This window comes from Streptomyces hokutonensis, assembly GCF_042751305.1.
Classification (GTDB): domain Bacteria; phylum Actinomycetota; class Actinomycetes; order Streptomycetales; family Streptomycetaceae; genus Streptomyces; species Streptomyces hokutonensis_A.
In genome coordinates, this window is the sequence record NZ_JBHYWD010000011.1 from 224,845 (window position 1) to 280,918 (window position 56,074).

The following is a 56,074-nucleotide window of genomic DNA, read 5'->3' on the forward strand; positions in this document are numbered from 1 at the left end:
CTTTCTTTTTTACTTTGGGGGGGTGTGTTTTTTTTTAACTCCCACCCCGACACCCCGCGCCCCACACCCCCCCGGGCTCGGGGGGGGGGGGGGGCGCCCCCCCCCCCCCCTCTTCGGTCAGCTCATCCGGCTACCGGCTGTCAGCCGAGGAGCTTGGCCGCCAGGGTCGCCGCGTTGTACGAACCCCAGCCGGTGGTGAAGTCCCAGCCGCTGGCCGCGGAGTAGGCGCCGTTGCTGCCGCTGGTGATGTCGTGGAAGCCGGTGCCCTTCGCCGCGTAGAGCGCGGGGTTGGCGAAGCCGAGGTTGGCCTTGCCGGCCGCCGCGGCCTGCTGGTTGTAGAGCGCGCCGAAGGCCGCCCACTCGGGCGCGGCGGCGCTGGTGCCGCCGACCGTGCCCCAGCTGCCCTGCGAGTAGATCGAGACACCGGGGCTCGGGTTCGCGAGCGCCGACACGTCCGGGACCTGGCGGAAGCCGCCGCCCGCGGTCTTCTGCACCGCGGTCTGCCAGCTCGGGATCTTGAAGACGGAGGACTTGCCGCCGCCACCGCCCGACCAGGCCGTCTCCTTGCTCCACGCGTTGGCGGAGGTCACGGTCAGCGTGGTGCCGCCGACGCCGGTGACGTACGGGTCGGCGGCCGGGTAGTCGACGGTGGTGGTGCCGTCGCCCGCGTCGTCCGAGCCGTCGTCGCCGGAGGCCGCGTAGAAGCCGAGGCCCTCGGCCGCGCCCGCCTTGAAGACGGCGTCCACGGCGTTGATGTTGGAGGTGGTGCGCTGGCTCTCGGAGGCGCCCCAGCTGATCGAGGTGGTCGGGATGCCGCTGTCGACGATGGCCTGGTAGGTGTCGACCTCACCGGCGTCGGAGTTGGGGCCCTCGAAGACGGTGACGTTGGCCTTCGGGGCGATCGCGTGCAGGACCTCGATGTCGAGCTCGACCTCGACCTGGCCGTCACCGAGCGCTCCGGAACCGCCGTCCACCTTCGACACGGTCGGAGTGGGGGAGCCCAGGCTGTAGTTGGTGTCGTACTTGGTGATGTTGGACTGCTGGAAGCCGTCGAACTCCAGCAGCGCGATCTTCTGCCCGCTGCCGGTGTAGGTGCCGGAGACGTTGTAGCCGCCCTTGATCTGGGCCGGGGTGTAGCCGCCGCCGGGACCGTTGTGCGGGTTGACCTTGGCGGACCCCTGGTGGTGCAGCTGGGCGCGGTTGTTGAGGCCGGTCACGTCGCTGACCAGGCCGGCGATGCCGGTCGGCAGGGTCGGCGCGGTCTCGTTGGCGTAGAACGCGCGGCCCGACTTCGCGTCCTTCCACGTCGACAGCTTGGTGCCGAACGCCTTCTCCAGCTGGGCGGCGGTACCGCTGGCGTCGACCAGCAGGTTCCCCGAGTGGACCTTGCCGACGGTGAGCCCCTGGGCGCGCAGGAAGTCCTTGACCTGCTTCACCTCGGCGTCGGTCCGGCCGAACCGGGCCGCGAACTGGGCCTTCGTCAGATAGTGGCCGTACGAACTCGACCGCGGATTGCTGACGTCGGCGACGAACGTGTCCAGCGCCTTGCCGTTTCTCGGCGTCAGGCTGATGGCCACCGATATGCGCTTGCCGGCGGCGACGGCGCCGGTGCGGGACGCGTCGTGGTTCAGGCCCTTGAGGACATCTCCCGCGACGGCGGCGCGAGTTGTGTGCGGCTGGACGGCGGCGTAGGCGCTGGGGACGGCGGCGGCGAGCAGGGCCGGTACGGCGACGAGGCCGACCAGCTTCAGACGTGACGTCACGGAAGTCCTCCGAGGAGTGGGGGGTTGCTGTCCCGGAAGCGGAACGGCTTCACCGTAGGAACAGCGGCCCCACCCGCATAAGCGGGGGAACCCTTGCGTCACGTGTTAACTGCGGGTGTCACATGAACCGCGGATGACAGGTCAGCGGCGGGTGTCGAGGGTGCGGGACGTCCGCAGCCGGCCCGGCTGACTGATCGTCACCGCCTGTGTGGTGGCCTGCTGTTGGTCGTCGTCGCCGACGCTCACGGTCGCCGCACCGGACGCGATGACGGCGACCGCCATGGCATGGGCGAGCGCGGTGCGCGAGCGGACACCGACCTTGCGGTAGACGCGGGAGAGGGTGCCCTCGACCGTCTTGACGCTGATGAACAACTCGGCGGCGACCTCCCGGTTGGTGGCCCCGCCGCCGACCAGTTCCGCCACCCGCGCTTCCGTGGGCGTGAGTTCGGGCCGTCCCTCGCCGTCCCGGTCGCCCGCCTCCAGCCGGGCCAGTTCGTCGCGCGCCCGCGCCGCCAGCGGAGCGGCACCGATGCGGGTCGCGGTCTCCAGCGCCTCACCGAGCGCGGTGCGGGCCGCGTTGCGGTGACGCGCCCTGCGTTCGACAGCGCCGAGCGAGATCAGCGTGCGTACCAGCTCCACGGGCAACGGGAGTTGGCGCAGCCGTTCCACGGCGGTGCGCAGCCGTACCGCTCCCTCCTTCGCCCGGCCGAGCCCCGCCTCGCGCAGCCCCTCCGCCCGCTCCAGGGACGCCAGTACGCTGCCGGGCGCGTCGCCGGACACCCGTGCGCGAGCCTCGTCGAGCACGGCACCGGCCTCGTCCGTCTCGCCCAGTACCACCAGGGCCTCGGCCAGGTCGCTGTACCAGTGCAGCAGGGGCGGGTCGGCGGCCGACATCGCCTCGCCGAGTTCCTTCACGCGCTGCAGCGCCTCGACCGCCGCGGCGGCCCCGCGCGGATCGCCGGTCAGCAACTCGGCCTGCCCCAGCACCGCGAGAGCCCGCAGCAGGAACAGCCGGTCGCCGTCCGCCTCCGAGGCCCGCACCGCCTGCCCGGCCAACTCCCGCGCCTCGTCGGCACTGCCGCCCGCGGTCGCCGCGAGCGCCGCCACGTACAGCGCCGGAGCGGCCTGTACGCCGGTCTCGGCCACGGCTCGGGTGCAGCGGGCGGCGGTGCGCAGCGCCTCCCGGCAGTGCCCGGCGCGCACTTGGATACGGGTCAGCGCGACCAGGGTCGCCATGACCTCCTCGACCCCGGCGAACTCCCCTATCTCCGTGAGGAGTTGAGCGACTCGCTCCTGGGCCTCGGTGACCTTGTCCGAGTCCAGGGCGAGGATCGCCCGCATCCGGATCAGCCCCCAGCTCTCCGGTCCGGCGCCCGCGCCGCCGGTCAGCGCGAGGGCCTCCGCCAACGCGGCGTCTGCGGCGACCGGTTCGCCGCCCAGCGAGCGCACCCGGGCGAGGGTCGCGAGCGCCCCGATCCGGGTGTCGGTGTCACCGGCCACGGCGGCCTGCCGGGCGGCGCGCCGGGCATGCCGGGCCGCCTGCGCCAACTCCCCGCACAGCAGGCCCCGTACCGCCGCCCAGTGGTGCAGCCACGCCTCCGCCTCGGGATCACCGGCCGCGTCCCGGAGTCCTTCCTCGATCAGCGCGTGGGTACCGTGCAGGGCCTGACCGGCGTTGCGCAGCAGGACCAGCCGCGCCCGCACTCGCTGCCGGGCCGAGCCGGAACCGGCGAGGACGGTCTCGGCCGCCTGCCCCGCCTCCTCCAACTGCCCGGCGTCACAGGCGTATTCGGCCGCCGCCAGCAGCCGGTCGGCGTGCTCGGCCGGCCGGTCGGCAGGAGTGCGCAGGGCCGCCAGCCCGGCCAGTTCGAAGGCCGCGTCGGGCGAGCCGTCGCGGCGGGCGTGTTCTGCGGCGGCCAGCAGGGTGCGGGCGGTGGTCTCGTCCTCGTAGGGGCGGGCGAGCGCGAGATGCCGGGCCCGCTCCACGGGATCGGTGACCGCGTCGGCCAGCAGGGCGTGCGCCTGCCGGCGGCCGTACTCGGGAGCGTCGGCGTAGACGGCGGCCCGGAGCAGCGGATGCCGGAAACCTACGGTCCCGTGGGCGTCGGCCGTCGCGACACCGAGCCGTTCGGTCTCCGCCAGGTCCGCGGCCGGATCGTCGAACCCGGCGGCGCGCAGCAGCGTGAGAGTGGGGCGGGCCGCGGCGCTCATGACGAGGAGCGTGTGCCGTGTGCTCTCCGGCAGGGTGTGCACCCGCTCCAGCAGCAGGTTGCGCAGCCGGTGCGGCACGGGCAGGGTCCGGCCGAGGCCGACGGCCGCCGCCTCGCGCGGCGCCGCCCGCCCCAACTCCAGGGCGTACCAAGGGTTTCCGGCGGCCGTGTCCTGGACGGCCCGCAGCACCGCCGGTGGCAGCTCGGCGGGCAGCAGCCGCGCCACCTCGTCGTCCGTCAGTGGCGGCACGGGCAGTTCGACAGTGCCGGGCGGGACGCAGCGCGGCCGTCCGGGCTGCTCGCCGTCCGCCACCCGCTCGGCGGCCACCACCCTTACGTCGAGGCCCTCGACACGGCGTACGACGAAGGCGAGCACCTCGACGGTCCGTTCGTCGAGCCACTGGAGACCGTCGAGGACCAGCAGCACGGGGCCGGTGGCGGCGAGGGTGCGCAGCACGTCGAGAACGGCGACACGCACGGCGAGCCGGCCACGGTCGCCGACCGGTACCTCGCCGCGCAACAGGGCGGCCCGCAACACCGCTTGGGGTTCGGGCGCCAGGGCATCGAGGCAGCTCTCCGGCACCCGTGCGAACAGGTCGACCAGACCGGCGAACGGCAGCCGGGCGTCCTCCTCGGCGGGCGAGCAGTGCAACACCGTTCCGGACGGCCGGACATGGGCGTCCGAGGACGCCACCAGGGCGGCCACGAGCACGGACTTGCCGATCCCCGCAGGACCGTGGAGCAGGACTCCCTGACGGTCCGTCAACTCGGTGCGGGCGGTGCCGATCAGCTCGCGGTGCCCGCTCAACGACCGCACTTCCGCGCCACGGCGGGGCGGGCGGGTCGGCGCGTACGGCGGGTCTCCGGGCAGTTCAGCATGTGTTCATGACAACCGTTGCGGAATCGCCTTGTCAATGATGATCCGAAATGGCGGGTCATCCATGTCGAGGATTTGGCGCACGATCTCCATTGAGAGCCGCAAAGTGGCGTGCTTACTGCACCAGTGCCCGCCCAAAGTGCATCACTCGGCCGATCGCTCGTACAAAAGCCTGGTCAGCGGATGCACCGAGGAAGTGGGAGAGAACGATGACTGATCACGGAGCCGATCTGGTGATCCGGGCCGAGGCGATCCACCCGCTGGTACCCGGTCGGGCCCCGCAGCGGGCGGTGGCCGTGCGCGGCGACCGCATCGCGGCGCTCTCGCCCGACCCCGCCGGACTCGACCACCTGCTGCGCCCGCACACCACGGTGCACGACCTGCCCGGCGCCACCGTGCTGCCCGCCTTCGACGACACCCACACCCACCTGATCTACGCGGCGCTCGGCGCGCACGACGTCCCGGTCCACCAGGCCCGCGACATCCCCGAGTTCCTGGACCTCATCCGGGAGCGGGCGAAGGCGACCCCCGAGGGCGAGTGGATCCGCACCACCACCAACTGGCAGGAACTCAACCTCGCCGAGCGCCGGATGCCCACCGCCGCCGAACTCGACCAGGCCACCGACCGCCACCCTGTCCTGGTCAAGCGCGGCGGCCACAACGACGTCGTCAACAGCTACGCGCTGCGCCTGGCCGGCATCACCGAGGACACCCCCGTACCGCCGGGCGGCGTCATCGGCCGCGACGCCGACAGCCGGCTCGACGGGCGGCTGATCGACAACGCCATGGGCCTGGTGGAGCGCCTGGTCCCGGCCCCGGACCGGGCCCGGCGGATCGACGGGCTGCGGCTGGCCACCGCCCAGTACGCCGCCACCGGCATCGGCACCGTGCGGGACTGCGCGGTCGGCCTGGAGGACTACGCGGTGCTGCTGGCCGCACGCGAGGCGGGGGCGCTCGGCATCCGGGTGCGCGCCCTGATCTCGGCGCTCGGCATGACCGGCGCGGCCGAGGTGGAGGACCTGCTCGACGCCATGGAGAAGTGGCGCGACGACTCCGACCCGTGGCTGCGGGTGTGGGGCGTGAAGTTCGGGCTCGACGGCGGCCTGGAGGCCGGGGCGACCGAGGAACCGTACGCCTGTGACCACGCCTTCTCCGGGACGCTGACCTGGGAGCCGAACGCGCTGGTGGAGGTCGTCGAGGCCGTGGTCCGGCGCGGCCGGCGGGTCGGCACCCACGCCTACGGCGACCGTGCGGTCCGCACCCTCCTGGACGTCTACGAGCGGGTCCTCGCCCGCAACCCCGGACTGCCCGCAGGCACCCTGGTCATGGAGCACGGCGGCCTGGCCGGACCCGAACAGCGCGCCCGCGCCGTCGAGTTGGGCATCCCCGTCACCATCCAGCAGCCGCTGCTGCACGACACCGCCGAGGTCGAGGAGGGCTTCTGGGGCCCGGAGCGCGTCGCCCGGCTCTTCCCCGCCCGCGGCTGGATCGACCTGGGCGCCCAGGTCAGCGCCGGATCGGACTTCCCCGTCGGCCAGTTCGGCGCCATGCGCTCGGTCTACGGCATGATCACCCGCCAGACCGTCATCGGCCCCAAGGGCCCCGAACACGCCATCACCTACGACGAGGCCCTCACCCTGCACACGGCCAACGCGGCGCTGCTCTGCGGCGACCAGAACCTGCGCGGCACGCTCAGCCCGGGCCGCCTGGCGGACCTCACCGTCTGGGAGCAGGACCCCGCCCGCTGCCCGAGCGACGCCCTGCGTGACCTGAACCCCCTGCACACGTTCGTGGACGGCGGTCTCGTCACCCGGCCGGCATCGTCCTGATCGCCGCGATGTCGAACTGGAGCCGAACCTTCTCGCTGACCATCGCTCCGCCCTCGGCCAGCCGGGAATTGTAGGTCAGGCCCCAGTCGGAGCGGTCGATGGTGGTGGTGCCGTCGAAGCCGACCCGTTCGACCCCGAACGGGTCGGTGACATGTCCGATGTAGGTGAGTTCCAGGACGACGGGACGGGTGGTGTCCTTGATGGTGAGCTCGCCGAGCATGCGATAGACATCGTTGCCAGACATTTGCACCGCCGTACTGGCGAAACGCATACGCGGGTAGGTCGCGGAGTCCAGGAAGTCCCGGCCCACCAAGTGGGCGTCGCGCTGTTCCACACCGGTGTCGACACTGGCGGTGGACACCACGATCTCCGCCTGCGAACGGGCCGGGTTGCGGCCGTCGAAGTAGAGCCGGCTTTTGTATTCGGCGAAGGACCCGCGCACGGTCGTCACCATCGCGTGCCGGACCGAGAAGCCGATCCGGCTGTGCGCGGGGTCGATCATCCACTCTCCGGTGAGCGCCGCCAGGGCGGGGTCGGGCAGGCCGGAGGAGGTGAACGCCGGTGGGGCGGCGGGGCGTTGCGGAGCTGTGGGGGATGCCGGGCGGCGGAGGGGCGCAGCACGGTTGAACAGGTTCATACTTCACGTAGTTACTGCACGAGTGAAATCGCCGCAAGACTTGATGGCGAATCGACAGCTGCGCGAATCGGCACTGACACGCTTAAATACCGCCACCTCGGCGGCCGTTCCACATTTCCCACACATATTCGCCACCCGAAAAACGACGGCCGTCAATTCGGCGCATCGTTCAACACGCGCTCAACGCACTGTTCAACGCATCGGGAAACCGAACGAATACCCCTGCTGCTTCAGCCACGGCAGGATCTCGCGCAGCGCGGCCACGGTCTCGGAGCGGTCGCCGCCAGCGTCGTGGAACAGGATGGTCGGCCCGTTGGGCAGTTCGCTCTTGACGGTGGTGACGATGGTGTTGGTGCCGGGGAGTTCGAAGTCCTTGGAGTCGACGTTCCACCCCAGCGGGCGCATGCCCTGCGCGGCGGCGAGATGCCGGCTGTACGGCGTGAACGCGCCGCCCGGCGCCCGGTAGTACAGCGGCCGTACGCCCCCCGAGGCCTTGGTGATCATGGCGGCGGCGTTGAGGATCTCCTGCTTCTGGTAGGACTCGGACTTCTTGTCCATGGTGGTGTCGTGCGACACCGAGTGGTCGCACAGTCGGTGGCCCGCCGCCACCACCGCCTTGACCAGGTCCGGGTGGGCCTCGGCCATCGGGCCGACCATGCAGAAGGTGGCCTTCACCCCGTACTCCTTGAGCACTTGGAGCACCTGCGGGGTCCAGGTCGGGTCCGGCCCGTCGTCGATGGTGATGTTGACGCCCCGCGCGCCCTTGTCGGAGGCGTGCACGATCTCCGCCGACACGGCCGCCACCCGGGCCGGGGCCGAACTGGAGGCGCCGGGACGCCCGTTGGTTCCGCCCCGCTGCGCGTCGACCACACCGGCCTGCGCGGTCCACATGGAAGTGGCCGCCGCCACCGCCGTCACACCGACCGCCGCCGCGAGTACCCGGCCGTACCAACCCCGCCCGCCATGACGTGCCATGTCCGCCCTGTTCCCTGTCCTGTTGTCCGCTTCCGTGCATTCGTCAGGACGGTATAAACGAGCGAAGGGATCCCGCTGTTACGGATTACGGACAATTTTCCGGGAGTTCGAGGTCGGCGGAGGGCGATGCCGGTCGGCGCAGGGCGAGTCGGCCCCGGAAGTTCTCCGGGACCGGGGCGAAGCGCAGCGCCATCGAGAGGTCCTCGGGGCGGTCGACGCTCAGGTGGTACCGGGTGCACAACAGGTGGCACAGGCCCATGAGTTGGACGGTACCGATGTTCGCGCCGACACACTTCTTGGGCGCCCAGCCGAACGGCACGTAGCAGGTGCGGTCCGCCGGCCCGTGCGGCGCGCCCGGCAGGAAGCGGTCCGGATCGAAGACGTCCGGCTGCTTCCACACCCGCTCGTCCCGGTGGATCAGATGCGGGCTCAGCAGATACCAGTCGCCGGGCTCCAGCCGGGTCCTGCCGAAGTCGAAGGGGAACTGGTTCCGCCGGACCAGCAGCAGCGGCGGGCTCCACAGGCGCAGCACCTCCTTCACGAACCGGTGCGTCACCGGGGCCGCGTGTGTCGGTGCCGTGCGGAACTCCACCGGGTCCACGGCGCACAGTTCCTCGGTGAGCCGCCGCTGCCACTCGGGGTTGCGGACGAACTCGTACAGCAGACTCGCCGCCGCGGTGCCCGGCGGCCCGCCGATGGCGGTGAGGACGGCGGTCACCACGTCCAGCGCGCGGTCCATGCCCATACGGGGCAGCAGGTCGACGAAGGGATCGGCCAGGTCCGGCTCGCGCCTCCGCTTCCCGTGCGCGCGCTGTCGCAGCACCCGGCGCACGACAAGACCGGACCGCAGCTGTACGACGACGAACTTCAGATGGTGCCAAGTGCCGCCCGGATCCGGCGAGATGAGCCGCAGCAGCTTCATCTCCAGGTCCCGGCGGACCAGATCGGCCTCGCCGGAGGTCAGGCCCGTCAGCGCCACCGGCAGCATGGACCGCAGCGCCACGTCCTGGGTCAGCATCACCAGGTCGACGTCGTCGCCGAGCCGTTCGTCGAGGATCCGCTCCATGCGGTCGATCAGATCGCCGTGGTGCTCGGCCGTGGCCAGTGTGTGCAACTGGGTGAGCCATGCCGAACGGACCTCGCTCCACCGTATTTCGGGGCTGCGCCGCCGCCGCACCATGTCGATGAGCCGGTCGTGCATGACGAACCGGCGCCAGTTCGTGGCGCTGACCCGGCGCGCCGCCTCCGGCTCGAACACACCGAGCCGGATGTCGTCGACCCAGAAGATCCCGTCCTCGTTCGCGCTGCGCATTCGCATGAAACGCAGGAAGTCCTCGGGGTGTTGCGGGGTGGTCATCGGATACGTCCCCCTCGTGGGGCGCGGGGCGCCGGTCTGCGGCGGCGTCCCGCGCCGGGCCGGTCAGATGTGGTGGTACAGGTACCAGAAGTACTCGTACTGGCCTCGGATGTTGAGGACAGACTTCGCCTTGAGATACAGGGCGCGCATGCGCGTTCACCTCCTTCCCGGACAGCCGGTGCGGTCGCTCAGCACCGCGGTGAAACGCGGCGGAGCGAGCGCCGGGCCCACCTGGGGACCGGCGCCGTCGTGGGTGACCGACAGCCACCGGTCACGGGTGATGATGCCGACGAGGTCCTCGAGGAGCCGCATGGTGACGGTCGCCCCGGCGCAGGTGTGCGGCCCGTGGCCGAACGGGAGATACGCCCCGTCCGGCACGGGCGCCGCCCAGCGCTCCGGTACGAACTCGTCCGGCCGCTCCCAGTGCCCGGGATGCCGGTGCACCAGATAGGTGCAGACCGCGAGGCGGTCGCGCGGGCCGACCTCCGTCCCGCCGAGCCGCTGCACATGGCCCGGCGTCCGTGCGAACAGCCACGCCACCGGCCACAGCCGCAGCGCCTCCCGGACCGTCCAACTCGGCTCCACGGCAAGGCGGTCGGGGTGCGTGCCGAGCAGATACACCGACCAGCCGAGAGCGAAGCCGACCGAGCCGACCGCGGCGAAAAGGAAGGAGAGATAGACCTCGGCGAGGTCCTTGGGATCCGACCCGGGATCGCTCTCGTGCACCACTACGTCGACCAGGTCAAGTGGCTCGCCGTCGAACTCCCTTTGCCGGGCGCGTATTTCGGCATGCAGCACGCTCAACGCGCGACGCCGGAAGAGCAGCCGCGACGGCGGCGAGTGCCGGCGCCGCGCGCCCGCGAGGACCGCACGGTGGACGATCTGCTGCACGGTGGCGTGGAGTTGGGGCGATGAGCCGCGGTGCAGCAGGACGTCCCGCAGATGCCGGAACACGAGCAGGTTCCCCGCGTCCGGCCAGAGGCTGCAGGGGACAAGGTGTTCGGCGACGAGGGCGGGCAACTCCGGCCGTCGCGCGTCCAGATGACGGCGGATCAGGGCGCGGGCCGCCCGGCCGATCCGGATCTGGGCCGCACGCGGGCCGAAGTCGCCGTGCCGGGTGCGGTAGAAGTCGGCCGCCTCGGCGACGGCCCCGCCCCGGTTGCCGAGCACCGCCCGGGCCGGCTCCGGACCCGCCACGCAGACAGTGCCCGCGACCGAGCGCCACACGTCGTGGACGCCGTCGAACTCCGCCGTCAGCAGGGCGAGGGGGTCGCGGACGCGGGGGCCGGTGCCGCGGGGAGTGCGGGCGGGCTCACCGTGCCCCGGACGCGTCACGGACGACTCCATGGTGCCCTCCTTCGAGAACGCGGAAGCGCGGCGCACCAGGTGAGGTACGTGCGACGCCCGACCGACAGCACCAGCCTGCTGGCCGGCCACCGCCCTGTCGCGTGCTGTGCCGTTGAGCGGAACGGAGGGGCGTCCCCCGCTCCACCGCCCTCTCCTCTTGACGCCCGTCACCACCGCACCTAGCCTCGACTGAACACGTCTAGACAGGTAGGTCGACGATGGCGGACTCCCAGACTTCCCAGTCCCGGCAGCTTCAGGTCGAGACCCACGGCCTCGATGTGATCGGCGACGCCGAACGCAAAGGCACCCCTCGCACACTGTTCTGGCCCTGGTTCGGGGCCAACGTCTCGATCCTGGGCCTGAGTTACGGCGCCTTCGCGCTCGGCTTCGGGATCTCCTTCTGGCAGGCGCTGATCGCCGGTGTGATCGGCATCGTGTTCTCCTTCCTGCTCTGCGGCTTCATCGCGGTCGCGGGCAAGCGCGGCTCCGCGCCCACGATGGTGCTCAGCCGTGCCGCCTACGGAGTGCGCGGCAACCGGCTGCCGTCGGTGATCTCCTGGATCCTCACCGTCGGCTGGGAGACCGTCCTCACCGCGCTCGCGACCATGGCCACCGCGACCGTCTTCGACAGGCTCAGCTGGGGCGGCGGCACCGATACCAAGGTGGTCGCGCTGATCATCGTCGGCGCGCTCATCGTCGTCGGCGGAGTCATGGGCTTCGACCTGATCATGCGGCTCCAGACGGTGATCACCGTCGTCACCGCCGTGCTCACCGTCGTCTACATCGCCCTCGTCGCCGACCACATCCACTGGAGCACGGTCAGCGCCGTACCGGCGGGATCCGCACAGGAGTTCATCGGCGCGCTGGTGTTCATGATGACCGGCTTCGGCCTCGGCTGGGTCAACGCCGCCGCCGACTACTCCCGCTATCTGCCCCGGAGTTCGTCCAGCAGAGGCGTGATCGGCTGGACCACGTTCGGCGCCTCCGTCGCCCCGCTGCTCCTGCTGGTCTTCGGCCTGCTGCTCGCCGGTTCCTCCAGCACGCTCAACAAGGCGATCGCCGCCGACCCGATCGGCGCGCTCACGACGATCCTGCCCACCTGGTTCCTGGTCCCGTTCGCCGTGGTCGCCGTCCTCGGCCTGGTCGGCGGCGCGGTCCTCGACATCTACTCCTCAGGCCTGGCCCTCCTCTCGGCGGGCCTGCCGGTGCCGCGCTACCTCGCCGCGCTCGTCGACGGCGTCCTGATGATCGCGGGCTCCATCTACATCGTGTTCTTCGCCGACAACTTCCTCGGCCAGTTCATGGGCTTCCTCACCACCCTCGGCGTCCCCATCGCCGCCTGGTGCGGCATCATGCTCGCCGACCTCGCCCTGCGCCGCCGCGACTACGACGAGGGTGACCTCTACCGCCCGACCGGCCGCTACGGCGACGTACCGCTCATCCCCCTCCTCCTCACCCTCGCCGCCACCGCGATCGGCTGGGGCCTGGTCACCAACACGGCCGCCAGCTGGCTCACTTGGCAGGGCTACCTCCTCGACCCGCTCGGCCTCGGCGGCAAGTCCGGCGCCTGGGCCTACGCCAACCTCGGCGTCCTGGCCGCCCTCGCCCTCGGCTTCCTCGGCACCCTCGCCCTGGGCCGGGCCCGCGTCCAGCGCCAGGAAGAGCAGGCCCCGAGCCCGGAGGCGGTGCCCGCCGTATGACCACCGCACCCGGCCACCTCGCCGTCATCGACATGCAGCGCGTCTTCGCCGAACCCGACAGCCTCTGGGCCACCCCCCGCTTCGACGAAGCGGCAGCAGGTGTACGACGACTGCTGCCGGCCTTCGGGGACGACGTCACCTTCACCCGCTTCCTGGCCCCCGAGAAACCCGAGGGCAGCTGGCGCGCCTACTACGAGCAGTGGCCCTTCGCCGTCCAGCCGCCGGACGCTCCGCTCTGGCGGCTGACCGACGAATTCGCCGCGCAGGCACGGTACTTGGTGGACGCGCCCACCTTCGGCAAGTGGACCCCGGCACTCGCCGAACGTGTCGCCCCCACCGGCCGGCTCGTCCTCGCGGGCGTCAGCACCGACTGCTGCGTCCTGTCCACGGCACTCGCCGCCGCCGACGCCGGAGCCGAGGTCCTGGTCGTCGCCGACGCCTGCGCCGGTGTGGACGACGACTCCCACGCCAAGGCACTGCACGTCATGGACCTCTACCGCCCCCTGATCCGGGTGGTCACGGTCACCGAGGCGGTCGGGGAGGCGTCATGACCGGCGTCCGGCTCAAACACCAGCGCATCACCGAGGTCCTCGCCAAGGAGATCCGCAGCGGCCACCGCGCCGCCGGCGAGCAACTGCCCGGCGAACACGCCCTGGCCCAACGCTTCGGCGTCAGCCGTACGACCGTCCGCGCGGCCCTCGCCGAACTCAGCGAGGCCGGCCTGATCGCCACCCGCACCGGCAAGGGCTCCTACGTCCTCTTCGACGGCCGCCCACTGGACGACAGCCTCGGCTGGGCGCACGCGCTCGCCACCCAGGGCATCGACACCCGGGTCAGGACGCTCGCCGTGGACGCCAGACGGGACGAAGGGCTGGCCCGTCAACTCACCCTGAAGACAACCGAGTTCGTGTGCGTCGAGCGGATACGGGAACTGGTCGCGGACGCGGTCGTGGTGTCGTACGAACGCAGCTTTCTGCCGCCCGTGCCCGGAGTGCGGGAGCTGCCGGCGCGCGGCCTCGGCCAGGAGTCGCTGACCGATGTGATGCTGCGGGCCGGGCTGCGCCCCGACCACGGTGAGCAGCGGGTGAGCGGGCGGCGGATCGACGGCCGGGAGGCGGAGCTGCTGCGCCGCGAACCGGGTGACTGGTTCCTCGACACGCGCCGCACCAGCCGGGCCGCCGACGGCTCCTTCGTCGAACATGTCGTGAGCCTCCTGGACCCCGACCACTTCCAACTCACCCTCGCTTTCGGCTGAACCGCCGAACCCGCTGAACCCTCTCCGGAAAGTACCCATGACCCTCCAGAGCCGCGCCACCGGAGCCCTGTACGGGCTCGCCCTGGGCGACGCCCTCGGCATGCCCACCCAAATGCTGTCCCGCCCACAGATCACGGCACGCTACGGTTCCTTCCTCACCGGTTTCCACCCGGCCGACCCCGACCATCCCCTCGCCGCCGGAATGCCGGCCGGATCGGTCACCGACGACACCGAACAGGCCCTGCTGCTGGCCGAGTTGCTGCTGGAAGGCAAGGGCCGCATCGACCCGGCGGAGCTGGCCCGGCGCCTGGTCGCCTGGGAGGACGACATGCGGGCCCGGGGCTCCCTCGACCTGCTCGGCCCGTCCACCAAGCGGGCGGTCGAGCAGGTTCTCGCGGGTACTCCCGCCGACGAGGTGGGCCGCTACGGCACCACCAACGGCGCGGCGATGCGGATCGCCCCCGTGGGCATCGCGATGCCGGTCACGGACCCGGTCGCACTGGTGGACCGGGTGGTGGAGGCGAGCAGCCTCACCCACAACACGGGGGTCGCCCTCGCCGGTGCCGCGGCCGTGGCTGCCGCCGTGAGCGCGGGAATTGACGGAGCGTCGGTTCCCGAGGCGGTCGAAGTGGCCGTGTCGGCGGCCCGGTTGGCGGCGGGACGGGGACACTGGGTGGCCGCCGCCGATGTCGCCGAACGGATCGTGTGGGCGACCGGCCTGGTGCGGGGCCTCGGCCAGGCCCAAGTCTGCGAGCGGGTCTACACGTTGGTCGGGACGAGCCTCGCCACACAGGAGTCGGTCCCGGCCGCCTTCGCCGTCCTGGCCGCCTGCCCCGACGACCCCTGGCAGGCCGCACTGCTCGCCGCGTCCGTCGGCGGCGACTGCGACACGATCGCCGCGATCGCGGGGGCGGTGGGCGGTGCCTGCCACGGCGTGGACGCCTTCCCGGCCGACGCGCGGGAGACACTGGTCCGCGTCAACCCGGCGCTGGACGTGGACGCCACGGCGACGGCACTGCTCGTCCTGCGGGAGCGGTCATGAGCGCCCGGCTCTGGCACCTCGGCAACGTCGTAGTCGACCTCGTACTGGAGGTCCCCGCCCTCCCCGAGCGCGGCGGCGACGTCCTCGCCACCCGCACCGAACGCACCCCAGGCGGCGGCTTCAACGTCATGGCCGCCGCCGCACGCCAGGGCCTGCCCGTGACCTATGCCGGAGCGCACGGCACCGGGCCCTTCGGTGACCGGGCCCGCGCCGCGCTGCGTGCCGAGGGCATCGACGCCCTGCTAGCCCCGCGCCCGGAACCGGACACCGGCTTCGTGGTCTGCCTGGTCGACGCGGACGGCGAGCGCACCTTCGTCACCAGCCCCGGCGCCGAGGCAACCCTGGCCGCAGCCGACCTCACCGAACTCCGGCCCGGGGCAGGCGACTTGGTGTACATCACCGGATACAGCCTGCTGTACGACAGCAACCGCGCCGCCTTGCTCGACCTCCTGTCCCGACTGGACCCGGCCGTTACGCTGGTCGCCGACCCGGGGCCGTTGGCGGCCGAAATTCCGGGCGGCGCCATGGAGTTGCTCCTCGCCCGCGCCGACTGGTGGAGCTGCAACGCCCGCGAGGCCACGCTGCTCACCGGCGTCGACAATCCGGCCGAAGCCGCTCGCACTCTCCAATCGCGTCTGGGGTGCGGCTCGGTGCTCGTCCGTACCGGCCCCGACGGTTGCCTCGTGCACCTCGCGGGACGCCTTGTCCCCGTCCCAGGGTTCGCCGTGGACGCCGTCGATCTCAATGGTGCGGGTGACGCACACACCGGTGTATTCATGGCCGCCCTGGCCCGGGGGCTCGACCCGGTGGCCGCCGCCCGCCGGGCCAACGCGGGTGCCGCACTTGCCGTCACCGCACCGGGCCCGGCGACCGCGCCGGACGCGGCACGACTGGAAGCGTTCCTGAACTAGCCGTCCATAAAGGTCAGTTGCCGTCCCGGCGGGAGACCTCGACGTTCTCCAGGATGCCGATCGCGTCCGGCACCAGGACCGCCGCCGAGAAGTAGGTGCTCACCAGGTAGGAGATGACCGCCTGCTCGTTGATGCCCATGAACCGTACGTTGAGGCCCGGTTCGAGCTCGTCCGGGATGCCCGTCTGGTAGAGGCCGATCACGCCCTGGTCGTCCTCGCCGGTGCGCATCGCGATGATGGAGGACGTGCGGGACGCGCTGACCGGGATCTTGCCGCACGGCAGCAGCGGTACTCCGCGCCAGGCCGGCAGATGGTGGCCGCCGACGTCGATGCCGCTGAAGTAGACGCCCCGCTTGTTGCACTCGCGGCCGAACGCGGCGATCGCCCGCGGATGCGCGAACAGGTAGCGGGTGTCGCGGCGCATGCTCAGCAGTTCGTCCAGGTCATCGGGGGTCGGCGGCCCGGAGTGGGTGGAGATCCGCTGGTCGTAGTCGGCGTTGTGCAGCAGCCCGAAGTCCCGGTTGTTGACGAGTTCGTTCTCCTGCCGCTCGCGCAACGCCTCGACTGTCAGCCGGAGTTGCTGCTGGGTCTGGTTCATCGGCTGGTTGTAGAGGTCGGTGACGCGGGAGTGCACCTTCAACACGGTCTGGGCGACGCTGAGTTCGTATTCGCGCGGGGCGAGGTCGTAGTCCACGAACGTGCCCGGCAGGTCCGGCTCGCCCACATGCCCCGCGCTGAGCGCGATCGCCGCCTCGCCGAAGGTGTTGAGCGGACCGGGCTCGTCCCCGGCGCGCGCCTCGACATGCGCGCGCAGCTCCGCGTGCCGGTCCGCGACGGCCTGGTACGCCGCGTGCGGCAGCGTCAGCACCGTGGTGGCCGTCGCCGCGCGGGCCGTGAACTCCCAGGTGCCGTCGGGTTCGGCGAGCACCTGGCCGCCGAAGGTGTCGCCGTCGGCCAGCAGCCCGACGACCGCCTCGTCGCCGTAGGGACCCTCCCCGAGCCGTTCCACCTTGCCGTGCGCGACGAGGTACACCGAGTCTGCGGGCTGGCCGGCCTGGACGATCAACTGCCCCGGCGCGTAGTCCCGTTGCTCGAACCGCTCGGCCAGCGCGCCGAGCGCGTCGCCGTCCGCGAAGCCGCGCAGCAGAGGGAGCTCGGCCAACTCGGCCGGGACGACCCGCACTTGCGCTCCGGTCTGCACGAACGTCACCCGTCCGTCGCCGCGCGTGTACGACAGGCGGCGGTTGACGCGATAGGTGCCGCCGGGCACGTTCACCCAGGGCAGCATGCGGGTCAGCCACCGGGAGCTGATGCCCCGCATCTGGGGTTCGGACTTTGTCGTGGTCGCCAGGGTGCGTGCCGCGGCGGTTCCGAGGCTCTGCTGTTCCCGCTCCTCGGCGCCCGCCTCGGGCGCGGTACCGGTCTCGACCGACATGGTGCCTACTCTCCTGTCGCACGGATGACGGAATGCCTGCGTCCCGTCACGTTCCGTGCGTACAGCTACCCGTCATCGGTCACGACGAGTGATGATCCCGGACGGCGGCCGAGGCACATGCCGATCGCACGTGCCTCCGCACGACCCCCGGTTGACCCGGGATCACCCGTTCGGGGCATCCGATCCCGGGCGGCTCACAGGGTCTTGCCGGGATTGAGGATCCCGCGCGGATCGAAGGCGTCTTTCAGCCGTCGCTGCAACGCGTGGGCGGTGGGCCCGAGTTCGTCCGCCACCCACTGCCGCTTCAGCACCCCGACACCGTGCTCGCCGGTCAGCGTCCCGCCGAGCCGCAGCGCCAGCGCGAAGATCTCGCCGGCCGCCTCCCAGGCCGCGTCCGGGAGCCGGTCCAGGGCGTGATCGACCACGATGATCGGGTGGAGGTTGCCGTCCGCCGCGTGCGCGAGCGTGTAGACCGGCACGTCGTGCCGGGCCGAGATCGCGCGGATCTCACGCACCGCCTCCGCGAGCCGGGAGCGCGGCACCGCGATGTCCTCGATCAGCGGCCGGCCCAGCCGCTCCAACGAGGGCAGGGCAAGCCGGCGGGCCGCGAGGAGGGCCTCCGCCTCCACCGGGTCGGCGGTGGTCTCCACGGTCGTGGCCGTCGCCGCGAGCACCCGCGCGACCTGCTCCGCCTCGGCGCCCGCCCCCGCGCCGTCGCACTGCACCAGCAGCAGCGCCGCCCCGCGCGCGCCCAGCGCTGGGTCGACCGAGTGCAGCACCGGCCCGTCGAGCAACTCCGCGAGCGCCGGCACGACCCCGGCCCGCCCGATCGCGTACGACGCCTCGGCCGCCGCCTCGAACGAGTCGAAGTAGGCGGCGATCGTGGCCGTCGCCACCGGCACCGGACGCAGCCGCAGGGTCGCCGAGGTGATGACGGCGAGGGTGCCCTCGGAGCCGGTCAGCAGCGCGGTGAGGTCGTAACCGGTGACCCCTTTGACGGTACGGCGGCCGGTCGTGACCACCGTCCCGTCGGCGAGAACGGCCTCAAGGCCGAGCACGCTGTCCCGCGTCACCCCGTACTTCGCGCACCGCAGCCCGCCCGCGTTGGTCGCGATGTTCCCGCCGATCGTGGAGATCGCCGCACTCGCCGGATCGGGCGCGTACCGCAGCCCGTGCTCGCCCGCCGCCCGGTCCAACTCGGCGGTGATCACGCCCGGTTCGACCACGGCGAGCTGGTCGTCGGCCGACAGTTCCAGGATGCGGTTCATCCCGGACAGGTCCAGCACGAGCACCCCCTCACCGGCCGACGCCCCACCCGACAGCCCGGTGCCCGCGCCCCGTGGCACCACAGGCACGCGCAGCGCGTGGGCGTGCCGGAGCGTGACGGTCACGTCCTCGGTGCGCCGGGCGTGCACCACGGCCAGCGGGACACCGTCCGGCCGGGTGCCCGAGCGGTCGGTTGCGTGTGCGGCCAACGTGCGCGGATCTGTGGCCAGTTGGTCGGGCGGCAGATCCCGGGCGAGCAGGCCGAGGAGCCGGGCGGCGGCGGTGGTGGTCGGGGGAGCTGTGGTCACGGGTTCCGTACCTTCACTGTGCGTGCGTTCACGGATTCAACGCCTTCGTTCCGATCGCGAGCAGGGAGATGTCCTCCTGGGGCGCGTGGACCGGCGCGCACTGGATGTCCCGGAAGTGCCGCTCCAGCGGGTTGCCCCGGGCGAGTCCGGGATTGCCGAGCAGCCGTACCGTCAGCTCCACCGCCCGCACACCGTGCCGGTCGGCCAACACCCTTGCCCCCATTGCCTGTTCGGGGGTGTAGGAGGTGTCGGCCGCGTCAACGCGCGCGGCTCCGCCGAACACCAGCTCCTCGGCGGCGGTCAGCAGCACCTCGATCTCCCCGGCGGTCCTGCGGAACCGCTCCGTACGGGCCACCGGATGACCGAGGTTGGCGGGCACGCGCTCGTGGGCGAACGTGTGGAAGAAGGACTGCGCGGCCCGCGCGACCCCCAAGTAGAGGGCTGCGAGGGGGAGATGGAGGGCCGCGCCCGCCCGGTTGTCCTGCTCGGCCGCCGCGCCGTACGGGCCGATGCCGATGACGTGCTCGTAGGGGATCTCCACATCCCGGAACGTCACGTCATGGCTGCCGCTGGCCCGCAGGCCCAACTGGTCCCAGCGGCCGGTGACTTCGATACCGGGGGAGCCGCCCGGCACCAGGAAGGTGCCGACGCGTGGCTCCGGTTCGTCGGTGGTGGCCCACACCAGGAACCAGTCCAGGCCCTCCGCACCGGTCACGAAGCGCTTGGTGCCGTTGAGCGACCAGCCGTCGGGAGTGCGCCGGGCGAGGGTCGAGGGGAGGCCGCCGCGTGCGGGCGAGCCCAACTCGGGCTCCACACGTGCGTGGTTGACGAGTACCGGCCGTTCGAAGGACTCCTTGACGAGCCGTGCGTACAACTCCTCGGGCCAGTGCGGCTGTACGGCCTGCCGGGCGTGCGTGTTGAGGGTCATCGCCGCGATCAGGGCGACGGACGGGTCGCCCCGGCCGATCCGGTGCAGGATGCGCGCGCTCTCCTCGACCCGGGCGCCTTGACCGCCGTACTGCTTCCCGATGGTCGCGGTGAGCAGTCCGGCCTCATGGGCGATGCGGAGGGACTCGGCGGGGAAGGCGCCCGACCGGTCGTAGCCGGCGGCCAGTTCGGCGATACGGGCGGTCACAGGGCCTTCCTCAGGTCGGCGTTGAGTTCGGTGGTCCAGAAGGACTTCACGTCCAAGTGCTCCTTCAGCGCGCCGAGTTCGGTGAAGGCGTCGGCCACCTTCTGCTGCGAGGCGATCGTGTCGTCGCCCACCGTCCGGGCCTGCGTGGGACGTTGCTTCTGGGCGGCGACCAGGTCCGACTTGGCCTGTGCCACCGGCTGGTGGGTGGCGTCGGCGGTGACCTTCGCGAAGCCGTCCACGTGGCCGTCGCGGATGTAGGCGTAGGCCTTGGTGATCCGGGCGATCAGATCGGCCGCGGCGGCCTTCTGGGCGCGGCTCTTGAGGACGCTGTCGCGCGCCGACCAGAGGAAGTTGCCCGACAGGATGTCCGCGCCGGAGCCGACCGTGCGGGCGCCCTGCTGGTGGGCCGTGATGATCGACGTGCCGTAGGAGGCGAAGGCGTCGATGGAGCCGCCGTTCAGGGCCGCGAGGCCGTCGTTGGGCAGCAGCGGCTTCGCGTCGATGTCCGACCACTTGAGGCCGGCCTGCTTCAGGAGTTCGTACAGGAAGTAGTGGGCGGTGGTGTTCTGGACGTAGCCGACCTTCCTGCCCTTCAGACCGGCGATGTCGGTCACCTTCGAGCCCTTTGGGACGACGACCTCCTGGTTGAGGGTGGTGCCGCGCTGGACGGCGACGACCTTGAAGTTGGGCTTGCCGTCGGCGGCCGAGAAGATGGGCGGGATCTCGCTGGAGGAGGCGAGGTCCAGTGCTCCGGCGCGGACGGCCTGGAGCTGCTTGTCGCCGCCCGGGAACAGGTTCCACTTCACCTTGTACGGGGTGTCGTCGAGGTGGGCGTACTTGAGGACGGCCTCGTCGACCTTCCAGCCGGTGTCACCGACCCGCAGGGTCACGGAGGAGACGTCGGAGGACGAGGAGTCGGCGGTCGCGCTGCCTCCGCAGGCCGCGGCGAAGGGCAGCAGGAGGGCGAGGGCGGCGGTGGACGCGCGCAGGGTGTGACGCAACAACACGGTGTCTCCATAAGGGGGTTCGCAATCAGAGGGGGAAGAGCGGATCAGGCGGCGTGCGAGGTCGTCGCCCGGTGGGCGAGTTCCTGGCGGACCAGGGGCAGGACGTGCCGGGCGTAGTCGATCGCGTCGTTGAGCGGGTCGTAGCCGCGGATCGACAGCAGGTCGCAGCCGATGTCGACGTAGTCGAGGAGTGCCTGCGCGACCGTCTCGGGCGTGCCCACAAGGGCAGTTGACGCACCGGCCGCGTTGGTGGCGACGGCGGGGGCGGTCCACAGGCAGCGGTCCTGGACCTCGCCGCGCTCGGCGATGTCGAGGAGGCGCTGCGAGCCTACGTTCGCCGGGCGGCCGGTGGTGCGGTAGTGGCGGAGCAACTCGGTGTTCTTCGCCTGGTCCTTGAGGACACCGAGCGTGCGGTGGGCCTTCTCCCAGGCCAGTTCTTCCGTGGGTGCGATGATCGGGCGGAACGACACCCAGATACGGGGGTGTGGGCGCCCGGCCGCGTCGGCGACCGCGTTGACGGCGGCGATCTGCTCGGCCGTCTCCTTCAGCGGCTCGCCCCACAGCCCGAAGATGTCGCCCTGCTGGCCGCCCACCCGGTACGCGTCCTGCGAGGAGCCGCCGACCGAGATCGGGACCAGCCCGTTCACCGGCTTCACATCGGAGTAGTAGCCCTCGAAGCGGAAGTACTTGCCCTCGTGCGAGACGGGTCCCTCGGCCTGCCACACCTTCCGCAGGATCTGGATGTACTCGTCCGAACGCTCGTACCGCTCCTCCTTGTTGAGGTAGTCGCCCTCCCGGCGCTGCTCCTCGTCGCTGCCCCCGGAGATGATGTGGAGCGTCAGCCGGCCGTTGCTGATCTGGTCCAGCGTGGCCAGGGCGCGGGCCGAGTGCGTCGGGAAGATCACGCCGGGTCGATGGGCGAGGATCGGGCGGATCCGCTCGGTGTGGGTGGCGACGAACTGGGCGATCTGGAAGGCGTCCGGCGAGGCCGAGTGGTAGGCGACCAGGGTGTGGTCGAAACCGCCGTCGTCGAGCGCGCGGGCGTACTTGCGCAGGTGGTCGACGTCGAGGCCGGTACGGCTCGATGCGGCGGGACCCGAGGCCCCGGAGTCGGTGTGGACGGCGCTGATGAACTCGACAGGCATGAGCGAACTCCTAAGACGTGAAGGTCACTTGAGCAGGGAGGTGTCGGCGGCCTTGGCCACTTCGACGTTCGGGTCGAGGACCCCGATGCCGTTCATGAGGTCGGCGACCTGCTGGACGGTCGTGTCGACGTCCGAGGTGATCGGCAGCACCTGGCTGTAGGCGGCCGAGGCGAGCGTCTTCGCCACCGAGGCGTCGGCGCCGTTGCGCTGCTCGATGGCCTTCGCGTACGCGTCCTGGTGGGTGCTGGTCCACTTCAGTGCCGTGCTCAGGCGGTTGAGGAAGTCGCTGAGGGCGGTCTTCTTCGCCGAGTTCGCGAGGGCCTTGTCGGAGGCGTTGATGAAGCCGATGCCGCTGACCCGGCCGTCCCCGCCGTCGACGAGCAACTTGCCGCCCTGCTCAAGACCGACGGCCTGGTAGACGCCGAAGGTCGCCCAGATCTTGATCTTCCCGGAGGCGAACGCGGCCTGCGCGTCGGTCGGCAGCAGGTACTGCACCTTGACGTCCTTGTAGCTGAGCCCGTTCTGCTTGAGGACGTTGGCCAGCAGATACTCCGAGACGCTGCCCTTCGCCGAGGACACCACGACCTTCTGGCCCTTGAGGTCCTTCACGCCGGCGATGCCGGAGTCCTTGCGGACGACGATCCCGACGTGTGTGCCGTCGTTCTTGAGGGCGGCGATGTTCTTGATCTTGACGCCGCCGCTGAGCGCCTGGAGCGCGGGGAGGTCGGCGGAGAACCCGGTGTCGGCCGCGTTGGCCTGAACCGCCTGGTAGAGCGGGGCCGCGCCCTGGAACTCGGCCCACTTCACCTTGTACTTGGCGCCCTTGAGCGCGTCGGAGGCGGCGATGATCGTCTGGAGGGTCTTGGCCTGGTCGCCGATGGTGAGGGTGACCTGCCCGCCGGAGGCGGTGTCCGCCGAGGAGTCGGCGCCGCAGGCGCTCAGCGCCAGCAGGGCGGTCAGGCTCAGGGAGGCGGCGGCGATTCTGCGGATCACGAGGGGGTTCCTTCCAGGGTGCGGGTCACGCCGAGCCAGTTCAGGAGGCGGGCGCGCAGGGTCACGAACTCGGGGGCGGTCAGATCACGGGGACGGGGCAGGTCGACGGTCAATTCGTGGGCGATACGCCCCTCGTCCATCACCAGCACGCGGTCGGCGAGCAGCAGCGCCTCTTCCACGTCATGGGTGACCAGGAGGATCGCGCACCCGTGCAGCCGCCACAGCTCGGCGACGAGCGCCTGCACCTTGCCCCGGGTCAGCGCGTCCAGAGCGCCGAACGGCTCGTCCAGCAAAAGGAGTTCGGGCTCACGGACCAGGGCACGGGCCAGCGAGACCCGCTGGGCCTGACCTCCGGACAGCGTCTTCGGCCAGACGGTCGCGCGCTCCGCGATGCCGACCTCGTCGAGCGCCTTCTCCGCGAGCGCCCGGTCCGGGCGGCCGGGCAGCCCGAGCACGACATTGCGCCACACCTTCAACCAGGGGAGCAGGCGCGGCGATTGGAAGGCCGCGCTGCGCCGCGCGGGCACGGTCACCTCGCCGCCGATCTCGTCGTCGAGCCCCGCGAGGATCCGCAGCAGCGTCGACTTGCCGCAGCCGCTGTGCCCGAGCAGGGCCACGAACTCGCCCTCGCGGATGTCCAGATCGAGGTCGTGCAGCACGGTGTTGCCGTCGAAGGCCCGCGAAAGGCCTCGTATCTCAACGGAGTTGGCCATCTCTACGCCTCGCCCTCGAAGTTGGCCCGCCAGGTCAGCAGGCGGCGCGACAGGATCCGTACGGCGAAGTCGCAGGCCAGCCCGAGCAGCGCGTACACGACGAGGCAGAGCACGATGACGTCGGTGCGGAAGTACTGCTGGGCGTTGCTCATCAGATAGCCGAGCCCCGCGTCGGCGTTGATCTGCTCGGCGAAGACCAGGGCCAGCCAGGCGGTGGACAGCGCGTACCGGAGTCCCACGAGTGCCCCGGGCAGTGCGCTCGGCAGGATCACGTACTTGATCAGACCGAGCCGGCCGAGCCCCATCATCCGCGCGGCCTCGACGAGTTGGGCGTCGGTGGAGCGGATGCCGCCGTAGATGTTGAAGTAGAGCGGGTAGGTCACACCGAGTGCGACCAGGGCGATCTTCGGGGTCTCCTCGATGCCGAACCAGACGATGAAGAGCGGGATCAGCCCCACCCAGGGGATCGCCCGGAACATGCCCATCGAGGAGTCGATGACGTCCTCGCCGAGCCGGAACAGCCCGGCCGTCAGCGACAGGACGAGCGCGACGCTCGCGCCGATGAGGAAGCCGATGGCGGCACGGCGGCCCGACGCGGCGATGGCGCGGGGGAGTTCACCGTCCTTCGTCAGGTCCACCGCCTGGCGGATGACGTCGACGGGGGAGGCCAGCACGGACTCGGGCAGCACCCCGGTGGCGGAGGTCAGGAACCAGAGCAGCACGAGGCCGACCGGTCCGGCGGCCCGCCGCACGGAACGGGGGACGGTGAAGCGGCGGGCGGTCTTCGCCGTGCCGCGGATGGTGACGCGGGCCGCCGCTGCCGGGGCCTTGTCCTCGGGGGCCGACTGCGCGGGCAGCACCGGCGCGTTCAGCGGTTTTGTCGTCATGGCCGGCCTCCTGTCGCCGCCGGTCGGGCGGGGTCGGCGGACCAGGCGGACCAGGAGCCGGGAAAGAGCGTCGCGTCGAACCCGGCGATCTCCAGTGCCGCGATCTGATGAGCTGCGGTGACCCCGGACCCGCAGTACACGCCGATGCGTGACGCGGCCCCGGCACCCCGCTCCTCGAACCGCTTGCGCAGCTCCTCGGGCGAGTGGAAGATCCCGTCCGCCGTCAGGTTCTCCCCGGTCGGCGCGGACACCGCCCCCGGTATGTGCCCCGCGCGCGGGTCCACCGGCTCGACCTCGCCCCGGTACCGCTCTCCGGCGCGGGCGTCCAACAGCAGCCCGGAGGCGGCGAGTTCGGCGGCGCCGTCGGCGTCGGTGATCGGCAGCGCACCCGCACGGAGTACGACGTCACCAGGTTCCGGATCGGCGGGAATCCCGGACTCCAGCGGCAGCCCGGCCGTGCGCCAGGCGCCCAACGCCCCGTCCAGCAGCGTCACTTCGGCGACACCGGTGTAGCGCAGCAGCCACCAGGCGCGGGCCGCCGCAGTGTTGCCCAGGTCGTCGTAGACCACGACGGACCGCCCGCTCCCGATGCCCCAGCGGCGGGCGGATTCCTGCAGTTCCGCGAGGTCGGGCAGCGGATGCCGGCCGCCCTCCGGGCTTGCCGGTGCGGCCAGTTCGGTGTCCAGGTCGACATAGACCGCGCCGGGGATGTGCCCGTCGGCATAGTGGTCACGGCCGTAGGGATCTCCGAGGGCCCAGCGGACGTCGAGGAGCACCGGCGGCTGCTCGGCGCCGAGGAGTTCGGCCAGCTCGGGGACCGTGGTCGTCACACGGCGGCTCATGTCAACTCCTCGGCGATCGGGGGGAGTTCGGGGGAGAGGCGGAGCCGTTCGAGGAAGAGGACGACCGTCGCGGCGACGGTGCGGTGCAGGGCGTCGTTGAGGACGTCGTGCCGGCCGTCCACGAAGGTCACGGTGTGCACGTTCGGGTGACCGTCGTAGACGCTCAGTGCCCGGTCGAGCGGGCTGATCGTGTCGGCCCTGCCGTGCAGGGCCAGCACCGGGAGACGCACCAGGTCAAGGCGCGGCTCGGGCAACCCGGGGTCGTCGTCGATGGCGCCCCGGCGGAACCCGGGGTCGTTGGTGAGGCGCCCCTGATGGGTCGGGCAGGCGGTGCGTGCCGCGGCCTCCTCCTCCCAACTCCCCGCCGTCCAGGTGCCGGTGGGCAGGCCGGCCAGGATCAGCGCGTCGATGCCCGCGGTCTGCTCCGCGGCGAGCTGGAGGGCGTGAAGCGCGCCGGTGTCGGAACCGACCAGCACCTTCGGGCCCGGCAGTGACTCGTCGGCGAGCAGCTTGGCGGCCCGCTCCAGTACGGCGGGGTCGGCGGCCGGGTCGCCGAGGGCGCGGACGCGATAGGCGTCGTAGCCGAGCCGGCGGCCGAACCGCTCGTAGACACCGCCGTGTTCGCCCCGCCCGGCCAGCACGATCAACGTGCCGCGCGCGGCGAGGCCTTCGGGTTCGTCCCAGGACGAGACGGAGTGAGAGGGCATGGGGTGACAACTCCCAACGAGGGGAAAGGGGAGGGGAATTCAGCGCAAGGAGGGAGGAAGCGGGCAGGCCGGAGCTGCCGTCACGTGTCCGTGCGCAGGGCGGACGTGATCAGCGAGAACTCGGGAAGGGTGCCGCGGAGAGGCGGTTGGTCAACGACAGCGCGCGCTGCACGCCACGCCGAAGTCGATGACTCGGCGCTGCGTCAGAAAGGCAGCGAAAGCGGTCGTGTGCAGCATGCGCTCATCATGACCGGATCCGACCGATCGCGTCCAACGATGATTCCGCATCGAAATCGATCAGCTATCGCGATCGATGCCCGAAACGGCTACCGTCACCGGCATGCCCCAACCTGTCCTCGACATCGTGGCCCTGCGCAGCCTGACCGCGATAGCCGACTGCGGCGGCTTCCATCGCGCGGCCCGGGCCCTCGCCCTGAGCCAGTCCGCGGTCAGCCAGCATGTGCGCAGGCTGGAGAAGACGCTCGGGCTGCCGATCGTCGAGCGGGAGGGGCGCGGCACCCGGTTCACGCCCGAGGGGCGACTGCTCCTCGAACAGGCCCGGCGCATCCTCGCCGTGCACGACGAGGCCGTACGCACCCTGCTCGACGTCGACGGCGACACCGTCACCATCGGCTCCACCGAACACGCGGCCGACCAGTTTCTGCCACGGCTGACCGCGGCAGTCCAGGAGGTACGGCCGGGCTGCCGGGTCCGCTTCCGCATCGACCGCTCGGCTCGCCTCGTAGAGGCGGTGGAACGCGGCAGCGTCGACGTCGCGGTCTACGTCACCGAGGCCGCCGCCACCGAGGGCACACCGGTCGGCGGCCTCCCGCTGACCTGGCACGCCACGCCCGGCTGGCGGCCACCGGCAGCGCCCGCACCCGTCCCGCTCGTCGCCATCGAGGACCCGTGCGCGATCCGCCGCCGCGCCATCTCCACCCTCGCCGCGCACGGCGTACCCGCAGCGGTCGTCGGCGACGCCGGCTATCTCGCGGGCGTCCTCGACATCGCCCGCACCGGCCAGGGCGTCGCCCTGCTCGCCGCCGTCGGATCGGCCCCGGACGGCCTGACCCCGTACGACGGCCTGCCCTCGGTCACCCCGATCCCCATGAGCGCGCTCGCCCGCCCGGGCGCCGATCCGGCGACGGTCGACGCGGCCTTCGCCGCCGTACGGGATCTGCTGCGCTGAGGCGCGCCCCGGTCGCAGATCGGCCGGAACTGCCCCCTGCGACGGGGTAGTCCGGCCCGTTTCGGAGGAAAGATCCCCCGGGGAGATTCGCTGAGTCCATTCCGACGCTGATTCCGATTCTGCAAGGGGGCGCGATCGTCGTGAGGGTCGTCCTGCTCGGTACGGCCGCCGGTGGTGGTTTCCCGCAGTGGAACTGCGCCTGCGCGCTGTGCGCCGCCGCCCGCGACGGGAAACTGCCCCCGCGCACCCAGGACTGTGTGGCCGTCACCGGCAACGAGCGCGACTGGTGGCTGCTCAACGCCTCGCCCGACATCCGCACCCAACTCGCCGCCACCTCCGCCCTCTGGCCGGGCCCCGGCCCGCGCGACACCCCCGTGCGCGGTGTGCTCCTCACCGACGCGGAGCCCCACCATGTGGCCGGTCTGACCGTGCTGCGCGGTGCGGCGGGCCTCAAGGTGTACGCCCCGCGGCCCGTCCTCAGCGCGCTCACCCCGGCCCGGGCAGTCCTCGACCGCTACGCCCCCTGGGAGTGGGCCGACGGCCTCGCCGAGGGCGGGTTCGTGCTTGCCGGAGGGCTGGTCGTCACGGCCCATCCGGTGGGCGACAGGCCACCCGAGTACGTGCCGCCCCGTCGGCCCGACGACCGCTGGGTGGTCGCGTACCGCGTCGAGGATCTGGCGACCGGCGGGGCGTTCGTCTATGCACCGCGCATCGCCGCCTGGACGGACGATTTCGACGACCTGTTGGAGTCGGTGGACTGCGCGGTGCTGGACGGCACCTTCTTCGACACGGACGAGGCGGGCGCCGGACACCTGCCCGTCACCGGCCCCGGCGGCAGCCTCACCGCCCTCGCCAGTCACCCCGGTGTCCGCCGGATCTACACCCACCTCGACAACGCGAACCCGCTGCTCGACCCCGGCTCGACGGCGCGGGCGCAGGTGAGCGGCGCGGGGGCCGAAGTGCTCATGGACGGAGCGGAGTTCGTGGTGTGAGGCGGGCGGGCTGGTGGCGGCTACTCCTGCGTGCTGTCCAACATCCTTGCCAGCACGCCCCGTTGGAGCGGCAGTACCTCCGCGTGCAGATCGCGGCCCTTGCGGGTCAGCGCGACCCACACCCCGCGCCGGTCCTCGACGCACACGGAGCGTTCCACGAGGCCGTCCTTCTCCAGCCGGCCGATGAGCCGGGAGAGCGCGCTCTGGCTGAGATGGACCCGTCCGACCAGGTTCTGCACCCGGCACTGGTCGCCGGCCCGGGGCGCCTCGGACGCGAGCATGTCCAGCACCTCGAAGTCGCTCGCGCCCAGCCCGTGCGGATGCAGCACACGGTCGATCTCGCACATCGTCCGCGCGTGCACGGACAGGATGTCCCGCCACTGGTCCTCTAGTTGCCGGGCGTCGGCCGACTTCACTGCCATACCTGCACGGTAACACCGAACCGGCCAATCGTTGAGTCTGCAACTAGTGCGTGTGCAAGTAGCGCGGGCGGATGGCCTGTCCCGTGCGGCAGCGGTGTCAGGCGGCCGGATTCTGGGTCAGCCCGACGAAGTTCCCGTCCGCGTCCTTCACGAAGGCGATCAGCTTGCCGCCGCCGACGTCCTGGACGTCCTGGACCAGCTCGGCTCCCGCCTCCACCAGCGCCGCCACCCGCGTCCGGATGTCGTCCACGGTCCAGTACGGAACCGGTCCGGTCATGCCCCGGGAGTGCCCGTTCGGGTCGAGACCGACGTCCTGCCCTGCGGCCTTGTAGCCGACGTAGTACGGCTCGTCCGCGTACGGCTCGACCCCCAGCAGGGCGCCGAACAGGGCCTTCGCGCGGTCGAGGTCCTTGACGGGGTAGATGATCGTGTTCAGACCGTCGGTCATGGCGAGCTCCTCCGTGAAGCGTGGTCCGGCGGATTTCGCCGGTGAATTCAGGCTAGGCCGGGGGAGCGGGCGGCGGCTTCTCCAATCCTGACCGGCTGCCGCGGGGGCGGGTGCGCCGCCGGTCGGCGCGCCGGGGGAGGATCGTCTCCGTGACCCGCGACGCGGAGGTCGCGGAAAGGCCGGAACGGCGGAAGAGGGGGCACACCTTCGTGCAGCAGGACGAGACAGAACTTCCATCGCCCGCGCCCGGCGGCGCACTGCTGCTCCGGCACCGTCCGGCGCGTCCGAGGGCCGCCGTCCTGGTCCTGCACGGCGGCCAGGAGACGAGTCTCCGCCCCGCCCGGCCCTGGCAGCTCGCCGCGCTGCGCATGGGACCGTTCCTGCGGGCGGTGTCCGGTGCGCTGCCCGGCGACGACGTCCTCCTCGCCCGGGCCCGGTACCGCGTGCGCGGATGGAACGGCGACCGCGCCGACCCCGTGCGGGACACCCACCGCGCGCTGGACGAACTCGCCGAACTGGCGGGCCCCGTACCGACCGTGCTGCTCGGCCACTCCATGGGCGGCCGGGCCGCCCTGCGCGCCGCCGGTCACCCGCAGGTGCGCGGAGTGGTCGCGCTCGCGCCGTGGTGGCCGCCGGGCGAACCGGTGGAACAGACGGCTGGCCGGCACATCGTCTGCCTCCACGGCGACCACGACCACGTCACGTCACCCGCCGACTCGGCGGACTGCGTGCGCAGGGCGCGGGCCACGGCGACCCGTACCGGAATGGCCCTCATCGGCGGCGGCGACCATGGCATGCTCCGCCGCCACCGCCTCTGGCACGACACGGCAGCCGCGCTCGTCGCCCACATCCTCGACCCCGCCGGCGTACCGGATCCACTGCCCGGGGAGTCCTACGGGACGACCGACTTCCCCGTGCTGTGACCGGGTGACCGAGGCACTGGACGAGGCGGTGGCCCGGCCAGTTCCGCCGCGAACTGCGCCCCCGTGAGCAGCGCCAGGTTCGACAGCCACAGCCAGACGAGGAAGACGACGATGCCGGAGAGCGAGCCGTAGAGCCTGCTGTAGGCGCCGAGGGTCGAGGCGTACGACGAGAAGCCCGCCGAGACGGCCAGCCACAGCGCGGCGGCCAGGGCGCCGCCGGGCAGGGTGTGCCCGCGTCGGCGTGCCGAGGTCGGCCCGGTGTGGAAGACGACCACGACCAGGAGGGCCACCAGGCACAGCAGCACCGGCCAGCGCAGCAGGCTCCACGCCCAGGCCGCGGTGGTGCCCATGCCGAACATCCGGCCGACGACCTCCGCGAGCGGGCCGGTCAGGATGAGGGTGAGTGAGCCGACCAGCAGCAGACCGAGCAGCAGGAGCGCGGTGAGCACGATCCGGTGCGCCTTGCGCCAGGTCGAACGCCGGTCCTCGGTGTGGTGCATCCGGTGCAGGGCGCGGCGGAACACGGCGAGATAGCTGGAGGCCGACCACAGCGCGCTGCCCGCACCGGTCACGAGCAGCGGCCAGGCGGTGCCGTCCGCGGCCAGCGCGTGGGACAGGACGGTGTGCAGATCGGCGCCCGAGTTGGCCGGGGCGTAGGCGGCGACATGGCTGATGAACTCCTGGGCCGTGTCCGGGCTGATCATCCCGAACCCCAGGACCGTCGCCAGCATCGCGGGGAGCACGGCCAGGATCGCGTAGTAGGTCAGCGCCGCCGCGTAGTCCGTGATGTCGTCGTTCCACAGCGCGACCGGCGTCCGCCGCAGCGCGGGCCACCACGCGGCGGGCGGCCGGACCGCGATCATGCCCGCGAACGATGTGCCCATGCCCATCCACCTCTCACCCGGTACCCCTTCTGCCCGTGTTGGGCAGGTCTACTCCACTCGGGCCCGGCGGCGGATCGGTCAAGAACTGGCAAAGAAGAGTCAAGAACATGTAAGGTTCACGGAGATCTGCGAGGAACAGGGGGGACACGCCATGGGTACTCCACGCGTGAGCAGTACGCCGTTGCCGGGTATCGGAGTCCGCTACGACCTGACGACACGTGAGCAGCGCGTCCTGTCGGTGGTCGCGCACCGGGACGGCGAACGGACCCTGAACGCCTACCGCTCGGACGATCCCGACGCCTGCGCCCTGTCCGTACGGCTCACCACGGCGGAGACGGCCGCGCTCGTCGACGCCCTGCTGCCCGAGCACCACAGCCCGAACCTGCTGTCCACCACCGAACTGGGCCTGGTCGCCGAGCGCATACAGCTGTCGGCGCTCTCGTACTGGAACGGGCGGCTCCTCGGCGAGACCAGGATGCGCACCGAGACCGGTGTCTCGATCGTGGCCGTGCTGCGCCGGGCCGAGGCCGTGCCCTCCCCGACACCGGAATTCCGGCTGGCCGGCGGGGACACCCTGATCGTGATCGGCACGCGCGAGGGCGTCGAGTCGGCCGCCGCGATACTCGGGCGGGAGTGAGCGCGATGCACTCCTCCGCGAGGTTCCTGATCGAGTTCGGCGCGATCATCCTGGCCCTGGGACTGCTGGGCCGGTTCGCCGCACGCTTCCAGTTCTCCCCGATACCGCTCTATCTGCTCGCCGGGCTCGCGTTCGGCGAGGGCGGACTGCTGCCGCTCGGCACCAGCGAGGAGTTCGTCGCCATCGGCGCCGAGATCGGCGTCATCCTGCTGCTGTTGATGCTCGGCCTGGAGTACACGGCCAGCGATCTCGTCTCCAACCTCAAGACCCAGTACAGCGCGGGTCTCGTCGACGCCGCCCTCAACGCGCTGCCCGGTGCCGCGATGGCCCTGCTGCTCGGCTGGGGACCGGTCGCCGCGGTGGTGCTGGCCGGGGTCACCTGGATCTCCTCCTCCGGCGTCATCGCCAAGGTCCTCGGCGACCTGGGCCGCCTCGGCAACCGCGAGACCCCCGTCATCCTGAGCATCCTCGTCCTCGAAGACCTCTCGATGGCCGTCTACCTCCCGATCGTCACCGCACTCCTCGCCGGCACGGGCCTCGCCTCGGGCAGCCTCACCCTGGTCGTCGCCCTCGGCGCCGCGGCCCTGGTGCTGCTCGTCGCGGTCCGCTACGGCCGCCACATCTCCCGCTTCGTCTCCAGCGACGACCCCGAGAAACTGCTGCTGGTCGTCCTGGGCCTGACCCTCCTGGTCGCCGGACTCGCCCAGCAGCTCCAGGTCTCCGCCGCCGTCGGCGCGTTCCTGGTCGGCATCGCCCTGTCCGGAGAGGCCGCGGAGGGCGCGCACAGCCTGCTCTCCCCGCTGCGGGACCTGTTCGCCGCCGTGTTCTTCGTCTTCTTCGGCCTGCACACCGACCCGGCGAGCATCCCGCCCGTCCTGCTGCCCGCGCTCGCCCTGGCGATCGTCACCGCCGGCACGAAGATCGCCACCGGCTACTGGGCGGCCCGGCGCGCGGGCATCTCCGCCAAGGGCCGCTGGCGGGCGGGCGGCACCCTGGTCGCCCGCGGCGAGTTCTCCATCGTCATCGCGGGTCTCGCCGTAACGGCCGGCATCGAACCCTCCCTCGGCCCGCTGGCGACGGCGTACGTGCTGATCCTGGTGATCGTGGGCCCGCTCAGCGCCCGCTACACCGAGCCGCTGGCCACCCGCCTGACCGGGCGCCGACGGGACAAGGCCGCCCCCGTGACCGACGTGAGCACTACGGCTCCGGAGCCCCACGAGGTGGCGTAGGCCCGTGTCGGCGCCTCACCAGCCCGTCAGGAGCAGGTGGTTGAGGAGCAGGGCCAGGACGGCCTGCGCGGTGAGCCAGGCGCGGGGCCGGGGGAGGAACGCGCAGGCGGGCAGCAGCCACATCGCGAACGGCAGCCAGATGCGCTCCGTCTCCGCCTTGCTCATACCGGAGAGATCCGCGACGAGCAGGGCGAGCAGGGCGGCGAACACCATGAGGGCGAGCCGGGGTTGGGGCACGGCGGCGCGCAAACCGCCCCGCAGTTCCGGGAGTCGGGTGCCCGCCCGCCGCAGGCCCGCCACCGTCGCCGGGCCCACGATCAGCACGGTGCAGGCCAGGTTCGCCCACACCCAGTAGCCGTACGGCCGGATCCCGCCGACCCCTTCGTAGTAGCGGGTGATCAACAGGCGGTACGCCTCCCACCAGTTGAAGCCGAGCAGCGTGAACACCACTGGTACGACGGCGAGTCCGGCGACGACGTACGGAAGTGGGCGAAGCCGCCGCTGCCCGAGCAACAGTGCGGCGCCCGCGATCACCGCGAACAGCGTCAGCCCGTACGACAGATACGCGGTGAGGCCGAGGAACAGCCCGGCGGCGAGGCCGGCCGAGCGCGGCCGGTCTCCGGTGACCGCGAGGGCGAGAAACGCGACGGACCAGGCGGCGACGGCCGCGAAGTACCCGTCAGCCGAGGTGCCCACCCACACGGCGGCCGGGGCGAGGGCCAGGAACGGGGCGGCGCGGCGGGCGAGTTGCTCACCGGCGAGCACCCGCACGGCGACGAGGACCGCCGCGCCCGCCGTCGCCCCGACGGTGATGCACCAGACGCCCGCCCAGGCCCCGCCGCCCAGTCCGATCCGGTCCAGGAGGACGAAGGTGACGGTGGCCGCCGGGGGATGCCCGGCGATGTGCGCGGGCCAGGGGGCGGGGGAGTGGCTGAGGATGTGGTGGGTGAAGTCGCGCAGCGTGGCGGGGATGTCGTGGAAGCGGCCGATGACCGTCAGGTACTCGTTCGTGGTCGTCAGCCGTCCCGCGATGCCCCGCTGCCAGCCGTCGACCAGGGCCAGCGAGAACGTCCACGCCATGGCGGTGCCCCAGGCGGTCAACAGCAGCGCGCGCCAGGGCAGTCGGGCGGCGAGCGCGGGACCGTACGCCACCACGGCGACCGCGACGGCGAGCGCCGCCGGGGTGCCCGGGCCGACGTGCGGCTGCCACTGGGCGAACACGGGCGGCCAGGCGACGAAGAGCGAGTGGTGACGGTCCTGGATCGCGGTGCCGACCAGCACCGCCACCAGGACGAGCAGTGCGGCGGCGAGGGCGGCCGACAGATCGCGGACGTGGTCGCCCGGAGCGGCAAGGGGACGGTCGACGGGGCGGGCGCCTTGGTGGCGCTCGCGGTCGACGAGAAGATCGCGGTTCACATCGACACGCTAGGTCGGGGTGCGCCCGGCGGAGCCGGCGCCGAGGCAGACGTCAGGGTTTCGTCATGGTTTGCGAACCCGTTCGGGGGGTGTCCCCGGCCTACGGTCGGGGCATGCCACGCTCCCCCTCTTCGCCCGACTTCTGGCGCAGCCCGCTGCGCGGCCCCTGGTTCACCTCCGTGCTGGGCATCGTGCTGCTCGCCGGGATCACCGTGCTGTTCGTGACGGGACTGCTGTCGTACGCGGCCTACAACCCGGACCTCTCGCCGGTCAACGACCAGACCCCGGACAAGGGCCTCCTCGGCTTCTATCTCTTCGCCTGGCCGACCGACCCGTCCTGGCTGTACCGCCTCACCCAGGGCACGCACGTCACCCTCGGTATCGCACTGATCCCCGTACTGCTGGCGAAGCTCTGGTCGGTCGTCCCGAAGCTGTTCGCCCTGCCGCCGGCCCGGTCGCTCACCCACGCGCTGGAACGGCTCTCGCTGCTGCTCCTCGTGGGCGGCGGCCTGTTCGAGTTCACCACCGGCGTCCTCAACGTCCAGCTCGACTACGTCTTCCCCGGCTCCTTCTACCCCCTGCACTTCTACGGCGCCTGGGTCTTCTTCGCCGCCTTCCTCGCCCACGCCGTCCTGAAGACACCGGCGGCCCTGCGCAACCTGCGCCACATCAGAGGCGAACACCCTGCGGAGGAAGGGGAGTTGGTGTCCCCGAACCCCGCCGAACCCACCGTCTCGCGCCGCGGCGCCCTCGGTGTGGTCGGCGGCGGATCGCTGCTGCTGTTCGGCACGACAGTGGGCCGCGGCTTCGACGGACCACTGCGGGAGACGGCCCTGCTCGCACCCCACGGCGGGCCCGAACCGGGCTCAGGACCCGGCGCCTTCCAGATCAACAAGACAGCCGCCGCGGTCGGGATCGACGCCAGGGAGACCTCCGAGGACGCCTGGCGACTGGTCGTCGAGGGCAACGGCCGCACGGTCCGCCTCGGTCGGGTCGCGCTGCTCCAACTCCCGCTGCACAGCGCCGCGTTGCCCATCGCCTGTGTGGAGGGCTGGTCGACGTCCGACCAGTGGTGGCGGGGCGTACGGCTGCGGGACCTCGCGGCACTCGTCGGCTACGAGACGGACACGGCACCCGATGTCCTGGTCGAATCCCTGCAACGGCACGGGGCGTTCCGCCGGTCCGCCCTGCGCGACAACCAGGTCCGCGACCCGCGCTCGCTGCTCGCCCTGTTCGTCAACGGCGCGGACCTCACCCCCGACCACGGCTACCCGGCCCGCGTCATCGTCCCCGCGGCACCCGGAGTACTCAACACCAAATGGGTGGCCCGTATGACCTTCGGAGACCTGTGATGCGCGTTCCGTTCAGGCGGCCGGCCCTCGGCAGCCCGCTCCAACTCCTGCTGCTGGCCTCCTCGTTCGCGCTCGCCGGGTACGCGGGGGTGCGGCTGCTCGCGGACGACTGGTTCGGGGTGGCGCTGTGGATCGTGGGCGCGGCGGTGCTGCACGACCTGGTGCTGGTGCCGTTGTACGCGGGCGCGGACCGGGCGCTCGCCCGGGTGCTGGGCAGCGCCGGACACCGGGAACGGACCGGTTACGTCCGGGTCCCGGCCCTGCTCTCCGGCCTTCTGCTGCTGGTGTGGTTCCCGCTGATCAGCGGGGAGGCGGCGGACCGCTACAGGTCCGCCACCACGCTCTCCGGTGACGGGTTCCTGTCCCGCTGGCTACTCGTCACGGCGGCGCTGTTCGGCGGCTCGGCCGTGCTGCTGGTCCTGCGGCTGCTGCGGTTGCGGAGAGCTAGGAAGAAGCGGCCGTCGGCCGCCCACTGACCCTCCGTGCGCCACCCCGCCCAGCCGGCGTGGCGCAACAGGGCCGGGGTTCCGAGACGGGCCCACGGGAAGGACGCACCGGAGGAACCACGGCCGTCGGCGACCCGCACCCGCACCCGTTCGTCGACGTCGACCGGAGCGGTCTCGGCAATCAACAGCCCGTTATCGGCGAGGAGTTGGGACATCCGCCGCAGCAGGGCGTGCGGGTCGCCGCCGATGCCTACGTTGCCGTCGATGAGGAGGGCGGTGTCCCAGCGGCCCTCGCCGGGGACGGGTTCGAAGACGGACCGGCGCAACGCCTGCCCACCGAGCCGGACGGTGTGCGCGACGGCGGCCTCACTGACGTCGATGCCCAGCACCGGCCGCCCCTGCGCGGCGAGTTCGGCGACGAGCCGCCCGGGACCGCATCCCACGTCGAGCACGGCCCCCTCGCACCGGCGCAGCACCTCCCGGTCCGCCGCGTCGGCCTCCGCGCACCAGCGCTCCACCTCCAGGGGCAGCAGCCAGCCGTCGGTACGGCGGAGGAAGAGCGGGCCTCGACCGGTGCGCAGGGCGTCGGTGTACGGGTCGGCGGACCAGGGGCGTGCGGGGGAGTCCGAGGGCGGGCAGTCGATGAGGGCGGTCACCGGGCGCGGGCCCTCGCCGGTCGGCACCGGACGCGCCGCACTCACCTGCCGACTCCCGTCCGCAGCCGTGCAAGTTCCTTCGCGAACCGCCCCTCCGGAGCCTCGGCGGCGACCAGTTCGGCGTCGTACGCCGTGTCGACGTCGCGCAGGGGCGGGAGGTCGCGGACGCGCAGGCCCGTGGCGGTCAGCCGGGCGCGCTGGACGGCGCCGGTGGTCGGTGTCGACATCGGTACACCACGCAGGAGCGCCGGGTCGGGGTCGGCGAGGCCCAGGGCCCAGAAGCCGCCATCCTCGGCCGGGCCGAAATACGCGTCGCAGTGGGCGAAGTCCACGGTGAGGAGCGCGGGCGTCACCTGGGGCGTGTCCATGCCGATCAGCAGCGCGGGCCCGGCGCAGCCCGCGAAGGCGGCGGCGAGCCGTTCGTCGAGCCCTCCGCCGCACTGCGGTACGACATCGAAGCCCGGCGGCAGCCAGGGGCCCGGCGCTCCGTCGAGCACCAGCACCCGCCGCCGCGCGGGCGTCGCCAGCAGCACGTGCAGGGTGTCGACGAGCGAGGCCTCGGCGAGCGCGGCGGCCTCCTCGGGCGTGAACGGCGGCGTCAGCCGGGTCTTCACCCGCCCGGGCCGCGGTTCCTTGGCGATGACGAGAAGGGTGGTCACCGGGAAAGGGCTCCTTGAAGTGAGAGGGCGGCCTTCGGGGGTTCGGCCAGCACCCGGCGCATGTCCCGTACCGCCTGCCAGGTGCCGCGCCAGGTCCCGGTGACCTTGGAGGCGCCGGTGCGCGGCAGATACGGCACGTCGTGCTCGGCGACGCGCAGACCCGCGTCGGCGGCGCGCACCACCATCTGGAGCGGATAGCCGCTGCGGCGGTCCGTGAGGCCGAGCGCGAGCAGATCCGCGCGACGGGCGGCCCGCAGGGGGCCGAGGTCGTGCAGCCGCAGCCCGGTGCGGCGGCGCAGCATCCGGGCCAGCGCGAGGTTGCCCGCCCGGGCGTGCGCGGGCCAGGCCCCGCGCCCCTGCGGCCGGCGCCGCCCGAGCACGAGATCGGCATCGCCCTCGCGCACCTCGCGGACGAAGTCCACCAGCAGGGACGGGTCGAGCGAGGCGTCGCAGTCGCAGAAGCACACGATGTCCGCGGTGGCGGCCAGCAGCCCGGCATGGCAGGCGGCGCCGAACCCGCGGCGCTCCTCGCGCACGACGGTGGCGCCGAGGCTCTGGGCGAGTGGAGCGGAACCGTCCGTGGACCCGTTGTCCACGACCAGCGCGCGCCAGCCTCGCGGGATGCGGGCCAGCACCCAGGGCAGGGCCTCGGCCTCGTCGAGACAGGGGAGGACCACGTCGACGGGCGCCGGGTCCGGATCTGGTGGGGGAGGTGTCGTCACGGCTTTCACCTTACGAGTGCGAATCCGGCATACCGGACTTCGGTTCCTTACGAAACACGGACGTCGGGCCAGCGGATTCGGAAGGCGGGCGCGCCCGGTGGGACCCTTGATGACATGCAGCAGCCGTACGAATCCCCAGGTGCCGTGCCCGTCGAGAGCGGGCCCGCCCACCCGACGCGCGTCCTCGTGGTCGACGACGACCCGACCGTCGCCGAGGTCGTCTCCGGATACCTCGACCGCGCCGGATACGTCGTGGACCGCGCCGAGGACGGGCCGGGCGCGCTCGCCCTCGCCGCCGCGCACTGGCCGGACCTGGTGGTCCTCGACCTGATGCTGCCGGGCATGGACGGCCTGGAGGTGTGCCGCCGGCTGCGCGGCCACGGACCCGTGCCGGTCATCATGCTCACCGCGCGCGGCGACGAGGACGACCGGATCCTGGGCCTGGAGGTCGGCGCCGACGACTACGTCACCAAGCCGTTCAGCCCACGCGAACTCGTCCTCCGCGTGGAGTCCGTGCTGCGCCGCTCCGGCCCCCCGGCCGTGACCCGCCCTCTGCGCGCGGCGGGACTCACCGCCGACCCCGCCGCCCGCCGCGCCACCAAGAACGGCACCGAACTCGCCCTCACCCTGCGGGAGTTCGACCTCCTCGCCTTCCTCCTACGGCACCCCGGGCGGGCCTTCAGCCGGGAGGACCTGATGCGGGAGGTGTGGGGCTGGGACTTCGGCGACCTGTCGACCGTCACCGTGCATGTACGGCGGCTGCGCGGCAAGGTCGAGGACGATCCGGCCAGGCCCCGTCTGATCCAGACGGTGTGGGGCGTCGGCTACCGCTTCGAACCCGCCCGCACCGGCTCGGTCGAGGAGGGCTGATCATGCGCGACATGCTGCTCATCGCCCTGTTCGCCTTTCTGGGCGCCGCCGGGGCCGGAGTGATCGGCGCGGGCGCGCTCTGGCTGCTGCGCCGGCGGTCGCTCACCGCGTCCGTGTCCGTGGTCGCCGCGGTGGCGGTGACGGCGATGTTCGCGGGCACGCTGGCGGTGGCGCAGGCGATGTTCCTGTCCTCGCACGACCTGTCCGTCGTCACCACCGTCGTCGCCATGGCGGCCGTGGTCTCCCTGGTCACCGCGCTGCTGCTCGGCCGCTGGGTCGTCGCCCGCAGCCGTGAACTCGCCCGCGCCGCGCGGGACTTCGGCGACGGCGGAGACTTCTCGGCCCCCGTGGGCCCGGCGACGGCCGAACTGGCCGACCTGAGCCGGGAGTTGGCCGCGACCAGCGCCAAGCTCGCCGAATCCCGCGACCGCGAACGGGCGTTGGAGTCCTCGCGCCGCGAACTCGTCGCCTGGATCTCCCACGATCTGCGCACCCCGCTCGCCGGTCTGCGCGCCATGTCCGAGGCCCTGGAGGACGGGGTCGCCGCCGACCCCGACCGCTATCTGCGCCAGATCCGCACCGAGGTCGAACGCCTCAACGACATGGTCGGCGACCTCTTCGAACTCTCCCGCATACACGCCGGGACCCTCACCCTTTCCCCGTCCCGGATGTCGCTCTACGACCTGATCGGCGACGCCCTCGCCGGCGCCGACCCCCTCGCCCGCGAGCACGGGGTGCGGCTGGTCGGCGACCGGATCGTGTCGGTGCCGGTCGAGGTGGACGGCCGCGAGATGAGCCGGGTGCTGGGAAACCTGCTGGTCAACGCGATCCGCCGGACACCGGCCGACGGCACCGTCGCGGTCGCCGCCGAGCGGTCCGCCGAGGGCGTGGTGCTGTCCGTGACGGACGGCTGCGGCGGCATCCCCGAGGAGGACCTGCCCCGCGTCTTCGACACCGGCTGGCGCGGCACCCACGCGCGGACACCCCCGGCGGGGGCCGGCCTGGGCCTGGCGATCGTGCGTGGCATCGTCGAGGCCCACCAGGGCCGGGCCGCCGTACGGAACGTGTCGGGCGGCTGCCGCTTCGAGGTGACGCTGCCGATGGCGGAGGGGTAGCCGCCCGGCTGGGCCGGGGGGAGTCGTCCCGGCGGGCTAGCCGCAGGGTAGGGCTGAGGGGCAGTCGCCCGGCGGGAGGGACAGCCGCCCCGGCCGGACCGACGGACAGCCGCCCGGGTAGGGCCGAGGGACAGCCGTCGGGTAGGGCTGAGGGGCAATCGCCCGGCCGGACCGAGGGACAGCCGCCCGGGTAGGGCCGAGGGGCAGCCGGCCCGCCGGGCTGTGGGGTTGCCGCAGGGTCGGGCCGAGGGGCGGCCGTCATGTCGCCCGCTCGGCGTCGGCGAACGCCGGAGGCGCCTCGGCCGCCGGCCGCCCGGCTACCGCTCCCCGCGCAGTTTCGCCACCGCGAACTCCCGCATCCCCTCCGGGAACGCGACCTCAGCCTTCCACCCCAGCTCGGCCCGCAGCCGTGCGGAGTCCGCCGTGATGTGGCGGACGTCGCCGAGCCGGTACTCCCCGGTCACCACGGGCTCGGGCCCGCCGTACGCGGCGGCCAGCACCCGCGCCATCTCGCCGACCGTGTGCGGATCCCCGCTGCCGGTGTTGTAAGCGGTCAGTGCCCCCTCCCGGGGCTCGGCCTCCAACGCGGCCACATTGGCAGCCGCCACGTCCCGTACGTGCACGAAGTCCCGCCGCTGGCCCCCGTCCTCGAACACCCGAGGCGCCTCACCACGGGCGAGCGCGGACCGGAAGAAGGAGGCGACCCCGGCGTACGGGGTGTCGCGCGGCATCCTGGGGCCGTACACGTTGTGGTACCGCAGCGAGACGGCCGAACCACCAGTGGCGCGAGCCCAGTTCGCCGCCAGGTGTTCCTGGGTGAGTTTGGTCGTCGCGTACACATTGCGGGGGTCGACCGGCGCGTCCTCACCCACCAGCCCCGGCGTCAACTCCTCGCCGCAGCGCGGACACCGGGGCTCGAAGCGCCCCGCGTCCAGATCGGCCACCGCCCGGGGCCCCGGCCGCACCGGCCCGTGCCACTCACAGGCGTAGGAGCCCTCGCCGTAGACGACCATCGACCCGGCGAGCACCAGTCGGCGCACGCCCGTAGCGGCCATGGCGGCGAGCAGCACCGCCGTACCGAGGTCGTTGTGCGAGACGTAGTCGGGCGCGTCGCCGAATCCCGTACCGAGTCCGACCATCGCCGCCTGATGGCATACGGCGTCCACGCCCCGCAGCGCGAGCGCGACCGCCTCGCCGTCACGCACATCCGGCCCGTCCCGCAGGTCGAACACCACCGCCTCGTGCCCGCGCGCGGTCAGCGCCTCGACGACATGGGACCCGATGAACCCGGCACCGCCGGTGACCAGTACTCGCATGGTTCAGACGCTAGGACCGCCGGACCACCGCGCGGCAGTGTCACGGCCGTCGTGTCACCGGTCCGTAAGACCTGCTCAGCGCCGCCGGGAGCCGTCCGGTCAGCCGCGTACCGGTGCTTTTCGCGGCCGTCCGCGCCGAAGAAGAAGCTCAGTACGACGGTGACGGAGGCCGCGACCGCGAGCCGCAGCCCCCAAGTGGCGGCGGAGCCCTCCCCGAGGGCGGAGGTGACGGCGGGCGCGTCGAGCAGGACACCACTCAAGGGCAGCGAGCCGACACAGCTCAACAGGCAGACCCACAGCGGAGGTTCGTTCGACACGACGAGGACGGTGGCCGCGATTACCGCGACCGCGCTGAGTACGACGGTGAGCGAAGTGATGTCCATGGCCACGAGCATTCCGGTCGGCGGACGGCGAGGCGTCGGCGCGGCGGAGGATCGGCGTCTCTACCAAAGGGTATAGACACGCCTCCCACCACAACCTTTCGTATCGGCGGACCGTCCAACTCCCGCCCGGCGTCAACGACTTGCCGGGGTCTCTGCTGTACCAACATGGGGGATGTCATGAGATCTGTCTCCGTCGGGCGGCTCCTGCGCCGCGGAGCCTGTACCGGAGCCGTGGGGGCGCTGGTCCTCACCGGTGCTGGGAGCGGGGCTGCCTTCGCCGACGACGAGCCGGGGACCGATCAGCTGGGGATCCAGGCGCCGTACGACCAGTCGGTCACCGTCGCCCCGGCCGGCGGCACGGCGCAGTACCGGACGCTGAAGCTCGGTCTGTACCACGACAACGACAACTTCACCGTGACGGACGGACACCTGACCGTCGACATCTCCGGGCTCGCCGGGGTCGCCGAGGTGGCCTGGCCCGACAACTGCACGCCGAACGCCGCGGGCACCGTCGCGGTGTGCGACACCGGGGACGTGCCCACGCGCTACAGCGCACAGGTGCGACTCCAGGTGCGGGCCGTCACCGGTGCCGCCGTGGGAGCGCAGGGCACGATCGAGTACTCCGCCGAGGCCACCGGAGGACCCGACGGCACGCTCACCGCTCCTGAGGGCAGCGAGACCCCCGTCACTGTCCGTTCCGGCCCGGACCTCGGCATCGCCGCCCCGCAGGACGCGACCGACGTCGCGCCCGGCGCGGAACTCACCGTGCCGTTCGCCGTCACCAACACCGGCAACGAGACCGCCCACGGCTTCACCGTGCAGATGTGGGCGACATACGGCCTCGACGTCGTCACCCGCTACCCGCAGTGCACCTACGCAGAGCCGGACGCCGGCGGCACCTCCATGCCCACGACCCACGCGACCTGCGCCTTCGACACGGACATCGCGCCCGGCGCCACCGTCGAACTGCCCGCGCCGCTGCGGCTCGCCGTCACCGATCACGCGCTCTTCGACCGGTTCGACTACGAGGTCGAGCCCGTCGACGGCATCACCGACCTCGACAGCTCGGACAACGGCCGTGCCTGGAGCATCGTCGCCGACAACACGGCCGACTTCGCCGCGCACGGCACGGAGGTGAGCGGCGCGGCCGGCGACACCGTCACCGCCGCCTTCCGGTTCACCAACGACGGCCCGGCCTGGGTCGGCAACATCGGCTCCGGCGACCCCGTCGCCGTGATCGACTTCTACCTCCCGGAGGGCACCACCGCCACGTCCGTGCCCGAAGGCTGTGAGACCGCCTGGACGTCCGGCGACGACCCGGCCGTCGGCCACTACGCCTGCTACCCGCAGATGTGGGCCAAGCCCGGCCTGGACATCAGCTTCCCGTTCCAGCTGCGCATCGACCGGGTCGTCCCCGACGCGACGGGCCGCGTCGTCGTCCACCCGCACACCGACAAGCCCGTCACCTTCGACCCGTACACCGCGAACAACACGGCCGGGGTGATCGTCAACCCGACCGCCTGACGGCAGTGAGGAGGGGCGCGCCGAAAGCCCGTCCCCTCCTACGTCGACTCGCGCTTCACCAGCTCCGTCGGCAGGATCACCGCCGCCGTGTCCTCGCCCCCGATCTGTGCCAGCAGCACCCGTACCATCTCCGCGCTGATCCGGTCGAACGGCTGCCGCATCGTGGTGAGTTCGGGGCTGGAGGCGAGCGCGGCGGGGGAGTCGTCGAAGCCGCCGACCGCCACGTCCTCCGGCACCCGCCGCCCGGCCCGCTCCAGGGTGGTCAGCACGCCACGCGCCATCAGGTCGGAGGCGACGAACACGGCGTCCAGGTCCGGGACCTGTGCGAGCAGCCGCTCGGCGCCCCGCTCACCGCTGAGGCGGCTGTAGTCGCCGGAGACGACGAGGGAGTCGTCCACCTCGACGCCCGCCTCGGCGAGCACCTCCTTGTAGCCGGCGAGGCGCTCGACACCGCCCGGGGTGTCCAGCGGCCCGGTGACCATGCCGACACGGCGACGGCCCAGGGAGAGCAGATGCCGGGTCATGTCCCGGGCGCCGTCCCGGTCGTCGGCGGCCACATAGCTGATCTTGGAGCCGAGCCCGATCGGCTTGCCGCACGCGACCAGCGGCACACCCGCCTCGCTCAGCTCCTCCGCCACCGGGTTCCCGGAGTGGCTGGAGACCAGCAGCACCCCGTCGACATGCCCGGAGGTGATGTACCGCGTGATGCGCCGCCGCTCGTCCTCGGTGCCGGCCAGCATCAGCAGCAGCGGGATGTCGTGCGCGGCCAGCGCCTGGGTGCAGCCGCGCAGCAGGACGTTGAAGTTCGGGTCCTCGAAGAACTTCTCCTGCGGCTCCGTCAGCAGGAAACCGACCGAGTCCGAGCGTCCGGTGATCAGCGAGCGGGCGTGCCGGTTGACGACGTAACCCGTCCTGCGGATGGCCGCGTTGACGGCCTCCTGCGCGGCCGGGCTGACATAGTGCCCGCCGTTGAGGACCCGCGACACGGTGCCCCGCGAGACACCCGCCTCGCGTGCCACGTCGTGGATCGTCGGCGGCCTGCGCCGACCCCCCGTAGTGCTCATGGTCACGACTCTACGGCTCCCGGGCCCGGAGCCTGAAGCACCGCTATGGGAGCGTTCACAGCATTCGCGGCAGAGAAACATCAGGGACACTTGTCAGCGGTCACGGACGTGCGGTTATGTTGGGGCAACGCTTCAGGGCGCGCTGTGTGCACGTTCCCAAATGATCGACTACGGGAGAGATCCATGCCGGAGACCACACCCAAGGGGCTCACCAGGCTCGCCTTCGGTGGGGACTACAACCCCGAGCAGTGGCCGGAGAGCGTCTGGCAGGAGGACGTCCGGCTGATGCGGGAGGCCGGCGTCACCATGGTGAGCGTCGGGATCTTCTCCTGGGCCCTGCTGGAACCCGAGCCCGGTGTGTACGACTTCGGCTGGCTCGACCGGATCATCGACCTCCTGCACGCGAACGGCATCCGCGTCGACCTCGGCACGTCCACCGTCGCCCCGCCCGCCTGGTTCTACCGCGCCCACCCCGAGGCCCTCCCCGTCACCGCCGACGGCACCCGCTACGAGTTCGGCTCACGCGGCGCGATCTGCCACAGCAACACCGACTACCGCGCCGCCGCCGCGAACATCACCACCCGCCTCGCCGAGCGCTATGGCACCCATCCCGCCCTCGCGCTGTGGCACGTCTTCAACGAGTACGGCGTCCCCGTCTCCGCCTGCTACTGCGACTCCTGCGCCGCCCACTTCCGCCGCTGGCTGACGACGACGTACGGAAGCGTCGACGGCGTCAACGAGGCCTGGGGCACGGCCTTCTGGGGCCAGCGCTACGGCGACCTCGGCCAGGTCAACCCGCCGCGCCTCACCCCGACCGCCGTCAACCCGGCCCAGGCGCTGGACTACACACGCTTCGCGGACGCCACCATGCGCGAGAACTTCGTCGCCGAACGCGACATCCTGCACCGCCTCGCGCCCGGCATCCCGGTCACCACCAACTTCATGGCCGCACTCAGCCAGTGCGAGTCCGTCGACTACTGGGCCTGGGGCCGCGAGGTCGACCTCGTCACCAACGATCACTACCTGATCACCGACGGCCGCCGCACCCACGTCAACCTCGCGATGGCCGCCGACCTCACCCGCTCCGTCGCGGGCGGCGCCCCCTGGCTGCTCCTCGAACACTCCACCTCCGGCGTCAACTGGCAGCCCCGCAACCCCGCCAAGGCCCCCGGCCAGATGGCCCGCAACGCCCTCTCCCACGTGGCGCGCGGCTCCGACGGCGCGATGTTCTTCCAGTGGCGCCAGTCCCGGCGCGGCGCCGAGAAGTTCCACTCCGCGATGCTCTCGCACGGCGGCACCGAGACCCGCGTCTGGCGTGAGGTCGTCGAACTTGGCGCCTCCGTCGAGGAGTTGAGCCGGATCCGCGGCACGCGCACCCGGGCCGACGTGGCCGTCGTATGGGACTGGCAGTCGTGGTGGGCGCAGAAACTGGAGTGGCGCCCGAGTGAGGACCACGACGCCCGGGAGCGGGCCGACGCCTTCTACGAGGCCCTCTACGACCGTCACCTCACGGTCGACTTCGCCCACCCGGAAGCCGACTTGTCGGCCTATCCCCTTGTCGTCGTACCCGCCCTGTACCTGACGACGGAGGCGGCCGGCCGCAACCTCCAGCGGTACGTCGAGCAGGGCGGCACCCTCGTCGTCTCCTACTTCTCCGGCATCGTCGACGAGCACGACGCCGTCCACGAGGGCGCGTATCCCGGACCGCTGCGGGACGTACTCGGCCTGACCGTCGAGGAGTTCTCGCCTCTGCTGGCCGGCGAGCGGGTGCGGGTCACCGGGCCCGACGGTTCCGAACTCACCGGCGACGTATGGACCGAGTTCGTGGCCCCGCGCGGCGCCGACACCGTGTGGACGTACGCAGAGGGCCTCACCGCCGACCACCCGGCCGTCACCCGGCACCGCCTCGGCGAGGGCACCGCCTGGTACGTGTCCACGCGTCTCGACGCGCATGGCCTCGACGCCCTGCTCGGCTGGGCCGCCGAGGACGCCCGGATCGCCCCGCGCGCCGAGCTGCCGTACGACGTCGAAGTCGTGCGCAGGGAAGGCGAGTCGGGCAGTTTCCTCTTCGCCGTCAACCACAGCGCCTCGGACGTCAAGGTGCCGCTGGGCGGCGACGGCACCGAGCTGCTGACCGGCGAGCGGGCCGCCGGCGGTCTCGCGGTTCCCGCCGGAGCCGTGCGGGTCGTACGACTCGACGGCTGAGCCGACTCCCCTCCGCCCGCGAGAGCCGTGAGCCGCGGGCGGAGGGGGACCTCCGACGCCCGGCGGGCGTGCGTTCTTGTGCGGCTGCGGCCGTGTGGGTCGGCCAACTCATGATCCGGAGGCGGGAGTTCGTTCCCCGGCGGGTTACGGCGTCCCGTCCGTTGTTCTGCGCCTCGGCGCGGGCGGTATCGAGCTGCCGACCGGTGAACGAGTCGCGGGCGCGCGGATCGACGACGCCCGGCGCGCGTGCGTTCTTGTGTGGCTGCGACGGTGTGGTTCGGCCAACTCCCGTTGTGGAAGGTGGAGTTCGGTCCCGGCGGTTTCCGCGCGTCCCGCCCGTTGTCGCACGCCCCAGCGGCGACCGCCGCGTCGAACAGGAACGGTCGGTCCCGGACAAGGGGCACCGAGTCCGGGACGGGGCGGACCATGCTGCGGGAGAGTGGGAGGGCGCGGCAAGCGGCGCGCAGGACGGAGGGGCACGCGATGCTGAGGACTCCGGCGAGTCAACGACGACTGGACATCCTGGAGTGGCTGAGAGACCCGGCCGCCCACTTCCCGGCACACCGGTATCTCGACGAGGCCGGGGTCAGCTCGGAGGCGGTGGCGGCCAAGCTGGGCGTGCCCCGCCAGGTGGCCGAGACCCACCTCGAACTCCTCGCGTCCCTGGGCCTGTTGCGCACCCGGCGGATCCGGCTGCGCACCTACTACCGGCGCGACGAGGTCCGTATCGCCGAGGTGGCCCGGATGTTCGAGAAGGGCTGGTAGGCGAGCGCTACCCCCTGTCCTGCCCGGCGTCCGCTCCCTCCGGCGTCTCCGGCTCCGTGCGGAACGACGCGTCCGGGTCCCCGAAGCGCTCGCACAGCAGCCTGCCCACCAGAGCGCCTCCGTAGAGCACGAACCCCACGCCGACCAGCCAGGACTCCACCACCAGCACCGTGCCGACCGGGCCGTAGCTGACCGCGTTGGTGACCAGGAGCGGGGTGAACACCAGGTACGAGAACCAGCGCAGGCCGACCAGGCCCGCCATCGTGGCGAGCGCGCCCGGCAGCAGATAGCGCCAGTGGACCTGCCGGTTGAGCAGGAAGTGCGGGCCCCACCAGAAGAACAGCAGGCCGGCCGCCATGCTGAGCAGGATCCGGGGCGTGCCCCCGAGGACGTTGCGGGTCTGCACCTGCGCGTACAGATAGCCCATCAGCATGACCAGCCAGATGAGTTGGCGCCAGATGCGGTGCCAGGGCGCGCCGGCCGGGCGCCACACGTGCTCGTAGCCGCTCTGCACGCTCGACGCGAAGGACAGCCCGAACAGCGCGAGCAGCGCAACGCTCCACGCGCTGGTGGTGCCGATGACCTTGCGGGGCGGGGTGAAGACATCGGTGAGCGCGCGGGCGGAGCGGCCGGACAGGTCCATGCCGTCAACCAGCCACAACGCGAACCCGCCGTGCCCGATCGGATCGGCCGCAGCCACCACGATCAGCAGCGGCGCCAGCGTGACCAGCGCGAGCGTCGCGAACCCCATGGCCCGGTGCAGCAGCTCCAACTCCCGCCCGCGCCGGTTGAGTTCGGCGAGCCCGAGGCGTCGCCACGCGGTGCGGAGGCGGTTCACCGGGATGCTCCCGCGCGGCGGGCGGCCGACCACGTCATGCGGGGCCCCCTTCTCACTTCTCGCCGACCGGCAGCGCGATCCGGGTCACCGGGAATACGCTCGGCAAACATGACCGGGTGCCGCGATGACCGGGAAGAACAGCAAGCGTACGCGCGCCGGACCCAACCGTGGAGGTGTTCGTGGACCGACCCAGTGCACTGCTCGCCCGCCAATACGTCGCGATCGGCGGTGTGGGTCCCGAGGACGTGGTGGCCGACGCCCGCGGCCGGGTGCTGACCGGCGTCGAGGACGGCCGCATCCTCCGCCTCGACGGACTGATCGACCCCGAGGCGGTCCGGGTCGAGACCCTCGCCGACACCGGCGGCCGCCCGCTCGGCCTCGAACTCCTCCCGGACAACGCCCTGTTGGTGGCCGATGCGGAACGCGGGCTGCTGCGGGTCGACTTGGGGAACGGCTCGGTGCGCGTCCTCGCCGACTCCGTGGCGGGGGAGCCGCTGTGGGGCTGCAGCAACGTCGTCGCGCTGTCCGACGGCAGCGCGTACTTCACCGTCTTCAGCCTCCGCTACCCGATCGAGCGGTGGATCGGCGACATCGTCGAACACACCGGCACGGGAAGGCTGTTGCGCCTCGCACCCGGCGCCGACAGTCCCGAAGTCCTCCTGGACGGACTCCAGTTCGCCAACGGGCTCGCCCCGAGCGCCGACGAGTCCTTCCTGGCCGTCGCGGAGACCGGCGCCCGCCGGCTGACCCGGTACTGGCTCACCGGACCGAAGGCGGGCCACAGCGAGTCCTTCGTCGACGACCTCCCCGGCATGCCCGACAACCTTTGGCGGGCCGGCCCGGAGGGGCCGATCTGGGTGGCGCTGGCCGGCCCGCGCGTCGCGCCGCTCGAACTCCTCCACCGGGCCTCACCCGCCGTACGGCAGGCCGCGGCCCGGGTCGCCGTGCGCGTGCCCTTCCGCCCCACCGGCATGATCGGAGCCATGGCGTTCGACGACGACGGAGCCGTCGTCCACCACCTCGTCGCGCACGGCTCGGCGTACCGGATGGCCACCAGCGTGTGCGAGGCCGCCGGGCACCTGGTGCTGGGCAGCGTGCGGGAGCGCGGGATCGCGCTGTGCGAGCCGCCCGCCCCGAAGTGACCCCGGCACGTCACCGGCGTTACCCTGATGCCCGGCCGCGAGCACCCCTCGCGGCGCGGCGGTGGGGCCCGCCGTACCCGAACCGCGGCAGAGGTGCCGCCAACGGTCCCTACTTGTAGAGGCGTGTGCCCCCAGGGCCCCCGACGAGTAGGAGACGTACGGCCATGACAGCTCCCGAGGCCGAGAGCGTCCGTACCCGGCCACAGGCCCCGCGTCCGTCCGTCTGGCGCGGTCAGGGTCCCGTGGTCGCGGTGGTCGCGCTCGGCGGCGCGATCGGGGCCACGGGACGTTACGGGGCCTCCCTGTGGTGGCCGGCGCAGAGCGGCGGGTTTCCGTGGACGACGTTCTGGATCAATGTGGTCGGCTGCGCCGTCATCGGCGTCTTCATGGTGGTCATCACCGATGTGTGGGCCGCCCACAGGCTGGTGCGGCCGTTCTTCGGCACCGGTGTGCTCGGCGGCTTCACGACTTTCTCGACGTACGCCGTCGACATCCAGAAACTGGTCGACGCGGGCCATCCCCGCACCGCGCTGGCCTATCTCGCCGCGACCCTGCTGGCGGCCCTCGCGGCGGTCCGGCTCGCGGTGACGGCGGCCCGGCGCGTCCTGAACTGGAGGCGGCGATGACCAGACTGACCGGCAGCGCCCTGCGCGTGACCGTCTTCATCGGCGAGAACGACACCTGGCACCACAAGCCCCTCTACACGGAGATCGTCCACCGCGCGCACATGGCCGGTCTGGCCGGCGCCAGCGTCTTCCGGGGTATCGAGGGCTTCGGTGCCTCCTCCCTGATCCACACCACACGGCTGCTGTCGCTCAGCGAGGACCTGCCGGTGGCGATCGTGATCGTCGACACCGAGGAGCGCGTACGGGCCTTTCTGCCCCAGCTCGACGAACTCGTCACCGAGGGACTGGTGATCCTCGACGACTGCGAGGTCATCCGGTACGCGGGCCGTACGGACGAGTCCCGCGCATCGGACGCGAAGGGTAAGAAGTCGTTGTGAACTGGCTGTTGGTCGTCGCTGGAGCCGTCGTCGGCGCCCCGCTCCGCTATCTCACCGACCGTGCCGTGCAGACCAGACACGACTCCGTCTTCCCCTGGGGCACCTTCGCGGTGAACGTCACCGGCTGCCTCGTCCTGGGCACCCTGACCGGAGCGGTGTCCGCCGGGGCGGCCGGCTCGCATCTCCAACTCCTCGTCGGGACAGGCCTTTGCGGGGCCCTGACGACGTACTCGACCTTCTCGTACGAGACACTGCGACTGACCGAGACAGGGGCGGGGCTCTACGCCGCCGCCAACGTCGTCGGCAGCGTGACGGCGGGCCTCGGTGCGGCATTTGTCGGGGTGTCGATCGCGCAAGCCCTGTGGGCGTAAGAAATCGGGCGGATCCCGCGCCTGTGCGGGACCGCCCCCAGCGCTATTGTCTACAGCACTGTCGACCAACCCCGAAGAACTGGATCCCATGAGCGTCATCAGCGTCGGTCAGGCCGCCGTCCTCGGAGTCGTGGAGGGGGTGACCGAGTTCCTTCCCGTCTCCTCCACCGGCCATCTGAAGATCGTCGAAGGGCTGATGAAGATCCCCGTCGACGACGATTCCGTCGTCGGGTTCTCGGCCGTCATCCAGGTCGGCGCCATCGCCGCCGTGCTCGTGTACTTCTTCAAGGACATCGTGCGGATCGTGAGCGCGTGGGGCCGTGGCCTGCGCAACCGCGAGGAGCGCTATCACCACGACTACAAGTTCGCCTGGTGGGTGATCTACGCGACCATCCCGATCGTGCTGGTGGGCCTCGCCGCGAAGCCGCTCATCGACGGGCCGCTCGGCTCGCTGTGGGTGGTCGCCGCCTCGCTGATCGTCGGCAGTGGTGTCATGTGGGCGGCGGACCAGATGGGCCGGCACAAGCGCGGTGAGGACGACACCACCTTCAAGGACGCGATGCTGGTGGGCAGTTCACAGATCCTCGCGCTGCTCTTCCCCGGTTTCTCGCGTTCCGGCGCCACGATGTCCACCGGTCTCATCCTCGACCTGGACCGGGTCGCCGCCACCCGGCTCTCCTTCTTCCTCGGCATCCCGGCTCTGACCGGCGCCGGTATCTACGAGCTGAAGGACGCCCTGGGGGCGGGTGTGGGCGCCGCTCCGCTGGTCGTCGGCACGGTCGTGTCGTTCGTGGTGGCCTACGCCTCCATCGCCTGGCTGCTGAAGTTCGTCGCCAAGCACTCCTTCAACGCGTTCGTGATCTACCGGATCATCATCGGCGTCCTGCTGTTCGGGCTGCTCGGCACGGGTGTGCTCGACAGCTGACAGCCACTGACACCGCACGGACGATCATCACAGCGGGCGTGAAGCCGGATTTTCAGGCTTCACGCCCGCTGAATTTTTCTTTTCCGATCGCTTGACAGCACTGTCCCGTCACCCGCAGGATCACGTCCGTGAACCTGTCAGACAGCCAGACAGGTGGAGTCGGACCGCGGCGCGTCAGCGCCATGGAAGCGGTGCTCGTCCACCTCCGCGGCGCCATCGAGCGCGGCGACTACGCCATCGGCGACAAGCTGCCCTCCGAGGCCGAGCTGTGCCGCACCCTGGAGATCAGCCGACCCGTGCTCCGCGAGGCCCTGCGGGCCCTGCAGACCATGGGCCTGACCGTCTCCAAGACCGGCAAGGGCACCTTCGTGGTCGCCAACGCCGTGGAGGATCCCACCTTCGGCGACTACGCGGCCAGCGACCTGCTGGAAGTGCGCCGCCACGTCGAGATCCCGGTCGCCGGGTACGCGGCACTGCGCCGCACACCGGAGAACCTGGACCACCTGGCCCACCTCCTGGACCGCATGGAACAGGAGACGGACACCACCGCGTGGGTCGCGATGGACACCCTCTTCCACCTCGCCGTGGCGGAGGCCGCGCAGAACCCGGTGTTCCGCCGGGTCATCGAGGAGATCCGCGACGCGCTGGCCCGCCAGTCCGCGTTCCTCAACGAACTCGGCGGCCGGCGCGAGCAGTCCAACCGCGAGCACCGGGCGATCGTCGAGGCGCTGATCGACGGCAGCGAGCCGGACGCCGTCGAGGCCATGTCCCACCACCTCGACCGGGTCGAGACGACCCTCACCGACATCGTGCGCCCCGCGCGCACGGACACCCCCACGGAAGGCGGACCCGAGGCGTGAGCGAGCAGTCCCTGCACGACGGCGTGCAGAAACGATCCGGCCATGTCGACGCCGGAGACGCCGGCTACAGCAAGTCCCTGAAGTCCCGGCACGTCAACATGATCGCCATCGGCGGCGCGATAGGCACCGGCCTCTTTCTCGGCGCCGGCGGTCGCCTCGCCGACGCCGGCCCCTCCCTCTTCATCGCGTACGCGGTCTGCGGCCTCTTCGCCTTCCTCGTCGTCCGCGCCCTCGGCGAACTCGTCCTCTACCGGCCCTCGTCCGGCGCCTTCGTGTCGTACGCCCGCGAGTTCCTCGGCGAGAAGGGTGCCTACGTAGCGGGCTGGATGTACTTCCTGAACTGGGCCACCACCGGCATCGCCGACATCACCGCCGTGGCCGTGTACACCCACTACTGGGGCATGTTCTCCGACATCCCTCAATGGTTGATCGCGTTGATCGCCCTCGCGGTCGTCCTGACGGTCAACTTGATCTCTGTACGGCTCTTCGGAGAGCTGGAGTTCTGGTTCGCGATCATCAAGGTCAGCGCGCTCGTCGTCTTCATGCTGATCGGCATCTTCCTGCTGGCCACCCAGCACCAGGTTGACGGCACCACCCCCGGCCCGTCCCTGATCACCGACAACGGCGGCATCTTCCCCAACGGCCTGCTGCCCATGCTCCTGATCATCCAGGGCGTCGTCTTCGCCTACGCCTCCGTCGAGCTGGTCGGCGTCGCCGCCGGCGAGACCGAGAACCCCGAGAAGATCATGCCGAAGGCGATCAACTCGATCATGTGGCGCGTCGGCCTCTTCTACGTCGGCTCGGTGCTCCTGCTCTCGATGCTGCTGCCCTGGAACAAGTACAGCGCCGGCCAGAGCCCCTTCGTGACCGTGCTGTCGAACATCGGCATCCCGGCGGCGGGCGGCGTCATGAACCTCGTCGTCCTCACCGCGGCCATGTCCTCCCTCAACTCCGGCCTCTACTCCACCGGCCGCATCCTCCGCTCCATGGCGATGTCCGGCTCCGCCCCGAAGTTCACCTCGGTGATGAGCCGCAGCCAGGTCCCCTACGGCGGCATCCTGCTCACCAGCGGCATCTGCGTCCTCGGCGTCGGCCTCAACTACGTAGTCCCGGCGGACGCGTTCGAGATCGTCCTCAACTTCGCCGCGATCGGCATCCTCGCCACCTGGGGCATGATCATGCTCTGTCACCTCCTCTTCTGGCGGAAGACCGAGAAGGGCGAACTCTCCCGGCCCAGCTACCGGTTGCCGGGCTCTCCCTGGACCGAACTCGTGACGCTGGCCTTCCTCGCCTCCGTCCTGGTCCTCATGTACGCCGACGGCGGCGCCGGACGCACCACCGTGCTGTGTCTGCCGCTGATCGCCGCCGCGCTGGTCGCCGGATGGTTCGCCGTCCGCCGCCGAGTGGCGAGCACGTCCACCTCCGCAACCGACGCGTGAGACCCACGCCGTCCTGACCTGACAGGCAGTGATGTACAGCAGTCCCCTCGCGGACCCACCCCTCATCCGTGAACCCCTCCACGCACCCGTCGCCCACCTCATACGCGGCGGAATGATCGAGGGCATCCACTACGGCTCCGTCGTCGTCCTCGACACCGACGGGCAGGTCCAGCTCCAGATCGGCGACATCGAGGCCGCGTTCTACCCGCGCTCGGCGATCAAGCCCGTCCAGGCCGTCGCCATGGTGCGGGCGGGACTGCCGCTCGACGGCGAGCTGCTCTCGCTCGCCGCCGCCAGCCACTCCGGCGAGGAACGCCACCTCGCCGGAACCCGGCGCATCCTCGAACTCGCCGGGCTGACCGAGGACGATCTGCGCAACGTCCCGGATCTGCCCTACGACCCGGTCGTGCGCGACGCCTGGGTGCGCGAGGGACGGGCGCCGTCCCGGCTCGCCCAGAACTGCTCCGGGAAGCACGCGGCGATGCTGTACGTCTCGAAGCTCAACGGCTGGTCCCTGGACGACTATCTCGATCCCGCGCACCCGCTCCAGCAGGCGATCGCGGAGATCGTCGAGGATCTCACCGGGCAGCGGATCGCTCGGGTGAGTGTCGACGGGTGCGGTGCTCCGTTGTTCTCCATCTCGCTGCACGGGCTTGCTCGGGGTGTTTCACGGATCACCACCGCGGCGGCCGGTACGCCCGAGGCCCGGGTCGCGGATGCGATGCGGGAGTATCCGGAGATGGCGTCCGGGGCCGGGCGGGATGTGGCCGCGTTGATGCGGGCCGTTCCCGGGTTGCTTGCCAAGGACGGGTTCGAGGGTGTCGAGGTTGCCGCGTTGCCTGATGGGCGGGCTGTTGCGGTGAAGATCGCGGACGGGGCGAATCGGGCGCGGGTGCCTGTCGCTGCCGCCGGGCTTGTGCGGGCTGGGGTTCCGGGCTCGCTGCTTGCCGAGTTCGCGGGGGAGCCGTTGCTCGGTGGCGGGGAGCCGGTGGGTTGTGTGCGGCCTGTGCGGGCTCTGGACCCGGTGTCGCCGTTGTCCGCGTGTGCCTAGATCGGTTGTTGGGGCGCTGCGGGTCCGTTGTGGCCGGTCGCGCAGTTCCCCGCGCCCCTGAAGGGGCGCTTGCTCTCACCTCTTTGCGAAAGGTCCTGCACCCTCATGTACCGCAGCGAACACGACCTCCTCGGGGACCGGGATGTACCCGCCTCCGCCTACTGGGGCGTTCACACCCTCCGTGCCACGGAGAACTTCCCCATCACCGGGACGCCGATCTCCGTCTATCCGCACTTGATCAACGCTCTTGCCGCCGTCAAGGAAGCCGCCGCTCTCGCCAATGAGGAGTTGGGGCTGCTGTCGGCGGAGAAGACGGCCGCCATTGTCGCCGCGTGCCGGGAGATCCGGGACGGGAAGCTCCACGACCAGTTCGTCGTGGACGTGGTGCAGGGCGGGGCCGGCACCTCCACCAACATGAACGCCAACGAGGTTGTCGCGAACCGGGCGTTGGAGTTGCTGGGGCACGGCAAGGGTGAGTACCAGTACCTGCACCCCAATGAGGACGTCAACCTCGGTCAGTCGACCAATGACGTGTATCCGACCGCGGTCAAGATAGCGACTGTCTTTGCCGTACATGGATTGATCGCGTCAATGTCCGTACTGCAGGACGCCTTTGCCCGTAAGGCCGTCGAGTTCCGTGACGTGCTCAAGATGGGCCGTACACAGTTGCAGGACGCGGTGCCGATGACGCTCGGTCAAGAGTTCTCCGCGTATGCGGTCATGATTGACGAGGATCGTCAACGTCTTGACGAGGCTGTCCAGTTGATCCATGAGATCAACCTGGGGGCCACGGCCATCGGGACCGGGCTCAACGCGCCGGCCGGGTACGCGGAGTCGGCACGGCGGCACCTCTCCGAGATCACCGGGCTGCCGCTCGTGACGGCGGC

At 71.6% G+C, this 56,074-nt stretch carries 54 protein-coding genes (1 of these 54 cut by a window edge); 26 read left to right on the forward strand and 28 right to left on the reverse strand.

The window, feature by feature from the left end:
* Positions 1-140: 140 nt before the first annotated feature.
* Positions 141-1,763 (reverse strand): S53 family peptidase, encoded by a 1,623-nt coding sequence (locus tag ACFXC1_RS28475; RefSeq protein WP_381247418.1) that lies wholly within the window; start codon positions 1,761-1,763, stop codon positions 141-143.
* Between the two features lie 141 nt (positions 1,764-1,904).
* Positions 1,905-4,790 (reverse strand): helix-turn-helix transcriptional regulator, encoded by a 2,886-nt coding sequence (locus ACFXC1_RS28480; RefSeq protein WP_381247421.1) that lies wholly within the window; start codon positions 4,788-4,790, stop codon positions 1,905-1,907.
* 269 nt (positions 4,791-5,059) lie between these two features.
* On the opposite strand from ACFXC1_RS28480, the gene ACFXC1_RS28485 reads away from it, so the two are divergent.
* Positions 5,060-6,679, forward strand: a complete 1,620-nt coding sequence (locus tag ACFXC1_RS28485; protein WP_381247423.1) for an amidohydrolase — start codon at positions 5,060-5,062, stop codon at positions 6,677-6,679.
* On the opposite strand, the gene ACFXC1_RS28490 is transcribed toward ACFXC1_RS28485, so the two are convergent.
* The 5 genes from ACFXC1_RS28490 to ACFXC1_RS28505 form a co-directional block, all read right to left on the reverse strand.
* Positions 6,657-7,316: a YceI family protein gene (locus ACFXC1_RS28490; protein ID WP_381247425.1), complete on the reverse strand. Its 660-nt coding sequence runs from the start codon at positions 7,314-7,316 to the stop codon at positions 6,657-6,659. The genes ACFXC1_RS28485 and ACFXC1_RS28490 overlap by 23 nt on opposite strands.
* A 192-nt stretch (positions 7,317-7,508) precedes the next feature.
* Entirely contained in the window at positions 7,509-8,291 is a 783-nt protein-coding gene (locus tag ACFXC1_RS28495; RefSeq protein WP_381247427.1) for a polysaccharide deacetylase family protein, read from the reverse strand.
* Positions 8,292-8,376: 85 nt separating this feature from the next.
* Positions 8,377-9,648, reverse strand: coding sequence for a cytochrome P450 (locus ACFXC1_RS28500; protein WP_381247429.1), 1,272 nt, complete (start codon positions 9,646-9,648; stop codon positions 8,377-8,379).
* A gap of 63 nt (positions 9,649-9,711) precedes the next feature.
* On the reverse strand, positions 9,712-9,798 hold the full coding sequence (locus tag ACFXC1_RS51235; protein WP_461696010.1) for a hyalucidin A family RiPP precursor: 87 nt from the start codon (positions 9,796-9,798) through the stop codon (positions 9,712-9,714).
* A 6-nt stretch (positions 9,799-9,804) separates the two neighbouring features.
* Positions 9,805-10,995 (reverse strand): cytochrome P450, encoded by a 1,191-nt coding sequence (locus ACFXC1_RS28505; RefSeq protein ID WP_381247430.1) that lies wholly within the window; start codon positions 10,993-10,995, stop codon positions 9,805-9,807.
* Between the two features lie 218 nt (positions 10,996-11,213).
* On the opposite strand from ACFXC1_RS28505, the gene ACFXC1_RS28510 reads away from it, so the two are divergent.
* From ACFXC1_RS28510 to ACFXC1_RS28530, 5 genes are read left to right on the forward strand one after another with little or no spacing between them, the layout of a single operon-like run.
* Complete coding sequence (locus ACFXC1_RS28510) at positions 11,214-12,695, forward strand: purine-cytosine permease family protein (protein ID WP_381247431.1); 1,482 nt, start codon at positions 11,214-11,216, stop codon at positions 12,693-12,695.
* Positions 12,692-13,246: a cysteine hydrolase family protein gene (locus tag ACFXC1_RS28515; protein WP_381247433.1), complete on the forward strand. Its 555-nt coding sequence runs from the start codon at positions 12,692-12,694 to the stop codon at positions 13,244-13,246. The genes ACFXC1_RS28510 and ACFXC1_RS28515 overlap by 4 nt, the downstream gene beginning before the upstream one ends.
* Positions 13,243-13,950: a GntR family transcriptional regulator gene (locus tag ACFXC1_RS28520; protein ID WP_381247434.1), complete on the forward strand. Its 708-nt coding sequence runs from the start codon at positions 13,243-13,245 to the stop codon at positions 13,948-13,950. The genes ACFXC1_RS28515 and ACFXC1_RS28520 overlap by 4 nt, the downstream gene beginning before the upstream one ends.
* A 37-nt stretch (positions 13,951-13,987) precedes the next feature.
* Positions 13,988-14,992 carry an ADP-ribosylglycohydrolase family protein gene (locus ACFXC1_RS28525; RefSeq protein WP_381247437.1) on the forward strand — a complete coding sequence of 335 codons (1,005 nt, stop codon included), beginning with the start codon at positions 13,988-13,990 and terminating at the stop codon, positions 14,990-14,992.
* Positions 14,989-15,903, forward strand: coding sequence for a PfkB family carbohydrate kinase (locus ACFXC1_RS28530; RefSeq protein WP_381247439.1), 915 nt, complete (start codon positions 14,989-14,991; stop codon positions 15,901-15,903). The genes ACFXC1_RS28525 and ACFXC1_RS28530 overlap by 4 nt, the downstream gene beginning before the upstream one ends.
* A gap of 13 nt (positions 15,904-15,916) precedes the next feature.
* Here ACFXC1_RS28530 and ACFXC1_RS28535 read toward each other — a convergent pair whose 3' ends face one another.
* The 10 genes from ACFXC1_RS28535 to ACFXC1_RS28580 form a co-directional block, all read right to left on the reverse strand.
* Complete coding sequence (locus ACFXC1_RS28535) at positions 15,917-17,338, reverse strand: family 2B encapsulin nanocompartment shell protein (RefSeq protein ID WP_381247442.1); 1,422 nt, start codon at positions 17,336-17,338, stop codon at positions 15,917-15,919.
* Between the two features lie 194 nt (positions 17,339-17,532).
* On the reverse strand, positions 17,533-18,912 hold the full coding sequence (locus ACFXC1_RS28540; RefSeq protein WP_381247445.1) for an FAD-binding oxidoreductase: 1,380 nt from the start codon (positions 18,910-18,912) through the stop codon (positions 17,533-17,535).
* A gap of 28 nt (positions 18,913-18,940) precedes the next feature.
* A complete protein-coding gene (locus ACFXC1_RS28545) occupies positions 18,941-20,047 on the reverse strand; it encodes an acyl-CoA dehydrogenase family protein (protein ID WP_381247448.1) in 1,107 nt (368 codons plus the stop codon).
* The gene (locus ACFXC1_RS28550) at positions 20,044-21,054 is read right to left on the reverse strand and encodes an ABC transporter substrate-binding protein (protein ID WP_381247451.1); all 1,011 of its coding nucleotides are present in this window, start codon (positions 21,052-21,054) and stop codon (positions 20,044-20,046) included. The genes ACFXC1_RS28545 and ACFXC1_RS28550 overlap by 4 nt, the downstream gene beginning before the upstream one ends.
* 44 nt (positions 21,055-21,098) lie before the next feature.
* Complete coding sequence (locus tag ACFXC1_RS28555) at positions 21,099-22,199, reverse strand: LLM class flavin-dependent oxidoreductase (protein WP_381247454.1); 1,101 nt, start codon at positions 22,197-22,199, stop codon at positions 21,099-21,101.
* A gap of 24 nt (positions 22,200-22,223) precedes the next feature.
* The gene (locus ACFXC1_RS28560) at positions 22,224-23,192 is read right to left on the reverse strand and encodes an ABC transporter substrate-binding protein (RefSeq protein WP_381247457.1); all 969 of its coding nucleotides are present in this window, start codon (positions 23,190-23,192) and stop codon (positions 22,224-22,226) included.
* Positions 23,189-23,905 (reverse strand): ABC transporter ATP-binding protein, encoded by a 717-nt coding sequence (locus tag ACFXC1_RS28565; RefSeq protein WP_381247459.1) that lies wholly within the window; start codon positions 23,903-23,905, stop codon positions 23,189-23,191. Before ACFXC1_RS28565 ends, ACFXC1_RS28560 begins: the two co-directional genes overlap by 4 nt.
* A gap of 2 nt (positions 23,906-23,907) precedes the next feature.
* Complete coding sequence (locus tag ACFXC1_RS28570) at positions 23,908-24,792, reverse strand: ABC transporter permease (protein ID WP_381247462.1); 885 nt, start codon at positions 24,790-24,792, stop codon at positions 23,908-23,910.
* Positions 24,789-25,634: a sulfurtransferase gene (locus ACFXC1_RS28575; protein ID WP_381247465.1), complete on the reverse strand. Its 846-nt coding sequence runs from the start codon at positions 25,632-25,634 to the stop codon at positions 24,789-24,791. Before ACFXC1_RS28575 ends, ACFXC1_RS28570 begins: the two co-directional genes overlap by 4 nt.
* A complete protein-coding gene (locus ACFXC1_RS28580; protein ID WP_381247467.1) occupies positions 25,631-26,341 on the reverse strand; it encodes an alpha/beta hydrolase in 711 nt (236 codons plus the stop codon). Before ACFXC1_RS28580 ends, ACFXC1_RS28575 begins: the two co-directional genes overlap by 4 nt.
* A 340-nt stretch (positions 26,342-26,681) precedes the next feature.
* Here ACFXC1_RS28580 and ACFXC1_RS28585 point away from each other — a divergent pair, with 340 nt between their 5' ends.
* Both ACFXC1_RS28585 and pqqB read left to right on the forward strand, forming a co-directional pair.
* A complete protein-coding gene (locus ACFXC1_RS28585; RefSeq protein ID WP_043260479.1) occupies positions 26,682-27,530 on the forward strand; it encodes a LysR family transcriptional regulator in 849 nt (282 codons plus the stop codon).
* Positions 27,531-27,670: 140 nt separating this feature from the next.
* Positions 27,671-28,522 (forward strand): pyrroloquinoline quinone biosynthesis protein PqqB, encoded by an 852-nt coding sequence (pqqB, locus tag ACFXC1_RS28590; RefSeq protein ID WP_381247470.1) that lies wholly within the window; start codon positions 27,671-27,673, stop codon positions 28,520-28,522.
* Positions 28,523-28,542: 20 nt separating this feature from the next.
* Here pqqB and ACFXC1_RS28595 read toward each other — a convergent pair whose 3' ends face one another.
* Positions 28,543-28,944 (reverse strand): MarR family winged helix-turn-helix transcriptional regulator, encoded by a 402-nt coding sequence (locus ACFXC1_RS28595; protein ID WP_381247473.1) that lies wholly within the window; start codon positions 28,942-28,944, stop codon positions 28,543-28,545.
* Positions 28,945-29,041: 97 nt separating this feature from the next.
* A complete protein-coding gene (locus tag ACFXC1_RS28600; RefSeq protein ID WP_019075909.1) occupies positions 29,042-29,392 on the reverse strand; it encodes a VOC family protein in 351 nt (116 codons plus the stop codon).
* 257 nt (positions 29,393-29,649) lie between these two features.
* Here ACFXC1_RS28600 and ACFXC1_RS28605 point away from each other — a divergent pair, with 257 nt between their 5' ends.
* Positions 29,650-30,315, forward strand: a complete 666-nt coding sequence (locus ACFXC1_RS28605; protein WP_381247780.1) for an alpha/beta family hydrolase — start codon at positions 29,650-29,652, stop codon at positions 30,313-30,315.
* On the opposite strand, the gene ACFXC1_RS28610 is transcribed toward ACFXC1_RS28605, so the two are convergent.
* On the reverse strand, positions 30,285-31,205 hold the full coding sequence (locus tag ACFXC1_RS28610) for a YihY/virulence factor BrkB family protein (protein WP_381247476.1): 921 nt from the start codon (positions 31,203-31,205) through the stop codon (positions 30,285-30,287). The genes ACFXC1_RS28605 and ACFXC1_RS28610 overlap by 31 nt on opposite strands.
* A 145-nt stretch (positions 31,206-31,350) precedes the next feature.
* Here ACFXC1_RS28610 and ACFXC1_RS28615 point away from each other — a divergent pair, with 145 nt between their 5' ends.
* Together ACFXC1_RS28615 and ACFXC1_RS28620 are read left to right on the forward strand one after the other, a co-directional pair.
* The gene (locus tag ACFXC1_RS28615) at positions 31,351-31,836 is read left to right on the forward strand and encodes a cation:proton antiporter regulatory subunit (protein ID WP_381247480.1); all 486 of its coding nucleotides are present in this window, start codon (positions 31,351-31,353) and stop codon (positions 31,834-31,836) included.
* A 5-nt stretch (positions 31,837-31,841) separates the two neighbouring features.
* Complete coding sequence (locus ACFXC1_RS28620) at positions 31,842-33,065, forward strand: cation:proton antiporter (RefSeq protein WP_381247482.1); 1,224 nt, start codon at positions 31,842-31,844, stop codon at positions 33,063-33,065.
* 15 nt (positions 33,066-33,080) lie between these two features.
* On the opposite strand, the gene ACFXC1_RS28625 is transcribed toward ACFXC1_RS28620, so the two are convergent.
* A complete protein-coding gene (locus ACFXC1_RS28625) occupies positions 33,081-34,481 on the reverse strand; it encodes a hypothetical protein (RefSeq protein WP_381247485.1) in 1,401 nt (466 codons plus the stop codon).
* 113 nt (positions 34,482-34,594) lie between these two features.
* Between ACFXC1_RS28625 and ACFXC1_RS28630 the strand changes: the two genes are divergently transcribed.
* Positions 34,595-35,833 (forward strand): molybdopterin-dependent oxidoreductase, encoded by a 1,239-nt coding sequence (locus ACFXC1_RS28630; RefSeq protein WP_381247487.1) that lies wholly within the window; start codon positions 34,595-34,597, stop codon positions 35,831-35,833.
* Between the two features lie 322 nt (positions 35,834-36,155).
* On the opposite strand, the gene ACFXC1_RS28635 is transcribed toward ACFXC1_RS28630, so the two are convergent.
* From ACFXC1_RS28635 to ACFXC1_RS28645, 3 genes are read right to left on the reverse strand one after another with little or no spacing between them, the layout of a single operon-like run.
* The gene (locus ACFXC1_RS28635; RefSeq protein WP_381247490.1) at positions 36,156-36,980 is read right to left on the reverse strand and encodes a class I SAM-dependent methyltransferase; all 825 of its coding nucleotides are present in this window, start codon (positions 36,978-36,980) and stop codon (positions 36,156-36,158) included.
* Entirely contained in the window at positions 36,977-37,594 is a 618-nt protein-coding gene (locus tag ACFXC1_RS28640; RefSeq protein WP_381247491.1) for a TIGR04282 family arsenosugar biosynthesis glycosyltransferase, read from the reverse strand. Before ACFXC1_RS28640 ends, ACFXC1_RS28635 begins: the two co-directional genes overlap by 4 nt.
* Positions 37,591-38,325, reverse strand: a complete 735-nt coding sequence (locus tag ACFXC1_RS28645) for a glycosyltransferase family 2 protein (RefSeq protein WP_381247494.1) — start codon at positions 38,323-38,325, stop codon at positions 37,591-37,593. Before ACFXC1_RS28645 ends, ACFXC1_RS28640 begins: the two co-directional genes overlap by 4 nt.
* Before the next feature lie 105 nt (positions 38,326-38,430).
* On the opposite strand from ACFXC1_RS28645, the gene ACFXC1_RS28650 reads away from it, so the two are divergent.
* Both ACFXC1_RS28650 and ACFXC1_RS28655 read left to right on the forward strand, forming a co-directional pair.
* Positions 38,431-39,186 (forward strand): response regulator transcription factor, encoded by a 756-nt coding sequence (locus ACFXC1_RS28650; RefSeq protein WP_381247497.1) that lies wholly within the window; start codon positions 38,431-38,433, stop codon positions 39,184-39,186.
* A gap of 2 nt (positions 39,187-39,188) precedes the next feature.
* On the forward strand, positions 39,189-40,301 hold the full coding sequence (locus tag ACFXC1_RS28655) for a sensor histidine kinase (RefSeq protein ID WP_381247500.1): 1,113 nt from the start codon (positions 39,189-39,191) through the stop codon (positions 40,299-40,301).
* 317 nt (positions 40,302-40,618) lie between these two features.
* On the opposite strand, the gene ACFXC1_RS28660 is transcribed toward ACFXC1_RS28655, so the two are convergent.
* Together ACFXC1_RS28660 and ACFXC1_RS28665 are read right to left on the reverse strand one after the other, a co-directional pair.
* Positions 40,619-41,617, reverse strand: a complete 999-nt coding sequence (locus ACFXC1_RS28660) for an NAD-dependent epimerase/dehydratase family protein (RefSeq protein ID WP_381247502.1) — start codon at positions 41,615-41,617, stop codon at positions 40,619-40,621.
* Positions 41,557-42,000, reverse strand: coding sequence for a hypothetical protein (locus tag ACFXC1_RS28665; protein ID WP_381247505.1), 444 nt, complete (start codon positions 41,998-42,000; stop codon positions 41,557-41,559). Before ACFXC1_RS28665 ends, ACFXC1_RS28660 begins: the two co-directional genes overlap by 61 nt.
* Before the next feature lie 177 nt (positions 42,001-42,177).
* Here ACFXC1_RS28665 and ACFXC1_RS28670 point away from each other — a divergent pair, with 177 nt between their 5' ends.
* Positions 42,178-43,524 carry a COG1361 family protein gene (locus ACFXC1_RS28670; protein ID WP_381247508.1) on the forward strand — a complete coding sequence of 449 codons (1,347 nt, stop codon included), beginning with the start codon at positions 42,178-42,180 and terminating at the stop codon, positions 43,522-43,524.
* 38 nt (positions 43,525-43,562) lie between these two features.
* Here the strand turns inward: ACFXC1_RS28670 and ACFXC1_RS28675 are convergent, their stop codons facing one another.
* Complete coding sequence (locus tag ACFXC1_RS28675) at positions 43,563-44,594, reverse strand: LacI family DNA-binding transcriptional regulator (protein WP_381247510.1); 1,032 nt, start codon at positions 44,592-44,594, stop codon at positions 43,563-43,565.
* Positions 44,595-44,771: 177 nt separating this feature from the next.
* Between ACFXC1_RS28675 and ACFXC1_RS28680 the strand changes: the two genes are divergently transcribed.
* Positions 44,772-46,793: a beta-galactosidase gene (locus ACFXC1_RS28680; RefSeq protein ID WP_381247513.1), complete on the forward strand. Its 2,022-nt coding sequence runs from the start codon at positions 44,772-44,774 to the stop codon at positions 46,791-46,793.
* A 483-nt stretch (positions 46,794-47,276) separates the two neighbouring features.
* The gene (locus ACFXC1_RS28685; protein ID WP_381247515.1) at positions 47,277-47,558 is read left to right on the forward strand and encodes an ArsR family transcriptional regulator; all 282 of its coding nucleotides are present in this window, start codon (positions 47,277-47,279) and stop codon (positions 47,556-47,558) included.
* A gap of 7 nt (positions 47,559-47,565) precedes the next feature.
* Here ACFXC1_RS28685 and ACFXC1_RS28690 read toward each other — a convergent pair whose 3' ends face one another.
* A complete protein-coding gene (locus tag ACFXC1_RS28690) occupies positions 47,566-48,396 on the reverse strand; it encodes a ribonuclease BN (RefSeq protein WP_381247517.1) in 831 nt (276 codons plus the stop codon).
* Positions 48,397-48,575: 179 nt separating this feature from the next.
* Between ACFXC1_RS28690 and ACFXC1_RS28695 the strand changes: the two genes are divergently transcribed.
* The 9 genes from ACFXC1_RS28695 to aspA form a co-directional block, all read left to right on the forward strand.
* Positions 48,576-49,538, forward strand: coding sequence for an SMP-30/gluconolactonase/LRE family protein (locus ACFXC1_RS28695; RefSeq protein ID WP_381247520.1), 963 nt, complete (start codon positions 48,576-48,578; stop codon positions 49,536-49,538).
* A gap of 164 nt (positions 49,539-49,702) precedes the next feature.
* Positions 49,703-50,164, forward strand: a complete 462-nt coding sequence (crcB, locus tag ACFXC1_RS28700) for a fluoride efflux transporter CrcB (RefSeq protein ID WP_381247523.1) — start codon at positions 49,703-49,705, stop codon at positions 50,162-50,164.
* Entirely contained in the window at positions 50,161-50,541 is a 381-nt protein-coding gene (locus ACFXC1_RS28705; RefSeq protein ID WP_381247525.1) for a DUF190 domain-containing protein, read from the forward strand. Before crcB (ACFXC1_RS28700) ends, ACFXC1_RS28705 begins: the two co-directional genes overlap by 4 nt.
* Positions 50,538-50,912: a fluoride efflux transporter CrcB gene (gene crcB / locus ACFXC1_RS28710; RefSeq protein ID WP_381247526.1), complete on the forward strand. Its 375-nt coding sequence runs from the start codon at positions 50,538-50,540 to the stop codon at positions 50,910-50,912. Before ACFXC1_RS28705 ends, crcB (ACFXC1_RS28710) begins: the two co-directional genes overlap by 4 nt.
* An 88-nt stretch (positions 50,913-51,000) precedes the next feature.
* On the forward strand, positions 51,001-51,837 hold the full coding sequence (locus ACFXC1_RS28715; RefSeq protein WP_381247529.1) for an undecaprenyl-diphosphate phosphatase: 837 nt from the start codon (positions 51,001-51,003) through the stop codon (positions 51,835-51,837).
* Between the two features lie 182 nt (positions 51,838-52,019).
* Positions 52,020-52,697, forward strand: a complete 678-nt coding sequence (locus ACFXC1_RS28720; protein ID WP_200686341.1) for a FadR/GntR family transcriptional regulator — start codon at positions 52,020-52,022, stop codon at positions 52,695-52,697.
* Positions 52,694-54,136, forward strand: coding sequence for an amino acid permease (locus tag ACFXC1_RS28725; RefSeq protein WP_381247531.1), 1,443 nt, complete (start codon positions 52,694-52,696; stop codon positions 54,134-54,136). Before ACFXC1_RS28720 ends, ACFXC1_RS28725 begins: the two co-directional genes overlap by 4 nt.
* Before the next feature lie 31 nt (positions 54,137-54,167).
* Positions 54,168-55,187 carry an asparaginase gene (locus ACFXC1_RS28730; protein ID WP_381247534.1) on the forward strand — a complete coding sequence of 340 codons (1,020 nt, stop codon included), beginning with the start codon at positions 54,168-54,170 and terminating at the stop codon, positions 55,185-55,187.
* Positions 55,188-55,292: 105 nt separating this feature from the next.
* Positions 55,293-56,074 carry the 5' portion of an aspartate ammonia-lyase gene (aspA, locus tag ACFXC1_RS28735; RefSeq protein WP_381247537.1) on the forward strand. 619 nt of this gene lie beyond the right edge of the window, so 782 of the gene's 1,401 nt are visible here — the first part of the coding sequence; its start codon is at positions 55,293-55,295; its stop codon lies off the right edge, out of view.

Coding starts and splice junctions, on each gene's coding strand:
- ACFXC1_RS28660 (WP_381247502.1), bottom strand. CDS start 41,617: ATGCGAGTACTGGTCACCGGCGGTGCCGGGTTCATCGGGTCCCATGTC.
- ACFXC1_RS28685 (WP_381247515.1), top strand. CDS start 47,277: ATGCTGAGGACTCCGGCGAGTCAACGACGACTGGACATCCTGGAGTGG.
- ACFXC1_RS28520 (WP_381247434.1), top strand. CDS start 13,243: ATGACCGGCGTCCGGCTCAAACACCAGCGCATCACCGAGGTCCTCGCC.
- ACFXC1_RS28680 (WP_381247513.1), top strand. CDS start 44,772: ATGCCGGAGACCACACCCAAGGGGCTCACCAGGCTCGCCTTCGGTGGG.
- ACFXC1_RS28525 (WP_381247437.1), top strand. CDS start 13,988: ATGACCCTCCAGAGCCGCGCCACCGGAGCCCTGTACGGGCTCGCCCTG.
- ACFXC1_RS28500 (WP_381247429.1), bottom strand. CDS start 9,648: ATGACCACCCCGCAACACCCCGAGGACTTCCTGCGTTTCATGCGAATG.
- ACFXC1_RS28620 (WP_381247482.1), top strand. CDS start 31,842: ATGCACTCCTCCGCGAGGTTCCTGATCGAGTTCGGCGCGATCATCCTG.
- ACFXC1_RS28515 (WP_381247433.1), top strand. CDS start 12,692: ATGACCACCGCACCCGGCCACCTCGCCGTCATCGACATGCAGCGCGTC.
- ACFXC1_RS28665 (WP_381247505.1), bottom strand. CDS start 42,000: ATGGACATCACTTCGCTCACCGTCGTACTCAGCGCGGTCGCGGTAATC.
- ACFXC1_RS28595 (WP_381247473.1), bottom strand. CDS start 28,944: ATGGCAGTGAAGTCGGCCGACGCCCGGCAACTAGAGGACCAGTGGCGG.
- ACFXC1_RS28715 (WP_381247529.1), top strand. CDS start 51,001: ATGAGCGTCATCAGCGTCGGTCAGGCCGCCGTCCTCGGAGTCGTGGAG.
- ACFXC1_RS28610 (WP_381247476.1), bottom strand. CDS start 31,205: ATGGGCATGGGCACATCGTTCGCGGGCATGATCGCGGTCCGGCCGCCC.
- ACFXC1_RS28705 (WP_381247525.1), top strand. CDS start 50,161: ATGACCAGACTGACCGGCAGCGCCCTGCGCGTGACCGTCTTCATCGGC.
- ACFXC1_RS28615 (WP_381247480.1), top strand. CDS start 31,351: ATGGGTACTCCACGCGTGAGCAGTACGCCGTTGCCGGGTATCGGAGTC.
- ACFXC1_RS28510 (WP_381247431.1), top strand. CDS start 11,214: ATGGCGGACTCCCAGACTTCCCAGTCCCGGCAGCTTCAGGTCGAGACC.
- ACFXC1_RS28585 (WP_043260479.1), top strand. CDS start 26,682: ATGCCCCAACCTGTCCTCGACATCGTGGCCCTGCGCAGCCTGACCGCG.
- ACFXC1_RS28575 (WP_381247465.1), bottom strand. CDS start 25,634: ATGAGCCGCCGTGTGACGACCACGGTCCCCGAGCTGGCCGAACTCCTC.
- ACFXC1_RS28655 (WP_381247500.1), top strand. CDS start 39,189: ATGCGCGACATGCTGCTCATCGCCCTGTTCGCCTTTCTGGGCGCCGCC.
- ACFXC1_RS28600 (WP_019075909.1), bottom strand. CDS start 29,392: ATGACCGACGGTCTGAACACGATCATCTACCCCGTCAAGGACCTCGAC.
- ACFXC1_RS28730 (WP_381247534.1), top strand. CDS start 54,168: ATGTACAGCAGTCCCCTCGCGGACCCACCCCTCATCCGTGAACCCCTC.
- ACFXC1_RS28670 (WP_381247508.1), top strand. CDS start 42,178: ATGAGATCTGTCTCCGTCGGGCGGCTCCTGCGCCGCGGAGCCTGTACC.
- crcB (WP_381247523.1), top strand. CDS start 49,703: ATGACAGCTCCCGAGGCCGAGAGCGTCCGTACCCGGCCACAGGCCCCG.
- ACFXC1_RS28485 (WP_381247423.1), top strand. CDS start 5,060: ATGACTGATCACGGAGCCGATCTGGTGATCCGGGCCGAGGCGATCCAC.
- ACFXC1_RS28505 (WP_381247430.1), bottom strand. CDS start 10,995: ATGGAGTCGTCCGTGACGCGTCCGGGGCACGGTGAGCCCGCCCGCACT.
- ACFXC1_RS28490 (WP_381247425.1), bottom strand. CDS start 7,316: ATGAACCTGTTCAACCGTGCTGCGCCCCTCCGCCGCCCGGCATCCCCC.
- ACFXC1_RS28555 (WP_381247454.1), bottom strand. CDS start 22,199: ATGCCTGTCGAGTTCATCAGCGCCGTCCACACCGACTCCGGGGCCTCG.
- ACFXC1_RS28650 (WP_381247497.1), top strand. CDS start 38,431: ATGCAGCAGCCGTACGAATCCCCAGGTGCCGTGCCCGTCGAGAGCGGG.
- ACFXC1_RS28530 (WP_381247439.1), top strand. CDS start 14,989: ATGAGCGCCCGGCTCTGGCACCTCGGCAACGTCGTAGTCGACCTCGTA.
- ACFXC1_RS28565 (WP_381247459.1), bottom strand. CDS start 23,905: ATGGCCAACTCCGTTGAGATACGAGGCCTTTCGCGGGCCTTCGACGGC.
- ACFXC1_RS28495 (WP_381247427.1), bottom strand. CDS start 8,291: ATGGCACGTCATGGCGGGCGGGGTTGGTACGGCCGGGTACTCGCGGCG.
- ACFXC1_RS28570 (WP_381247462.1), bottom strand. CDS start 24,792: ATGACGACAAAACCGCTGAACGCGCCGGTGCTGCCCGCGCAGTCGGCC.
- ACFXC1_RS28535 (WP_381247442.1), bottom strand. CDS start 17,338: ATGTCGGTCGAGACCGGTACCGCGCCCGAGGCGGGCGCCGAGGAGCGG.
- ACFXC1_RS28580 (WP_381247467.1), bottom strand. CDS start 26,341: ATGCCCTCTCACTCCGTCTCGTCCTGGGACGAACCCGAAGGCCTCGCC.
- ACFXC1_RS51235 (WP_461696010.1), bottom strand. CDS start 9,798: ATGCGCGCCCTGTATCTCAAGGCGAAGTCTGTCCTCAACATCCGAGGC.
- ACFXC1_RS28720 (WP_200686341.1), top strand. CDS start 52,020: ATGGAAGCGGTGCTCGTCCACCTCCGCGGCGCCATCGAGCGCGGCGAC.
- ACFXC1_RS28630 (WP_381247487.1), top strand. CDS start 34,595: ATGCCACGCTCCCCCTCTTCGCCCGACTTCTGGCGCAGCCCGCTGCGC.